We start from the raw sequence: 56,311 nt of genomic DNA, 5'->3' as shown, positions 1-56,311 counted from the left end.
TCCATCGGTCGTCAGCATCTTGCCGTCGCGCACACGCACCGTCGTCGCGGTCGTGGTCGGTCGCAGTCGATCGCCGGCCTTGAAATTGCCGTTCCGAATGATGGATTGCGTGAAGGCTTCATACTCCGCCGACATCTTCTGGCTGGTTCCCGTGTCAATCTTCGCGTACTCGGCCTCGTTCTGGTAGATCATCAGCAGATATTGCATCGCTTCACTCCTGTTGTTCGGCTGTGTCGCCGACATCCAGTCGAACGGGGCACGCAGCAAACGACATCTTCAGGATAAATTATTTCGGGCGGATCGTACGTCGCGATATCGGCTTGACGAAACCGTCACAAATGCCCCATGCGTTGTCAGTCAGTCGGCCGGACGGCCGCTCCGGCAGGCGCCGAAAGGCCGCCGGGGAGGAAAGTCCGGGCTCCCTTGACATACGGTGCCGGATAACGTCCGGCGGGGGCGACCCCAGGGAAAGTGCCACAGAGAACGAACCGCCCCGCTTCGCCTTCGGCTTCGCGGGGTAAGGGTGAAAAGGTGCGGTAAGAGCGCACCGCGGGTCCGGCAACGGAGCCGGCATGGCAAACCCCACCGGGAGCAAAACCGAATAGGGACGGCGTAGCGGGCTGTTCGCGCAAGCGATAACGCCGCGGGGCGATGTCAGGCCCGCCGTCCGGGTAGGTTGCTCGAGGCCATGTGCAAACATGGTCCCAGAGGAATGGCCGTCACGTATCGTTCGCGCAAGCGGACGGTGCCTTACAGAACCCGGCTTACAGGCCGGCTGATATCTTGCAACGAGGGGTTCGATGCTGACCGCATCGAACTCCTCACCATTTTCAGGAACGCCTCAACGTCGCCGCGCCTCAGGCCGCGCGCGTGTCCGCTTTTACCAGCACCGGCGCAAGCTCGTCCGCCTCACGCCGCTGCTTGCTCACTTCAAAACCGTGCATGCCGATCTGCCATTGCAGCCCGACGATGGCGCCCTTGGTCGGCTGCAGCAATGCGAGCGAGGCGAACAGCGTCACCGGCAACCACACCACGAGTTGCAGCCAGACCGCCGGCGCATACGCGGTCTCGACCGCGAGGATCGCGGGGACCACGAGATGGCCGACCACGACGATCACGAGATAGGCGGGAAAGTCATCGGCGCGCTGGTGGAACAGTTCTTCGCCGCAATGATCGCAGCTGTTTGCGACCTTCAGGAAACGGCCGAACAGATGTCCTTCGCCGCAGTTCGGGCACTTGCCGCGAAAGCCGCGCCACATCGCCTTCGCCAGAGAGACTGAATCGGCCGCCATGACCAAACCCTTCCTTTTCGACAATCCATACAATAATCTGTTGTATCCATACATTCAAAGAATATGGACCTAAATTGCATGGATTGGACCCCGACAATCTCGGAGCTGTCAGGGCCGCGCTACCAGCGCATCGTCGAGGCCATGGAGGCCGACATCGCCGCCGGCCGGCTGGTGCGCGGCCAGCAACTGCCGACGCAGCGCGCGCTGGCCAAGGCGCTCGACGTCGACCTCACCACGGTGACGCGCGCCTACACCGAGGCGCGGCGTCGCGGAATCATGGAGGCGCGGGTCGGACAGGGCTCGTTCGTGTCGGAGACCAGCGCGCGCCGCGCGGTCGACCTACCGCATCCCGTCGCGATCGATCTTTCGATGAACGTGCCGCCACATCCGCTGGAGGCGCAGCTCGACGAGCGCATCATCGCCGGGATGGAAGCGATCCGCGCGCATTCGGGCCTGACGGCGTATCTCAACTATCAGCCGCCTGGCGGCAGCGAGCATGAGCGCGAGGTCGCCGCGCGCTGGATGCGCGCACGGGTACCGCACGCGCGAGCCGACAGGCTGGTGATCTTTCCCGGCACACAGACGATCCTGTTCAACTTGCTCGCCCATCTGGCGCGGGCCGGCGACATCGTGCTGACGGAGGCGCTCACATTCCCAGGCGTCAAGGCCGCAGCAGCGCGGCTCGGCATCAAGCTCGTCGGCGTCGCCATGGATGATGGCGGCATCCTGCCCGATGCGCTGGCAAAGGCCTGCCGCACGCACAAGCCGAAGGCCGTCTATCTCATTCCGACGCTACACAATCCGACCACGGCGACGCTTGCCGCCGAGCGGCGCAGTGCGATCGCAAAGATCATCGGCGATACCGACACGATCCTGATCGAGGACGACGCCTACGGCCTGCTCGACCGCTCGGCATCGCCGATCGCCAATCTCATTCCCGAGCGGACCTATCTTGCGACCACGCTGTCAAAATGTATCTCGCCGGCGCTCCGCGTTGCCTACCTGGCGACGCCCGACAGCGAGGCGCAGCGGGAGATGCGGACATACTTGCAGGCGACCGTGCAGATGCCGGCGCCGCTTATGGTCGCGCTGGTGACGCATTGGATCGAAAGCGGCATTGCCGATCGTATCATCACCGCCATCCGCAGCGAGGCGGTCGGCCGTCAGCAGCTCGCGCAGCGCGCATTGAAGGGCTTTCAGTTCCTGGCCAAGCCCGCGGCGCATCATCTGTGGCTGCGGCTGCCTGAGGACCGGCCCGATGTGGCGGCGCATCTGTTGCGAAACGGACTTGCGGTCGTCGCCGGCGATGCCTTCACGGTCGACGGGACACCGCCGCACGCGGCGCGCGTCTCGCTGGGCGCGGCACGCAACAGGTCGGAATTGACCGAGGCGCTACGCATCCTGGTCGGCGCGCTGCAGAAGCCCGCCGACACCAGACAGATCGTCTAGATCATCGACGATGACGGCGATGGGTCGAGCGCACGACCGGCGCCCCAGGCGACGGATAGCCCTGCAAAGCATATGCATCGCTGGGCGTGCCGTGCTGGCCGAGAGCCGCACGCGCCGCAGGCGTGAGCTGGCCGCCATTCAGCACGTCGCGGTCGGGATGAGCTGCCTGATAGGCCGCAGGCTCGGAAAGCTGCGCCTGGGCCATTGTCGGCATCAGCGCCGCCGCCAACAGCGCGGCTGCAGCGGCGATCTTGGTGCGGGTCATGGTCATTCTCCATCGTCGCATTCGGGACCGACCGATCCGAGAGCAGGATGGCGGCGGGGCCCCCGGATGAAGTACGACCGTCATGTAGGCATGTCTTTCGCGAACGCCCGGCGCCGCAGATCACGCTTGCGTGCGGGGCGGATTGACTTGCACGGCAGCAAGCATGCTATGCGGGCGGCGGCGATCAACAGTTCGGGATCGCCCGGCGAAGGACAATCTGTTGGAAACGCTCACCTCCGCGCTGCTGCTGCTCGGCGCATTGGCCGGCGGCTTCGTCTCGGGCCTGGCCGGGTTCGGCACGGCGCTGATGGCGCTCGGTATCTGGCTCTACGTGCTGCCGCCCTCGCTCGCGGTACCCCTGGTGCTGATCTGCTCCGTAATCGCGCAGACCTCGACGCTGCCCTCGATGTGGAAGAGCTTCGACCTCTCGCTGGTCTGGCCGTTCCTGATCGGCGGTCTCATCGGCGTACCGCTCGGCACCATGCTGATCGCCTCGGCCGATCCAAAAGTGTTCAAGTTAAGCGTCGGCGTTTTAATTCTGATGTTCTCGAGCGCGCTCTATCTGAACAAGAGGCCGCTCGCGATCAAATTCGGCGGCCGCCTCGCCGACGGCGCGATCGGCTTTGCCGGCGGTATTCTTGGCGGCCTCGCCGGGTTGTCCGGGCCGCTGCCGATCCTGTGGGCCAACATCCGCGGCTGGAACAAGCACGAACGGCGCGGCATCTTCCAGCTCTTCAATTTCACGGTGCTCGCGACAGCACTGGTGCTGCAGACCGCATCGGGTCTCGTCGAGCTCAAAGTGGTCTGGCTTGCGCTGGTCGCGTTTCCGGGCACCTTGATCGGCGCCTGGGCCGGCGCGCGCGTCTATCACGCCCTCAATGACAAGCATTTCGGCGATGTCGTGCTCGGCCTGCTGTTCCTGTCGGGTCTGACCCTGGTCTGGAACAGTCTCGGCGCACTCTAATTCTGCGTCTTCCTGGCGAGCGCCATGCCGCCGGTGACACCGACGCCGAGGACGTAGATCCAGCCCGGCGTGAAGTCGAACAAATGCGTGTTGAGCAGCGAGGTCAGCATGTTCTGCACCACGACCAGCAGGCCGATCCAGGAGGCCAGCCCCGCGCCGCGAAACAGCGAGAGATGCGCAAACCAGAGCGCGTAGAGGATCAGGACACCGACGATTCCCCACTGCACGGCCACGCTGAGGGTCTGATTGTGCGGGTTGCTGACGATCTCACCACGCAGCGGATCGATCTTCGCATCGACAGCCACGCTTGCGAACAGGCCGCGGATCGACCCGGTGCCGTGACCGACCAGCGGTGCATCGGCGATGAAGCGAAGGGACTTCCGCCAATATTCCAGACGTGAACCCATGCCGCTGACCTGACTGTCCTGCACGCTCGTCTCATAGTCGGCCTGAAATTTCGCAACCGTCATGCGCAGATTCGGCGACACGCCAAAGAGCAGCACCGCCGACAGCGCCATCGCGCCGGCGGCAAGCAGCGCCGCACGCAGGCGCAGATACAGCAGCGCGAACAGCACCACCAGGATCGGCAGCGTCACCAGCGCCGTGCGCGAGACCACGACGAAGATCATGTTGGCGAGAAATCCGATCGCGAGCACCGCGAACAGCGCCGCGGTGGCGGCGCGGCGTTGTCGCAGCAGCGACACGACTGGATAGACCAGCGCAAGCACACAGAGCGCGAATTCCTGGCTCTGGTCGATATAGTTGCGCACCGCGATTCCGCTTTCGACCCTGAAAGGCCCACGCGACAGATAGAGCTTCAGCGAGAGTGCGGGGTCGAAGGCGACGGCGAAGGAATAGAGCATCAAGGCCGCGCAGGATGCCAGGAAGGCAGAGAACACCCAATGGCCGTAGGGCCAGCGCTCGAACTGGTAGATCAGGAGCGGAATGACTAGCAGCTTCGCCACCGGCCCGATCGCGTGGATTCGCTCCGGCCACGGCGCATCCGACCAGAGCGTGCCCACGGCGGCGAGCGCGACCAGCGCGATCGGCAGCAGGCAGATCGGGCGAAGCAGCGAACGCGGAAACGCGCGGAGATCGACGAACGCGAAGGCGATCAGCCAGGGTATGAGCGCGAAAATCAGCCCGGTCGTGGTCCACGGCAGCAGCAGCGCGATCAGCGCGACGAAGCGGGCCGGCGTGCGATAGCGCGCCGCCCAGATCGCGGCGAGCCATGACGCCGCCCGCGGCTCGTTCGTCGCTCCGGTCATTGGCCCTTCTGCAGCCCACCATCCCCACCGCCCGGCAAGTTAGCCGGAGCAGCCAGGATGGGACAAGCTGCCGTTACGCAGGCTCGCGCGCGAGAGGCGCAATGGGGCCGGCGCTCGCCTGCTCGGGGGCCTTCACCTCCCGTGCCGAAGTCAGACGCTTCCTGAACTCGCGGCGCAGCAACCACAGGCTCAAGCCCGCCTGCAACATTGTCGCCGCGACCGACAAATACCAGACATACTCCATGCGAAAGCCCGGCCGCGTCGAGAGCCAGATCGCCGGCAGCGAGTAGGTGAACACGCGCGTCGCCGAGCTCAAGAGCACCGGCCTGGTGTTGCCGAGGGCCTGGAACATGCTCGAGCAGGTGAAGATCAGCCCCTGCGCAACCATGTTGAGCGAGATGATCCGCAGGAACAGGTAGGCGATGTCCATGGTCTCGCGGTCGTTCGAGAATCCGGCGAGCAGCAGCTCCGGCTTCACTTGCGCAAGGATCATGAAGCCGGTCATCACGATCGTGACGATCAAGGCGGCCTTGACGAATGTTTCCCGCACGCGCGCAGCCTTGGCTGCGCCGACGTTCTGGCCGGCGATCGGCCCGGCCGCCAGCCCAACCGCAAGCGCCGGCATGTTGATCAGGCCGAGCACGCGCTGCCCGATGCCGAAGCCGGCCTGCGCCGCCGCGCCGAAATCGCGCAGCTCGTAATAGACCACCGCCATGAAGATGAACATCATCGCGAACTCGCCGCCGGCCGGCAGGCCGACATCGAGGATGCGCTTCAAATGGTAAGGCTGCGGGCGCCACTGCGCCGGATTGAAGGCGACATAGCGCTCGACCTTGCGGAAATACGCCAGTAGCACCAGCACGCCGATGGCGACCGCGATCGAGCTCGCCAACCCCGCACCGACGACCCCGAGCGCATGGCCGGTGCCCCAGCCCGTGATCAGGACCGGCGCCAGCGCGATATTGATGGCCACAGCAAATGCCTGCACCAGCATGGTGGGACGCACGATACCGGTCGCGCGCAGCGCAGCCCCCATGACTTGGGTGGCGAACTGCAGCGCGAGCGCCGGCATGAACCACAGCAGGTAAGTGGTCCCGGCCTTGATCGTGGCCTGGTCCGCTGCGATCGAACGCATGTAGGCGCGCGACAGCGCGGCACCTGCGAGCAGGGTCGACAGTCCGAACAGCACCGACAGCACGATCCCCTGGTTGAAGATCAGGTTCGCATCCGCCCGGTCCTTGCGTCCCACGGCATGCGCGATCAGTGCCCCCGCGCCGACGCCGAGCACCTGCATCAGCCCGTTGACGAGAAAGCCGGCATTGCCGGCCGCGGCGACGCCCGCCACGGCGGCATCGCCCAGGCCCGACACGAAGTACAGATCGACCAGTTGGCAGACCATGATCGAGATCATGCCGGCCATGATCGGAGGTGCCATGGCCAGGAGGTGCCTCACGATGGAGCCGTCCGTCAGGTCTTTCATCTCATTCCATCCTTGACGAATTCCTTGGCGGCGTGACAGCGGGACCTTCGCCCCGCTGCCGCCCCCTCACTCCGCCGCTGCGACGTGCCCGAGCTCCACCACCTGGCGCTCGAACAGGCCGCGATAGATCCCCCCCGGCTTTCCCGCGAGCACGGCGTGGGTGCCCTGCTCGACGATCTCGCCGCGGTCGAACACCAGGATGCGATCGAGGCTGCGCACCGTCGACAGCCGGTGCGCGATCACGATCGAGGTGCGGCCCTTCATCAGCCGCTCCATCGCCTCCTGGATCAGCGCCTCCGATTCCGAATCGAGGCTCGACGTCGCCTCGTCCAGGATCAGCACCGGCGCATCCGCCAGGAACGCGCGCGCCAGCGCCACGCGCTGCCGCTCACCGCCCGACAGCTTCACGCCGCGCTCGCCGACCAGCGTGCCGTAGCCCTTCGGCAGGCGCAGGATGAAGTCGTGCGCGTTCGCAAGCCGCGCCGCCTGCTCGATCGCCTCGAGGCTGGCCCCGGGCCGGCCATAGGCGATGTTCTCGGCGAGCGAGCGGTGAAACAGGATCGGGTCCTGCTGCACGATCGCGATCTGGCTGCGCAGCGATTGCTGTGTGGCCAATGCGATGTCCTGCCCGTCGATCAGCACGCGGCCGCCGGTGACGTCGTAGAGCCGCTGCACCAGCTTGACGAAGGTGGTCTTGCCGGAGCCGGAGCGTCCGACGAGGCCGACACGTTCACCGGCCCGGATCGTCACCGACAGCCCGTCATAGAGCGGCGCGCGATGGCCGCCATAGTGGAACGTCACGTCGTCGAACACGATCTCGCCGCCCTCGATTGCGATCGGCCGCGCACCGGTTGCATCGGCGATGCCGATGGGCTCGGCATGGATCGCCACCAGCTCATCCATGTCGTTGACCGAGCGCTGGAGGTTGTTGATATGCATGCCGACGTCACGCAAATAGGCGTGGATGATGTAGTAGCTCGTCAGCACATAGGTCACGTCGCCCGGCGAGGCATGTCCCGACATCCACAACAGCACCGCGCCGCCGATCACGGACGTGCGGAGGCAGAGCAGCAGCGACAGCTGCGCCATGGCCGTGTAATTGTAGCGCAGCCATGTCCGCCGCACCCGCACGCGCCATCGGTTGATGACGCGGCCGAGCCGCGTATCCTCGCGCGCTTCCGCGCCGAACGACTTCACCACCGCGTTGCACGTCAGGGCATCCGCAAGCGTGCCGCCGACCTTGGTGTCCCAGGCATTGGAGACTCGGGCGGCCGGCGCGATGTAGCGCGTCGAGAACACGACGGTGATGGTGACGTAGAAGAACGCGCCGACCGCGATCACCACGCCGAGCGAGGCCCAGTGCATCCCGATCAGGACCATCGAGCCGATCAACACCAGCAGCGAGGGCGCCAACGCCATCAGGATGGTGTCGTTGAGCAGGTCGAGCGCCCACATGCCGCGCGTGATCTTGCGCACGGTGGAGCCCGCGAAGGAGTTTGCGTGCCAGTCGGTGGAGAAGCGCTGCACGCGGATGAAGGCGTCCTGTGCGACGTCCGACATGGTTTTGAGCGTGAACGGCACGATCGCCTGCAGGCCGGCCAGCCGCAGCGCCACGGAGGCAGCGCCCAGCGCCACGATGGCGCCGAAGGCCACCAGGGCGGCATGCCGCGCATCCGGATCGGACGGGCCACGCGTCAGCGCATCAACCAGCCGGCCCGAGAAGACCGGCATGAACAGGTCGGCAATGGTCGCACCCAGCAGGCCGCCGGCCACGATGAGCCCCCGTCCCGGCTGCTTCAGCCAGTGCCGGAACACGAAGGGCAGCACCAGGCGGATCGCCGCGGGCTTTTTTGACAGAGCGGTCATGACATCATCCGGCCGCTTTTGGCGCGGGCCGGCTCCATCGATGGACGCAGGCCGGCCGCGAGGGCCGAGACGGCGTCACTTAAGGTTGGCTTTGACTTGGGAAAGAAAGCGATCGGGACGCTTGGTCGAAAACTTGGCCCAATCGAAACTGGCGGAGGAGGCCTCTAACAGGCCGCGTACATACCGAACCAGAACATCATCGAGCGCGGGCGTACGATCTGCGAAAGCGACGAAATCATGCAAATCTCTCCCCGGTTCGAATGAATGAGGTGCGCTTTATAGATGTGTCGTTCGCGACTTGCAACGGGGCTCGCGCGAGATCACGGATGAGTGTTGCAATTTGGTGCGCGCGGCCTTGGTGCGCTCCACAGCCGCCGCCCCACCCTCCGCCGTCATGCTCCGCGAAAGCGGGGCATCCAGTACGCCGCGGCGGATGTGGTGAGAGCGATTACACCAACGCCGACCTCTGGGATACTGGATCGTCCGGTCGAGGCCGGGCGATGACACCGCGTTTGTGATTGCCCGAATTGGGCAGCATCAATGCGCGTCGCCGCCGCCGGTCAGTGGGGCCGGCTTGCTCAGCAGCGTCACCAGCAGGGTGAGGCCGAGATAGAACAGCGTCAGCACGAAGAAGGCATCGCCGAAGCTCATCACCACGGCCTGGCGATGCACGAGCTGGGAGAGCTGCTTCATCGCCATCAGCGTGGAATCGCCGAGCCCCTGAAACTTCTGCATGAACATGGTCAGGGTTTCGGTCGCGGTCGCATTGCCCCAGGTCACGCGCTCCTGGAGGCGGGTGATGTGCAAATCGGTGCGGTCGTTGAGCACGGTGTTGATGACAGCGAGACCGACCGCGCCGCCGAGATTGCGCATCAGGTTGAACAGGCCCGAGGCGTTCTTCACCCTATCAGGCGCCAGCGTGCCGAGCGCGATGTTGTTGGTGGGCACCATCGCGAACATCATGCCGATGCCGCGCAGGATCTGCGGCACCAGCAGCTCGTAGAAATCGTAGTCGCGCGTGATCCACGTCATCTGGTAGGAGCCGATCGCGAACACGACGAGGCCGAAGGCGATCATGTAGCGCATGTCGAGCTTCACCATGAGCCGGCCGACCAGCGGCGCGACCAGGAACATGGTGATCCCTGAGACGAACATGGTCTCGCCGATCATCAGCGCGCTGTAGCCGCGCACTTCGGCGAGATAGCGCGGATAGATGTAGGTCAGGCCGTAGAGGCCGATGCCGATGCAGAACTGCAGGACGCAGCCGATCGCGAAATTCCGATTGGAGAAGGTGCGCAAATTGACGATCGGCTCGGCCGCCGTGAAGACGCGCCAGAAGAAGGCGATGGCCGAGATCGCGCAGATCCAGGCGCAGATCGCGACCGAGGTATCCTGCATCCATTCATATTGCGGCCCCTCCTCCAGCACATATTCCAGCGTGCCGAGGAAGCCGGCCATGAACAACAGACCCCACCAGTCGAAGCGGTCGAGCAGTTCGAAATGCGGCTCGTCGAAATCGACCAGCGCCAGCACGCCCAGGGTGATGCCGATGCCGGGCACGACGTTGATGAAGAACAGCCAGTTCCACGACATCAGGTCGGTGATGTAGCCGCCGACCGTCGGTCCGATGGTCGGGGCCAGCGTCGCGACGAGGCCAATGATGGGGCCGACGATGTGGAATTTGGAGCGTGGAAAAACGGTATAGGCCGAGGCGAACACCGTCGGGATCATGCCGGCGCCGAGGAAACCCTGCAGCGCGCGCCAGAGGATCATCTCCTCGATCGTGGTGGCAAACCCGCAGAGCAGGCTCGAGGCGGTGAAGCCGGCCGCCGAGATCGCGAACAACAGCCGCGTGCCGAAGGCGCGCGACAGGAATCCGGACAGCGGAATGGCGATGACCTCGGCGATCAGATAGGCGGTCTGGACCCAGGAGACCTCGCTGGAGCTCGCTGACAACCCGGCCTGGATTTCGCTGAGGGAGGCCGAGACGATCTGGATGTCCAGGATCGACATGAACATCCCGAACACCATGATGATGAACGCGAACAGCCGCTTCGGCGCGATGCGCTCCGAAGCGGGATCCGCCATCATGGCAGGTGAAGCGGTGGTGGCGTTGGCCATGGTCCGACCTCGCAGGCGCTGAGGCTGTGGCTACTGCGGGTGGATCGCGGTGGGATCGTCGAGGTCGACCTCGCTGTCGGCGTCGGCGGCGCCCTTGTTGGTGTCGACGGTCGCATAGACCGACATGCCGGCGCGGAGCAGGTTCTGCTTCGCTACCGACTTCGGCACGCGAATGCGGACCGGCACGCGCTGCACGATCTTGGTGAAATTGCCGGTGGCGTTGTCGGGCGGCAGCAGCGTGAACACCGAGCCCGCGCCCGCCGCGATGCTGTCGACGACACCGGAGAACTTGCGCATGCCGTAGGCATCGACCTTGATCGTCACCGGCTGGCCGGGACGGATACGCTTGAGCTGCGTTTCCTTGAAATTGGCGTCGATATAGACGGCGTCCAGCGGCACGATGTTGCCGAGGCGCTGGCCGACTGCGACGAAGTCGCCGGCGTTGACCAGGCGATTGGAAAACGTACCGTCGACCGGCGCGCGGACCGCGGTGAAGCTGAGATCGCGCTCGGCCTTGGCGAGCGTGGTCTTGAGCTCGGCGAGCTGGGCCTGCGCTTCGGCCTGCTGCGCCTTGGCGACGTCGACATTGCTGATTGCAACGTCGTAGGCGGCCTGCGCGGCCTTGACCGCGGCGGCGCCCTGGTCACGTCCGGCTTCCGAGCTCTCGAAGGTGGCGCGCGAGGCAAACCCCTTGTTGCTCAGGGCCTGCTGGCGCTCATAGTCGAGATCGGCGCGCTTGAGGCCGGCCTCGGCTGAGACGAGTTGCGCCTTGGCCTGCGCCACCTGGCTGTCGAGCGCGGCGACCTGGCGGCCGATGCGATCGATGGTGGCCTGCTGCGTCGCGATCCTGGTCGCGGCGGCATCGACCGCGATCTTGTAATCACCGTCATCGATGCGGAAGACAATGTCGCCCGCTTTCACGGTCGTGTTGTCGCCGGCAAGGATCGAGGCGATGTGACCGGAGACGCGCGCGCCCAGCATGGTGTTGTTGGCGCGGACATAGGCGTCATCGGTGGAGATGTAGAAGCGGCCGACCAGCGTGTAGTAGCCGGCATAGCTCGCGGCCGCGAGCGCCAGCACGAGGCCGACGCCCATCAGGACGAACTTGCGCTTGCCGGATTTGGGAGCGCCGGCGGCGGGTGCCTCCGTCGCTGGCGCGGCCGGCTTGTCGGTCACGGGCTTCTCCGGCGCCTCGGCGGTGCGGCGCTTGGCTTCCTCGGCCAATTGAGAGCGCAATTGCTCAGCAAGGGGTGCAGCGTTCTCGATCGCCGCATCACCGTCCGCGTGCTCCTCCACCGTTTCCTGGCGAAGGACGCGCGCAGCCTGGTCTCTCGATACGGCCATAAAGGCCTCCCCAAAAAAAGCGCGACAAAGGGACAGCCGGCATGCGGCCTGTTCCCTCTCGCCAATCCAAATACCATTGACCGAACGGTTCGGTCAATATACATAATAATCCCGGCCGGACCCTAATGACGAGAATCCTTTATTCGGGTTTCATGGCCGCAGACCCGACTCAAAAACCTTCCGAGACCCTGAACCAATGGTTGTAGCCGGCCGCGATCATCTGCACGTCATCCAGGAAGAGGACGGCTCCAAACGTCGCCAGATCCTGGACGGTGCCCGCAAAGTGTTCATGGATCTCGGCTTCGACGGCGCCAGCATGGGCGAGATCGCGCGCGCCGCGCAGGTCTCCAAGGGCACGCTCTACGTCTACTTCGCGGACAAAAGCGCGCTGTTCGAAGCCATCCTCGAGCAGGAGGCGCTCCAGTTCGGCCAAGTCGTGTTCAATTTCGATCCCGCGCGCGATGCCGAGACCACGCTGAAGGAGTTCGGCCGGGCCTACATCCACTTGCTCTGCCGGCCCGGCGGCGGATCGGCGATCCGCACCGTGATGGCGATCGCCGAGCGCATGCCCGATGTCGGCCGCCGCTATTATGCGCGAGTGCTGGACAAGACCATCAACCGCCTCTCCGATTATCTGAAGATCCATGTCGCCTCCGGCGATCTCAGAATCGACGATTGCGACCTCGCAGCGTCGCAGTTCATGGAGCTGTGCAAGGCCTCGCTGTTCCTGCCCTTCGTGTTCCAGGCCGCGCCCGCACCGTCGGAAGAGCGCATGACCGAGGTGGTCGACAGCGCGACGCGGATGTTCCTGGCCGCGTATAAGGCGAAGTAGCGGCGCGTTGCGCGGACCGGTCAGGCGACCCTATATTCACGGCCATGTCCCGTGATCTTCGCCCGCCCGTCGATATCCTCCATTACGAGATCGTCCAGGAACAGGCCTCGGCGCTTGGACGGATGGGCCGCACACTCGAACAGGCGCTAACGCGGTTGCGCGAGTTCGATGCCGCGCACCCGTCCTCGGAGGCGCCGGCCTCGCTGCAACCGGCCAGGCGCAAGCTGGTGGCGGAAGCCGGCCAGGCGCTCTGGATGTTCGTGGTGCAGCGTGAGGCATCCGGCTTGCGCGACAGCCGCCATATCATGCGCACCTACAACGTGCCGGGCGAGGTGCAGCTCTGCATGGGGCTGGTCCCCCCACCGGCGAAGCCGAAGTAGATCGTAGCCTCCGTGAGCGCAGCTACAAGAGCAACTGCTCCGTCTAATCGTCGGCGTAGTCGTCTTCCTCGCGCTTGTGCCCCGTGCTCTTGCGCACACCGAGCGAGCCGGTCACGGAAGGCTCGCGCGCATTCGCGTACGGCCTGCGCGACTGCGCACGCGAGGCGACCTCTTCACCGGAGACGGCGGCGGGCTGACAGATCAGGCGGCGGCTGGCGCGGCGCATCAGATCAACGTGGATGTGGTCGTAGTGATAGACGTTCGACCCCGGCGCGAGCACGGTGGTGAAATGCGCGCAAGCGCCCGACTGCACGTCGCGCAAAAAGCCCTGCTCCTCCGGCATGCCGCGCCAGCCATCCTTCACGGTGACGCGGCGGCCGTCGGCGAGCACGAAGGCGGAAATATCGAGCGCGTTGCCGAAAGCGTGTTCGGAGATGTGGGAATGCGGATTGCCGTTCATGCCGCGGCAGGAATAGGCGGAGATCTGCTTGATCTCGGCGATGCGGACGCCGAACCAGCGCATCGCCGAGGGCTGCACGGTGTCGGCGAGCCAGCGGTCGAGCTCGGACACGATCGGACAGGCGAGCGTCGCGGTCGGCTTGATCGCGACCGGACCGACGGCCGTGACGGGATTGCCCTGCGCCGGGCCAAGGCGCGGCGGCGGCTGCTGCGCAGGCGCCTGCGAGTAAGGTGCAGGCCGCGCCGGATAGCTCGGCGAGTTCATGTAGCGTGCCGCGCCTGCGGCATCGGTGCCATCGGGCGGCAGATCGATCTCGTCCTCCTGCGCGGCGACGCCGGGCGCGTTCAGCGACACCGGCCCGCTTGAGCTGCCATAGCCGGAGGGTTGGCGCACCGCGCTTTCGGGATAGTTCGATCGTTGCGGATAGGACGATGCCGGATAATTCTGGCTCTGCGGCGTAGTCGACCGCGGCTGCGTCACCGGCCAGCGCGGCTGGCCGCCGATGCTGCCCGGCGGGCGCAATTCCTCGTCGGCAAAGCCGTAACTGCTCGAGGCTTCGCCGATGGCGGCGACCTTGAGCGGAAACTCGGCGCCGCACATGCCGGGTCCGGAGATCGGGTCGATGCGGACGAGATCCGGCCCCTCTTTCACCGCGCCCGATTTCAGGCATGCGGCTTCGGCCTCGGCCCGCCACGGTTCGCGTTCGGCCTGGAAGAAGCCGCGTCCGCAACCCGCTAGCGAAACAAGGACGATGGAGCCGACGAGATACAAACGAACTCCGCGCGTCATGCACGCACGTTCGGTGAATTTACTTAAAGACTCTTCAACATGTTGATTTCAGGGTTCTTTAACCATACGGGCCCGCGCGGGCCCGGAGCCGGCTGAACTGAGCGACAGCAAGGCTGACTTTTTCGCGAGGAGACTTTCTGTTAACCATAATGCCAGCGCGCAAAGCGGCGCGCATGGAGGGAGCGACCTCATGACGTTCGCCGGGAGACTGAGCATAGTCACCGCGTACCTCGCCATGGCGTTCGTTGGCGCCATCGTGCTCGGCATGATCTAGCGGCTTCACTCACCACACCACGACCCCTCGCCCTTCCCTGGGGCTGCAATCGCATACGGCTTTTCGAGGCTTGAGCGCGCGCCTCGTTCTTCGAGACGACCGCTTCGCGGTCTCCTCAGGATGAGGCTCAGCAGCGTCACGCCTGTTAAAACACCGCCGCACACACCGCCCTCATCGTGAGGGCCCGCCATAGGCGGGCATCTCGAAGGATGGCCGCAGCCAACGCTCTATTAGGCGACGCCCTTCCAAAGAAGGGCTACGACCGCGAACTCCATTGCCGCGATGTCGTGATCATTTGCTCTCTCGGCGCCTCGATCCGCGTCCAGTCGTTGCCGGAGCACCAGAAATGGCCGAGCGCGCAGGCTTCGACGTGGAGCCGGCCGGAGTTCTTCAGCGTCATGGTCGCGTAATAGGTGTTGCCGCTGGAGCGGCTGTAGATGTTGCCGGTCCAGACGTCGTGCGACTTCGGCTTCATGTTGACGAGCACGCTCTCGCCGCGGCTCGACGCCTCCGTCAGCGCGTAACCGCACAGTGCGGGGCCACAGCGTTCGATGCGGACCGTGCCCTTGGCGCCGGGGCTCTCCCATTCGCCAAGCGGCATATAGGCCGGCTCGTCGTCGCTGCGCTGTGCGACCGTTGCGGTCTGCTTGATCTCGGGATTCGGGAAGGGCGGTGGCTCCATGCGCGGCGGCTCGAGCGCCGTGGGCCTCGGCGGATCCATTCGCGGCAGGTCGACCCGCGGCGGATTGAGGCTCGGCGCGACGAGTGTCGGCGTCTCGACCCTTGGCGGCGGGACAACGGGCTGCGACGTCGTCGCGGCGACAACAGGGCCGCTCGGCGCCGGTGGCGGCATGACAACGGTTGCTTGCTCCGGTCGCACCGGAGCTGCGGGATAGGCCGGCTGCAGCGGTGCGACCGCAGGCGACGCGGCTGATGTCGTGTCGACATCATGTGTCGGTCGAAGGCTGCGGCTGGACACCGAAACACAGGAAGCCGACCGGCAATTGCGCGGCGACTCGACATGGAACCGGTGACCGCCGATCGAGAAGGAATAGGAGCCGGCCACGGCCGCGGGCGTGATCGCCATCAGTGCGATCAAGGCGCCAAGCGAAGTCACAAGCCGTTTCATCCACACCTCCCTGAGCGTCGCCCGAGCTTACGCAGAGGCAGTGCGGCTGAATGTGCGCCGCCTCACCCAGACGGCGCGCCACCGTTGTGACCCCCATCACAGAACGCCCGACCAGGCCGGCGTAGGGTCGAACCACGCTTCATCCACCAGCGACTTCGGTCCATATCGGGACCACGCCATTTTCGGAGGTTGTCATGAACAAGCTCACCATCGCCGCCGCTGCGCTCTTCCTGGCGTCCACCGCCGCCGCCCATGCCGGCGGCAACACGATCTCGTTCCAGATCGAGGGCAAGCACATCCGCATCGAGACGCCGCGCAACTGCGCCTCGCTCAATTGCGTGACCATCGTGGCACCGGGCCTGTCGGACAAGCCGATCAAGCTGAACAACATCAACCTGAAGGGCCTGGGCGGCTCCAAGGACGATGACGACACCACGCCAAGCACGACGACTGCGCAGCCTGCGCCGGCTCCGGTGCAGCAGCAGCCGGTGCAGCAGGCGCCGGCGCAAGCGACCGCGCCGGCCGCGCCCGCGGTCACGGCTCCCGCCGCTCCGGCCGCGACGGTTGCCGCCGCACCGTCGGCCGGCTTTGACGCCAATACGCAGCCGGCGCCAGCCGCGGCTCCTGCTCCCGCACCCGCGCCGGTCGCAGTTGCTCCGGCGCCCGCTCCGGCCCCTGTGGCCGCGGCGCCCGTGGTGGTTGCCAACACGCCGATCGGAGTCTGGGCGACCGAAGAGAACAAGGGCAATGTCCGCGTCGAACAGTGCGGCACCAATCTCTGCGGCTATGCCGTGAAGACCAATGAGCGCATCCTGATCAACATGAAGCCAGAGGGCTCGAAGTGGAGCGGCCGCATCCACGATCCCGACTCCGGCCGCAATTACGACTCGACCATCGCGATGAAGGGCCCGAATGCGATGCGCGTGCAGGGCTGCGCCTTCGGCGGCATGTTCTGCGGCGGCCAGACCTGGAAGCGCGTGAGCTGACACCGCAGGTGTCATCCCGGGGCGATGCGAAGCATCGAACCCGGGATCTCGCACGGCGAGCTCGCACCACAACTTCGAGATTCCGGGTTCGCGACGTCGTCGCGCCCCGGAATGACGAGTAAGAAGGCGGCGCCACATCCCTCACCGAACGTGACGTCTGAACGTTCGCCCCTCCTCCTCGCGACACATGTTCATCCGCCATTCAGGTCTCCCCGGCTGATATCGGCCGATCTCGCCTCGCGTTCTCACCGGGACTTCCTCGTGACATCAATGCTGGCCTGGCGCCGCTTCGTGTTCGCGCTCGTGCTGCCGGCATTGCCGCTGGCAGGCGCGAGCGTTGCGATCGCATCCGATGCGATCGAAGTCGCGCAGGCCCAGCCACAAGCGCAGCCGGCGCCAGCGCCCTCCCCGACGCCATCGGCTTCACCGACACCGGCCGCGGACGCACAACCCGGCGCCGTCGAGCCGATCGGCAACGTCGCGACCGTCACGGGCATCGCGACCGTGATCCGCGACAAGAATTCCTATCCACTGCGCGTGCGCGACGACATCTATCTCAACGACGTCGTGCAGACCTCGTCGAACTCCACGGTCGGCATCACTTTCGACGACGCCACCACGTTCAATCTTTCAGCCAGCTCGAAGATCACCATCGACAATTACGTCTATGAGGACGGCGGCAAGCAGAACTCAGGGATATTCGACGTCGGAAAGGGCACAGTGGCCTTCGTTGCAGCTGCGGTGGCGAAGACCGGTAACATGAAGATCACGACGCCGACCGCGACGCTCGGCATCCGCGGCACCACCGGCGTCGTCGAGGTGCCTGAAGGCGCGGCAGCGAGCAGCGCGCGCAACGTCAACATCAAGCTCTATCCCGACGCCGACGGCCGCGTCGGCCACATCGACGTCGACGACCGCACCAGCGGCACGCGGCTCGGCGCGCTGACGCAAGGCGCGAGCGGCTTTGCGATCCGGCCCGGCGCGGCCACCGCCGGAATCATGCGCTTCGCCGCGGTGCCGATCACGATTCCCGCGCAGCAGATCGCGCGCGACCGCGGCTTCGTCGGCCAGGTGCATCTGGCGCAAACCACCGGCCGCCAGATCGTCACCGAGCAGCGTGACTTCCGCCGCGCCAATCCGACCGCGCTCAGCCGCATTCCGCGCCCGGCCCAGCCGCCGCAGCAACAACAATTGCGGCCGGCGACCACGCCTGGCCAACAGCTGCAGCGGCCGAACGGCCAGCCCGGCCAGAACAACCGTCCGGGTCAGCAGCAGCCGGGCACCCCGGGCCGGCAAGGCACCCAGCCACCGCAACGGCAAGGACAAGGCGGCGCGGTGGAGCCGGCTGGCCAGCGTGCGGGCCAGGGGCAACAGCCGCGAGGACAACTGCAACAAGGCCAGCCGCAGCACGGCGAGCGGCAAGGCGGCGGACGTCCAGGTGCACCGCGCGAAGGACAGGGCGCAAAGCCAAACGGCACGCCGCAAACACAGCCGCAGCGTGGTGGGCGAATTCAGCCCGGCGGAGTCATGCCGTCACAACCGGGCGGGACTCCTCCGCAGCCGCAACTGCCGCGCACCGGCATGCAGCCGGGCCAGCCGCCCACGGTTCAACAGCCGGGCATGCAGCGCCCCGGCGGCTTCCAGCAGCGCCTCCCTGCCGCGCAACGCCCCGCAGCGCCGCGCAGACCGGTGCCGAAGGAGAAGGAGCGGCGGTAAAGTTCGGCGTGCATGAGCGCGCTCGGTGCGCTCCCTCGCCCCGCGCTCTTGTCCGCCGTAGCCCGCCTTCGGGCGAAGGCGGATGCGGGGAGAGGGTTGGGATGGGGGGCTGCTTCCGCAGAAATAGTGGCAGTGAGGTTCGCGGAGAGTCCCCCTCACCCGGATTGCATCTGCGATGCAGTCCGACCTCTCCCCGCAAGCGGGGCGAGGTGAAGACAACTCACGCCTCGCCGCGCAGCCAGGCCTTCACCTTCTGCAGCAGACCATGCCGCAACTCGTCGATGGATGCGGCTTCGGCCGGCGTCAGCGTCTGCAGCGTTGCATCGATATCGTCGGCCGCGAGCGGCGGCGTCGGCTCGGGCGCGGGCGGCGACGCCAGCCCCGCTGCCGCAAGCGCGATCGGGCCGATCTGGGTCAGAAAGGCGCGCTCATATTCGCGCGACAGGCGCGCAAGCGCGTCGTCCAGCGGCAGCCAGTCGACCGCCTTGATGTCGTTCATCAGCTTGCGGACCGGACCGCCCTCAGCTTCCATGCGCCAGAAATGCACGACCTTGGAACGCCCGCCGGACTGATAGACGAGCGTGCCGAGGAATTCGTGGATGGCGACGGCGTGTCCGGTTTCCTCGAGCACCTCGCGGTGCGCCGCCTGTTTCGGCGTTTCGCCGTCGTCGAGCTTGCCCTTGGGCAGGACCCATTCGTTGCGCTTGCGCTGGCGCACGACCGCGATCAGCGGCACAGCTCCCCGCCGCAACACGATACCACCCGCCGCCATGACCGGCGCCCGCGCCATCACTCACATCCGTGTCGATCTATGCATCCCCGCAGGACGATATAGGCGGCGGACGCGGCGGATTGAAGGCTATCCTCTCCTCAACAGCGCTTGACCGGCGCGAATGCGCGTGCCCTCGGCGATGCCGTCGCAGAAGGTAAAATCGCCGGGCGCGAGGATGATGATGGTCGAGCCGTGCTCGAACCAGCCGAGCTCCTCGCCCTTGGCCACGTTGACGTCGCAGGGGAAATTGACCGGGCCGCGGGTTTGCGCGTTCAGCACCATGTCGAGGAAGTGCAGGCGGATGCTGGCGACCAGGATCGCGGCGACCGGCACCAGCGTCACGACCTCGCCGGTCGAAAGGTGCGTGCGGATCACCGCGCGCTCGTTCTTGCAGAAGAGACGCTCGACTCGCTTCAAGGCGATCGGGTTGACGTTCCAGACATCGCCATGGATCAGCGTGACCCGCTCGATATGCGCGTCATAGGGCGCGTGGAAGCGGTGATACATGCTCGAGGTCAGCCGCAGCGTGACGAAGGAGCCGTTGCGGTGCTGGTCGACCAGCGCGGAATCGCCCAGCAGGTCGAGCAGCGAATAGGGCGCGCCCTTGACCTGAAACAGCTCGGTGTCGGCGATCTTCCCGTGGGCACCGACGATGCCGTCCGACGGGCTGGCAACGACCGCCGGGTCCTGATCGAACGGTCGCAGGCCCGGCTTGAGCTCCCGGGTGAAGCAGTCGTGCAGACTCCTGAAATGGGTCTTGCGCGCCTCAGACAGATCGAGGTCGGAGAACAGCTTCCACAGCGCGATCGAGAAGTCCCGCACGAGCGGATTCTCGATCTTGGAGAACCAGCCCATGAAGCGAGTCAGGGCCGCGCGGGGGATGCGGTTGGTCAACAGGAAGTTGAGGTCTTCCTGCTGGGTGAAAGAGGCGATGAGGGCTTTGACTGTCATGAATCTGTCAGCTCACAGTATTAGCGCTTGTTGTCATGGAAACGACACTCCCGATTCTCTCGATGTCCGTGGCCGCCGCAGCGTCTGCTGCCGCCGTCTTCCCGAAGCTCAAGGCGCGGGTCGAATTGTCCCGCGCCAAGCACCGCTCGCTCGCAGGGCACTCCAAGATGTCGCGCCGGGTGGCGAAGCTGCTCCCGTTCTACGAGTTCGGGGAGGACAACTACTTCTCCTGCGACGGTGCGCCCGCGAACATCGCCGCGCAGCGCAAGGACGCCTTCTTCCGCCTCGCCAAACTCTACGCCGAGCGCTACCCCAAGGGACGCGCGATGACGAAGGAAGCGGCTGAAAAGATCTCCGACCTGCACTTCACCGAGACCTATCGCGTGCCATTCCAGTTCTCGCGCCTCGTCCGCGAGCATCTGGGCACCTCGACCTTCATGGAGTCTTCGCGCGGCGTCACCGTTACCGATGTCGACGGCAACACGTCCTACGACCTCACGGGATCTTACGGCGTCAACATCTTCGGCAACGACTGCTACAAGGAGTGCATCGACGGCGCCGAGAAGCGCGCACATGCGCTCGGTCCCGTGCTCGGCCCCTATCATCCCGTCATCCTCGAGAACGTGAGCCGGCTCTGCCAGATCTCGGGCCTCGACGAAGTCTCGTTCCACATGTCCGGCACCGAAGCCGTGATGCAGGCGGTACGGCTCGCGCGCTATCACACCAAGCGCACGCATCTGGTTCGTTTCGCCGGCGCCTATCACGGCTGGTGGGGCGACGTGCAGCCCGGCGTCGGCAACCCGATTCCCGCGCACGAGACCTACACCCTCGCCGAGATGTCCGATAAGACGCTGCACGTCCTGCGCACGCGCAAGGACATCGCGTGCGTGCTGGTCAATCCGCTGCAGGGCCTGCATCCGAACGCCAACGCGCCCGGCGATTCCTCGCTGGTGGATTCCTCTCGCGGCGGCAATTTCGATCGCGCGGCCTACACCGAATGGCTCACGAGGCTGCGTGAAGTCTGCACCGAGCGCGGCATCGTGCTGATCTTCGACGAGGTCTTCGTCGGCTTCCGCCTCGCCGCTGGCGGCGCCCAGGAATATTTCGGCGTGCGCGCCGACATGGTGACCTACGGCAAGAGCCTCGCCGGCGGCCTGCCGGTGGGCGTGGTCTGCGGCAAGCGCGAGCTGATGCGCCGCTTCCGCGACGACCGGCCCGCCGACATCTGCTTTGCCCGCGGCACCTTCAACTCGCACCCCTACGTCATGACGGCGATGGACGAGTTCCTGAGCCGCCTCGCCAGCCCGAACTTCCGCGCCATCTATGACGGGCTGGACGCTACCTGGAACGGCCGCGCCGAGAGGCTCAACCAGATGATGACCGACGCCAGCCTGCCGGTGCGGTTCGCCAACTTCTCGTCGATCTGGACGGTGAAATACACCACGCCGTCCCGCTACAACTGGATGCTGCAATACTACCTGCGCGCCGAAGGCCTGTCCTTGAGCTGGGTCGGCACCGGCCGGCTGATCTTCAGCCTGAACTACACCGACGCCGATTTCAGCGAGGTCGCCGAACGCTTCGTTCGTGCCGCCGGGAAGATGAAAGCCGACGGCTTCTGGTGGCACGACGGCGTGCTCACCAACAAGCAGATCAAGCGGCAGATTTTGAAAGAGATGCTGGCCAAGCGCTTCGGGCGCTGAGGCCGGCTCTCTCCACATAACGACTGTCATTCCGGGGCGATGCAAAGCATCGAACTCTGGTGCGCAATTGCGCACCTGAGAATCTCGAGATTCCGGGTCTGGTCCTTCGGACCATCCCGGAATGACGGCACTTGTGGCCGCGCTCGATCCCATTTGCCCGCACGCGGCGAGAGGCGAAGAAGAAGCCCCCAACACGTGGATGCCCGGGACAAGCCCGGGCATGACGCAACCGTTGGACATCGGAGTGTGTCGTATACGTAGCGCGCTCAGGCGTGCTGCTCTTCGAGCGCGGGCTCGCCGATGAGGCCCAGCGTGTGCTCGGGGTTGAGGTGCAGGCCAGGGTCCATCAGCTCGCCGCGCATCAGGGCGAGCGGAGCGCTGCGATAGAGCATCAGATCGTGGAAGGGATCGGTCAGGATCTTGGTCATCCAGACGAGGCCGGTTTCGACGTCGCGGATGAAGAACAGGTGCACGGTGCGGAACAGCAGACCGCCGCCGCCGACCACGAGCCAGATCTTGGCGACCTGCCGCATGAAGTCGGTCGCGGACGCCCAGGGCGTGAACAGGCCGAACAGCGTGGGATCGGCGAACAGAACCAGTGGCGAAGCCGCCCAGATCGCCATCAGCACCACCTTGCGCTGAAGATTGTAGCCGACCTTGATCTCTTCCTTGTGCTCGTGGGTGGCCTGGTTGATGTGGTCGTAGCCGTGCGGCTCGAAGAAAAAGTGACCGGCCTGGCGCGAGGTCATCGAGACCAGCCATCCGACCAGCGCGGAGATGACAGGGTCGATGAACAGCCAGACATAGGCGAAGAGAAAGCTCAGCGCGCTGACGAAGTGCAGGCTCTGGTTGATGCGGCTGTGGTGATAGTAGCGATGGTCGTCCCAGCGCTGGATCCGCAGCTGCTCGAGATAATTCTTGATCATGCTCTCCCCCAAAATGCTTTCGGGTACGGGATTACAGGGATTCGATGTAGGCCGTGTGACATCATCATTTTGTCATGTGACGATGTGCAGCGGCGCGATGACGCACGCGACGCTTGAGCTTCAGCTCACGCCGCTTTGGCCACGTCGACCTTGCGGAAGCGCACCAGCGAGAAATGGCCGAGCGGCGGAATCAGGCGGCGCTCGGCGAGCTCGATGCCGTGGGCGCCGGCCAGCCATTTGGCATAGCGCGACCAGGCGAATTCGGCGGTGCGGAAGCCGAGCGGACGCACCACCGGCTGCAGCTTCTGCTCGATGAAGCGGCGCATGCCGGCGTCGGCGCTGACGCGGGTGAGGATGATCAGCTCGCCGCCGGGGCGCAGCACGCGGGCGAATTCGTCGAGCGCCTTCTCCGGGTTCGGCACGGCAGTGACGACATATTGCGCCATCACGACGTCGAAGGAATTGTCGGGGAATTCGAGCTTCTCGGCGTCCATCACCGCGAGGCCCTCGACGTTCTTCAGCTTGCCCTCGGCGACGCGCTGGCGCGCCTTGTCGAGCATCGCTTCCGAGATATCGGTGCCGAAGATGCGCAGGTGCGGTGCATAGAGCGGCAGCGAGATGCCGGTGCCGACGCCGACCTCGAGCACGCGGCCGCCGATCTTGTTGGTGGCCGCGATCGCAGCCTGCCGGCCCTTGGCAAACACGCCGCCGAACACGAGATCGTAGACGGGCGCCCAGCGGTCATAGGCCTGCTCGACCGTGCCACGGGTGAGATCGAGCTGTTCGGTACCGTCAAGGTTCATGATCTTAGCCATCGATGAGGTTCTCGCTGTGGGTCAGACGTTTGGGATCAGCCGCGCACCGGCCGCCGCGCCATCCGAGGCGAGGCGCGCAAGGCGCGGCTGGGCTGAAGTGAGGTGAGATTGCCGACGAACTGGCGCGCGCTATTTTCCCAGGAGCGCTCCAGCGCGAAGTTGCGGCAAGTTTCGCGCGACATGGTGAGCGCTCGCAGGCACGCGGTACGCAAATCGTGGTCGATCGCACCGATCGGATGATCGGCGATGACGTCCTTGGGACCCGTCACCGGAAACGCCGCAACCGGCGTGCCGCAGGCCAGTGCCTCCAGCTGCACCACGCCAAACGTATCGGTCAGGCTCGGAAACACGAACACGTCGGCGGCGGCGAGATGCGCGGTGAGATCCGCGCCCTTCTTCTCGCCGAGGAACACCACGTCCGGATATTTTTTCTCGAGCGCCGCCTTCTGCGGGCCGTCACCGACGACGACCTTGGTGCCGGGCAGATCGAGCGAAAGAAACGCTTCGAGATTCTTCTCCACCGCGACCCGGCCCATGGTCATGAAGATCGGCCCCGGCAGATCGAGCCGTGCCGGATGATCGGGATGAAACAGCTCGGTGTTGACGCCGCGGGTCCAGAAGCCGAGCCGCTTGAAGCCGCGTTCGGAGAGCTCCTGCCGCAGCGAGGGCGTCGCCACCATCGTCATCGCGGCGGCATCATGGAAGTGGCGCAGCACGGCATAACCGACGGCGGCGGGGATGCCGGTCCTCACCGAAACGTATTCGGGAAAGCGCGTCGTGTAGGACGTGGTGAAGGCAAGCCGGTTGCGGCGGCAATAGGCTCGCGCGGCCCAGCCGATCGGACCTTCCGTCGCGATGTGGAGCGCGTCCGGCGAGGCCTTCTCGATCCGCCGCGCGATCTCCTTTCCGCTCGGCAGCGCGATGCGCAGGCCCGGATAGGTCGGCAGTGGCCAGGACGGAAAGCCGTCCGGCGTCAGGAAGTCGATCTCGACATCGAGGGCCTTGGCGGCATTCGCCAGTGAGGTCAGGGTGCGGACCACACCGTTAACCTGGGGATGCCAGGCGTCAGTCGCGATTAATACCCGCATGGGGAAATCCCGAGAGTTTGATGATTCTCGGTTTCCGACCATCAACGAAGGATATTTCAGGCGTGTGACGTCACAGAAGTGTCGGCCCACCGTTTTGTTCGTCAACGGGCGCCTGCGACCACGAAACCGTCATGAAACAATCCTTGCCGCCGTGAAACCGTTTTCGGTTTTCCGCGCAAATGTCCCGAAACGTTTTGCCGTTAGTGATCTTGCGCAACGGAGCACCGCAACGGTGCCGCGGTGGCCGAGACCACCGAGCAAACAGGGGCGATCACATGTTCAATCTGGATACGTTCAAGATTTTTTCGCGCGCCGTTGCTTTTGGCGCAGTCGCGGTCTCCGCAATCGCGTTCGCAGGTGCAGCCAAGGCCGCGCCGGTGCAGCCCTTCCCCTTCTTCCAGCCGCTGCCGCCGTTCGCCGCGCCGCAGCCGATCCAGCCCTATCAGCCCTACCAGGCGCCGACCTATCAGACCGAGCCGTCCGAGGATCAGGACGCCGTGGAGATGCCGGCGCGCTTCCGCCGCCAGACCGTCTCCTACGCCACGCGTGAGGCGCCGGGCACGATCATCATCGATACGCCCAACACCTATCTCTACTATGTGCTCGGCAACGGCCAGGCGCTGCGCTACGGCATCGGCGTCGGCCGCGACGGCTTCACCTGGTCGGGCACGCAGTCCGTCACCAGAAAGGCCGAGTGGCCGGCCTGGACTCCGCCCCCGGAAATGATCGCCCGCCAGCCCTATCTGCCGCGCCACATGGCCGGCGGCCCCGGCAACCCGCTTGGCGCCCGCGCCATGTATCTCGGCGGCACCATCTACCGCATCCACGGCACCAACGCCCCCGACACCATCGGCAAGCGCGTCTCCTCCGGCTGCATTCGCCTGACCAATGATGACGTTTCCGACCTCTATTCCCGCGTCAACGTCGGCACCAAGGTGATTGTGCTGCCGATGACGGAGCGCCGCGCGGAGCTCGGAACCGCGACGCGCTGAACCGACAGGACATTGTGACGCAAAACGGCCCCGGAACATCCCCGGGGCCGCTGTCGTTTGCCCTCGACATTCCGGCGCGCGCTTGCTGCGGCGCGAGCTCTGATAGAGGCGCAGATGCAATCACGCCTGCAGACGTCACGAAGTACATGGCTGCGCACGATCGCGGCCGCCGGAGCGGTGCCACTGCTTCTCTCGCCCCCCTCGCTCGGGCAGCAGCCTGCGGGCGACGAGGCAGCCCACCAAGCCTTCAGCAATTCCTGCCGCACCTGCCATTCCGTGAAGGAAGGCGACAACCGCCTCGGCCCCAACCTCAACAAGATTCTGGGACGCAAGGCCGGCGCGCTACCGGACTATAATTATTCCTCTGCGATGAAGGATGCCGGTTTCGCCTGGGACCAGGACAAGCTTGCGCGCTTCATGGTCAAGCCGGACGAGGTGGTGTCGGGCAACAAAATGCAGCCCTATGGCGGCATCTCGGCGGAGGAAGCGGCGAAGATCGTTGCTTATTTGCAGGCGGCGTCACAGTGACGCCAGGCGATGCAGCTTTCGTGTGGCAGCGGCGGTTGTCGCACATTCTTCGAGACGCCCTCCGGAGGCGGGCCCTCGGAATGAGGTCCGGAGCGCGCGGCTTCAAATCATTCCCAAGACATTGGCGAGTTGGATCAACGCCACTCTTCCCTTGCGCCAGTCAGCAGATGCCAGTTAGCCTCATCCTGAGGCGCGAGTGGCGCGATGCAAATGCATCGCGCCGGGAGCCTCGAAGGATGCACGGCCCGGATGCAGCAGCCGGGCCGTCGCCCTTCGATGGCCGCTGAAGAAGCGGCCACCCCAGGGTGACGGTGCAAGACTAGCGCCCGCGCGGCCGCCCACCCTTGGTTAACCCCGCACTAATCCGCCGCAGCGATCTGCAACCAACGGTTAAGCACGCCTCAACATCGGTGCCTTAGTCTCGCCCCACTCACTTTTCGCAAACGGCGAAGGCCCTATTCTGCCGGGCGAAGTGACATCAGGGGGTTCATCATGCGCATTGCGTTGCTGCTGACCGCAACCATTGTCGGCGCGCTCTTCGCCAATCCATCCCAAGCCGGATCGCTCGATACCGATGCAGCGCAGTCGCTGCCGCCGGGCTTCCAGAGCTATCGCGGCTACATGTTCGACCTGTCGGAGAACTCTGACCGGAAGGATGTCGACAAGCTCACCGACAATCTGAAGAGCCAGATCGACGCGGTCGAGGCGGCCGGCCTGTCGCCGCGCGTGCTGCGCTTCTTCCGCACCGTGCCGATCATCGCCAGCGAGCTCGCCTGCCTCGACGAAGGCGCCGCCACCGCCTGCTACGGTCGCGTCGCCCCCAACGTCGAACGCCGCGTGCCGCGGACGCTGACGGTCTGGGACCACGACAAGCAGCGCTGGACCAATCCGAACGCCGTCGACCTCGCGGTCGATTCGGGCCTCGGCGTGATCATGCTGCGGCCGGACATGATGCGCTACGAAAAGGAGGCCGTGCTGCTGCATGAGCTCCTGCACGCCTATCACGCGCGGCTGTTGCCGGACGGCTACGCCAACAAGGGCGTGATCGCCTACTTCGCCCTTGCCAAGTCCAAGGACTTGCTCCCCAAGGAATCCTATGCGTTGAAGAATCCCATGGAATTCTTTGCCGTGACCGCCAGCATCTTTCTGGCCGGAAAGAGCGAATTCCACGATCCGAAGTCGCGCGAGACGCTTAAGGAGAAGATGCCGGACTATTACAAATACCTGGTCGGCGTGTTCGGCTTCGACCCGGAGCCGGCGGCGGCAAACGGCCCGGTCGCCTCGCTGAAGTGAGGCGAACGTCGAGCTGCCTCAGCCAGATCAACCAAAGAGCCGCGCGAAATGCGCGGCTTTTTTGTTTTGCAGGCCGGAAGCTGCGGATGACGTCCAGGCGGGAATTGCCAAGGCGGGGCCCGATCTGCATAGTCCCGCCCGCATCGAGACCCATTTTTCGAAGAGGATAGAACAACATGGCGGACGCCGACCTGGATGTCGTGATCCGGCAGCTGGCCAGACAGCTGCATACGGGCCTGATGACCCGCGCCAAGGAGCGGCGGGATCGCTTCAACGGCCTGGCGGCCAAGGCCAAGGGCAAGGAGACCGGCGACCGCTTCAAGATGATGGCCAAGGCCACCATGGAGCAGGCCACTGCCGCCGCCAAGCGTCTGCAGATGTCCGCCGACAACGTCGCCGACAGCTACGCGCGGTCGATGCGGCTTGCCGCCAGCACCCCGATCGCCGTGAAGGTCGAGAAGCAGGCGAAGGAGAAGCCGGCAAAGAAGGCCGCGAAGGCAAAGAAGGCCAAAGCCAAGAAGGCGAAGTAGGCGGATGAGGAGTATCCCTCCGCACAATCAGCGCCGTAGGGCGGGCAAAGCGAAGCGTGCCCACGCGTCTGTTGCCGTATTGTAGAGATCGTGGGCACGGCGCAAGGGCGCCTTTGCCTACCCTACGATTCCAGGATTCGGTGGATAGAGCCCCTTCACTGCCTCGGCACTGACACCTGCGTCGGCTCGGCGCTGGCGAGTTCGGCGAGCCTGGCGCGCGCGGCTTCGCGCGTGCGACCGTCCTTGCCGGCCGGCAGCGCCAGCGCCGCCTCGAAATCGGCGCGCGCATCGTCGGCCTGGCCACGGGCGAGGAACGCCAGGCCACGGTCGAGGCGGGCCTGGGCGTCCGAGGGGTCGAGGCGAACCGCCGTGTTGTAGCTCAGAATCGCGCGGTCGAGATCGCCCGTGGCGGCGAGCGCGAGACCGCGCTGGTGATACGGCGCAGCGCGCTTGGGATCATGCGCGATCGCCTCGTCATAGTCGGCGATGGCGAGTTCAAGATCGCCGTTCTGACGGCGCGCGAGCGCGCGGTCGCGATAGAGCGAGGCGCGATTGGGATTGAGGTGAATGGCCTCGTCGAAATCGGCGACCGCCCGCCTGAAGTCACCATGGCGCAGCGCGATCCGTCCGCGCCCCTCATAGGCAAAGGCGATCAGCGAGCCGCGCAGCGGCGAGAAGCCGATCACGGCCGAGCAGATGTCGGGATCGTCCTCGTCGCCGCAATTGACGACCATGTGCGTGGACAGGCCGACGAGCACGCACAGGACGATCAGCAATGGTACGGCAGCTCTGGTCATCTTCGACGGTGGCCGGCAGCGAGCCGGTCACGCATCCCCTTTCGAAGGAAGTGTCTCGTCGGGGTCTTAACACCGGCTCCGACGATCCTGTGTGCGCCAGGTCACAAAGCCGACCGCAAATTGCCGCAGGTTCCATTTCAGCCCCAGGGACCACGCGAGGACGAGCGCCCCCATGGGCCGCGCGGCGGATAGTTCTCGTTGGCGCCAACCGACGGCGCCGGCCGCGTGCCGAGCTCGGCCGCGAGCTGCTGAAGCGCAGCAATGCGGTTCTGCGTCGAGGGATGGGTGGCGAACAGATTGTCCACGCCATGGCCCGACAGCGGATTGATGATGAACATGTGCGCGGTCGCGGGGTTTCGCTCGGCCTCATAGTTCGGCACCTGATGCGCGGCGCCCTCGATCTTCACCAGCGCGGAAGCCAGCCACATCGGCTGCCCCGCGATGCGCGCACCGAGATTGTCCGCGGCATATTCGCGGGTGCGGCTGATCGCCATCTGCACCAGCATGGCGCCGAGCGGGGCGAGGATCATCATCAGGATCGAGCCGACGATGCCGAGACCATTGTTGTTCTCGCGGTTGCCGCCGAAGAACATGCCGAACTGCGCCAGCATGGAGATCGCACCGGCGATGGTCGCAGTGATCGTCATCAGCAGCGTGTCGTGATTCTTGATATGGGCGAGCTCGTGCGCGATCACGCCGGCGAGCTCCTCGCGGCTGAGCTGGCCCATCAGGCCGGTGGTGACGGCGACGGCGGCGTTTTGCGGGTTGCGGCCAGTCGCGAACGCGTTGGGCTGCACCTCATCCATCAGGAACACGCGCGGCATCGGCAAGCCTGCCCGGCCCGCAAGTTCCGCGACCAGCCCGACCAGCTCCGGCGCGGTCGAACGATCGACCTCATGGGCGCCGTACATGCTGAGCACCATGCGGTCGGAGTTCCAGTAGGTGAAGAGATTCGTTGCCGCGGCAATGACAAGCGCGATCATGGCGCCGGAGGCACCGCCGATCAGATAGCCGACGCCCATGAACAGGGCGGTGAGGCCTGCGAGCAGCATTGCGGTACGAAAATAGTTCATGGCCGTCTCCCAAGGCGGCCGCGGGCGAACCTCTGGCCGGCACCCCGGAGGTATGAATGCTGCCTGCTACCGCAAGGTTCGTGCGTCGCCCGGCCGCACATTCCATCGTGGCGTCAGCCTTTCCCGCGCCGCTAAAGCTTGAGCGGGATTTGCGCAAAAACACCCGCAGACGTTTAGCAACCTGGAAAGCGCAATCGCGGCTTAATTCGTGGTAACCGGGCACGCCGCGCGGCCGCGGCGCATTGACCGGTTCCGTTGGCACCCCGTCAGCAAGGTGACCGTCATGATGGACCGCTCGAGCGCCGCCTCCGTCGATCCCGCATCTGCTCCCTCCCCTCACGACGCCAAGATTGACGCCAAGATCGACACGAGGACTGACGCGAAGGGATTGCAGGAGGCGCTGTACGAGCAGATGTTCGCCAATGACGAGCCCGGCCCCGCACCCGATGCGAAGACAGAGCCGGAATCGCAGCGGCGCTGGCCACATCTGAGGCGCGGCGCGAAGATCGCGATCGGACTTGCCCTCATCGCCATTTTCGGCTGGCTGCCGCTGCGCGCGGTCTGGGAGTATTCAAGCGTCGAGGCCGTGTTGAATTCCCGCCTCGTCACCCTGCGCACACCCATCGGCGGCCGGGTGGCAGCCGCGCAGCGCTTGACCGATCAGGCCAGGCTCGACGCCGGGACCGTGGTCCTGCGCGTGGTCAACCCGCGCGGCGATCGCACCCGGCTCGACGATCTCCGGCGGCAGAAATCGCGCCTGGAGAACGAGCGGCCGAGCCTTGCCGCCAAGCTTGCCTCGGCCCAGGCCGCGCAAAAGGACCTGGCGCGGCAGGCGACGCAATTCCGCGACGGACGCGTGCTCCAGCTCGAGGCCCGGATCGCCGAGATCCAGACCTCGATCGAGGCCGCGGCAGCGCGGCGGGAGGAAGCCAGTGCCGCGGTCGACCGCGCATCCTCGCTGGCGAAATCCGGCAACGTCTCGACCGTCGAGCTGGCACGGCTGACGCGCGAGCTTTCCGTGTCGCAGCAGACCGAGCTCGGTGCGCGCAAGCGGCTGGACGCGGCCAAGGTAGAGCTTACCGCGGCACGGAACGGCTCCTTCCTCGGCGACAGCTACAACGACCGGCCGAGCTCGGTGCAACGCGAGGAAGAGATGCGCCAGCGTGCCGGCGACCTCGACGCCGACCTCGCACGCACAGACACCGAGATCGCCTGGCTCGCCAGCGAGATCATCACCGAAGAGATTCGCTTCGCCGATCTGTCCGAAGCCAACATCACGACACCCGTCACAGGGCGCGTCTGGGAGATGATGACCTCGCCGGGCGAGGACGTGCAAGCCGGCCAACCGCTGCTCAAGGTGCTCGATTGCAGCGGCGCCGTCATCACCGCGAACGTCACCGAGAGCGTCTACAACCGTTTGCAGCTCGGCGACCACGCGACCTTCGAGCCGAACGACGGCGGCGCAGCGATTTCCGGCACCGTGGTCAACCTGACCGGCGCCGCCGGCGCGCCCGCCAATCTCGCCATCAATCCCGACGCGCTGAGCAAGGAGCCCTATCGCGTGACCGTTGCGCTCGGTGATGGCGCTGCCCACGCCTGCACGGTGGGACGCACCGGCCGCGTGGTGTTTGCAAGGCAAGAGACCGCGCCATGACGACGGCGCTGACGCCCGGCCTGATTGCGCTCGGCGCCTTCATGGCGATCGTGCCGCTGCTCAGGCGCGACAGCACGATGGCACGCTCGTTCCTGGCTATCGTGTCAGTCGTTTTCCTGCTCCGCTATCTCCATTGGCGAGTCACAGCGACTCTCCCGCCGCCGCATCTGACCGCGGATGCCGTGATCGGCTATCCCTTCATGCTGCTGGAAGCGGCCTCGCTCGTCGCGGTCACGTTGTCTCTGCTGTTCCTGAGCCGAACAATCGATCGTTCCAGGTCAGCCAGGATCGATAGCCGCGCCTTCGATCCCGGCGCGCCGCTGATCGACGTCTTCATCTGCACCTACAACGAGGAACGATCGATCCTCGAGCGCACGATCATCGGCGCGACCGGCATGACGTACGGCAACTACCGCGTCTGGGTGCTCGACGACGGCCGACGGCCCTGGCTGCGGCGACTCGCGGGTGAACTCGGCTGCCATTATCTCACGCGGCCCGACAACCATCACGCCAAGGCCGGCAATATCAATCATGCGCTCCGACATGTCGGTGCGATGCCGAAGCCGCCGCAATTCGTGGCCATCCTCGATGCTGACTTCGTGCCGCGGCCCGACTTCCTGGCGCGGACCATCTCGCTCATGGACGATGCTTCGGTCGGGGTGGTGCAGACGCCGCAGCACTTCATCAATCCCGACCCGATCCAGAGCAACCTTGCTGCAACCGACGTTTGGCCAGACGAGCAACGCTTCTTCTTCGACATCCTGCTGCCGGCGAAGGACGCCTGGGGCGTCGCATTCTGCTGCGGCACCTCATCGCTCATTCACTACGACGGACTGATGCTGATCGGTGGGTTTCCGACCGATTCCGTCACGGAAGACTATCTCGTCACCCTTCGCCTGAAGGAGCAAGGCCTCAACACGATCTATCTCAACGAGCGGCTGACGATCGGGCTCGCGCCGGAAGGGTTGAAGGAATACATCACCCAGCGCGCCCGCTGGTGCCTAGGCTTGATGCAAATCGTGCGCGGCCGCAGCGGACCGCTGTCGAGGGAGTCGAAGCTCTCCTTCATCGACCGGCTCTCGCTGGTCGATGCTTTCATGAGCTGGTCCGCGGTCTACACGTCGAAGGTCGCGGGCCTCGTGGTGCCCTGGCTGTTCCTGCTATTCGGCATCAAGGCGGTCCGGGCCGACCTGAGCGAGCTGCTCCGGTTCTTTCTGCCGTTCTATGTCTGGCACAGCCTCAGCATGGCCTGGCTGTCGCACGGCCGGTCGCTGGCCATGATGACTGATGTCTCGCAACTCATCGCCGCGCCCGCAGTGCTGAAGGCGGTGGCAACCGGTCTGCTGAAGCCGAAAGGACACAAGTTCAAGGTCACGGCGAAAGGCGGGGACCGGGACAGGAGATTTGTCGAATGGCCGCTGCTGCGGCTCTATGGCACCGCGCTTCTCGTCACGCTCGCGGCCATCGCTTATGCCTTCATCCTGCACCTGCGCGGCGAGAACATCGCCTACGGCGGGCTGGCTCTGACCTGGAGCCTCTACAACGCATTCATCCTCACCGTGGTTTGCTTCGTCTGCATCGAGCAGCCGCGCAAGCGCAAGGCGGAGCGCTTTGATCGCAATGAGACGGTGCTGCTGCGCCAGCACGGCAAGTCGCATCTCGCGCGGCTCGCCGACATCTCGATCACCGGCGCCCGCCTGATCGATCCCGATCCGCCGCACCCCGGCAGCGCGATCGAATGCCGGATTTATGGCCGCCCGATCGCCGCGGTCGTGGTGCGGCGGACCGCGGATGGATTCGCGGTGCGTTTCGAGGAAGGCATGGATACACGCGTGCATGCGATCAGGGCGTTCTATGCCGGCGAGTATGTTCGCGCCTATCAGGGCGTCAGGGCGCTCCCGGTCGGGAAAGCGCTGCTGATGCGGCTGTTCGGCTAGGCCGGCATCCACGCGCATTCCATATGCTGGCATGGCACGGAAAGGATGGCCTGGGGCCATCACTTCACCTAAACTTCGGGCGAATCCACGCCTGCCCCTTCCCCACCGGAACCCCTATGGTCCAGACCCGATTTCTGATCGCGGCCGTCGCGCTCCTCGCATGCTCCGCCACCGCCTCCGCCCAGTTCGCGCCGCCGCCCGCCAAACCCGTGGCGCCCAGGACCACCGCAGCCTCGCCGCGTGCGGCGTGCCATAACGGTGCGAGCTTCGATCGCTTCCTCGCCGACGTGAAGCAACAGGCTGTGGCCGCCGGCGTATCGCAGCGGACGATCGCGGAGGCTTCGCCCTACCTCGTCTACGACCAGGGCATCGTCAACCGCGACCGCGGTCAGCGCGTGTTCGGCCAGCTCTTCACCGAATTCGCCGGTCGCATGGCGGCGCCCTATCGCATGCAGAACGGGCAACAGCACATCAAGCAATACGCTGCCGCATTCGCGCGTGCGGAAAAGGAATATGGCGTGCCGCCGGCGGTGATCGCCGCGTTCTGGGGGCTGGAGAGTGACTTCGGCGCCAACATGGGAAATCTGCCGACGCTGAAATCGCTGGTGTCGCTCGCCTATGACTGCCGGCGCTCGGAGATGTTCGTGGGCGAGACCATCGCCGCGCTGAAAATCATCGACCGCGGCGATCTGCATCCCGACGAGATGATCGGCTCCTGGGCCGGCGAGCTCGGCCAGACCCAGTTCCTGCCCGTGCATTACGTCAACTACGCTGTCGACTATGACGGCGACGGACGGCGCGATCTGTTGCGGTCGCCAGCCGACGTGATCGGCTCGACCGCGAACTACATTGCCAACGGCCTGAAGTGGCGGCGCGGCGAGCCGTGGCTCGAGGAGATCAAGGTGCCGCAGAACCTGCCGTGGGAGCAGACCGACCTCACGGTGCGAGAGCCGCGCTCGAAATGGGCGCAGCTTGGCGTCACCTATCCCGACGGCCGGCCGCTGCCGAATGACAATCTCGCGGCCTCCGTGCTGCTGCCGATGGGACGCAATGGTCCGGCCTTCATGGCGTACCCGAATTTCGCGGCTTACACCGAGTGGAATAACTCGCTGATCTATTCGACCACCGCAGGCTATCTCGCCTCGCGCATTGCAGGTGCCGCGCCGATGCGCAAGCCGACGGCGCCGGTGGCGCAGCTGCCGTTCAACGAGCTCAAGGAATTGCAGCAACTGCTGGTGCGTGCCGGCTTCAATGTCGGCAAGGTCGACGGCGTGCTGGGCCAGCAGAGCCGCGCGGCCGTCAAGGCGATGCAGATCAAGCACGGTCTCCCGGCCGATTCGTGGCCAACGGCTGAGCTGCTGGCGCGCATGCGCGGCGCCACGGCGCAGGCGCAGCCGGCGGGGATGGTGAGGTAGAATTTTCGCACTGCACAAGCGGCTCCCCGCGATTGTATTTTTCCGTGAGCCTCCCATGTGAGTAGCTCAGGTTTTCTCCTGAGATTTCCCATTCACAAGCGAGCATCACATGTCCCTCTACGACGCGGCCGTCCCCGCCTATTTGCAAATGCTGAACAGCCTCACCGGCCTGCTCACCAAAGCCGAGGCGCATTGCGCGGCCAGGAAGATCGACCCCAGTGTCCTGCTCGGCTCGCGCCTCTTCCCGGACATGCTGCCGCTGTCGAAGCAGGTCCAGCTCGTCAGCGATTTCGCCGCCAAGGGCTGCGCCCGGCTGACCCATAGCGAGGTGCCCTCGACGCCGGACACCGAGACCAGCTTTACGGAATTGAAGCAGCGGCTGGCCAAGACCATCGACTATGTGAAGTCGTTCAAGCCCGAGCAGTTCGAAGGTGCCGAGACCAAAGACGTCACCTTCCCCGCCGGCCCCGACAAATCCATCACCATGAAGGGCCAGCAATTCCTGAGCGCGTTCTCGCTGCCGAACTTCTATTTCCACGCCGCGACCGCCCACGGCATTTTGCGCCACAACGGCGTCGAGATCGGCAAGCGGGATTTTATGGGCGCGAACTGATTTGCGAAATTGCACGGCCGTGGCGGTCGTAATCCACTGTCACGGCCAAGATCGCACATGAATTATGCTACGCGGGCCCCGTCGCGTAGCTCGCCTGCACTTTCCGTATGGCTCATCTCTTGCGCTTGATGTCGCGATGCACAAGTGTTCCTGACCTTTCACCGTCTGGAACATCCCCCATGAGCCGTTCGACCAAATTGTTTGAGACCTACAAGCTCGGCCCGATCACGCTGGCCAACCGTCTCGTCATGGCGCCGCTGACGCGCAACCGCGCGGTGCCCGGCACTTTCGTGCCCGGTGTACTCGCCGCCGACTATTACGGCCAGCGCGCCTCGGCCGGCCTCCTGATCACCGAAGCAAGCCAGGTCTCGCAGCAGGGTCAAGGCTACCAGGACACCCCCGGCATCTATTCCAAGGACCAGGTGGCCGGCTGGCGCAAGGTCACCGACAAGGTCCATGAGCGCGGCGGCAAGATCTTCGTCCAGCTCTGGCATGTCGGCCGCATCTCGCATGTCGATCTGCAGGCGGGTGGCGCAGCCCCCGTGGCACCGAGCGCGATCCGCGCCAAGGGCAAGACCTTCGTGAACGGCGGCTTCGCCGACGTCTCCGAGCCGCGCGCGCTCGAGCTCTCCGAAATCCCCGGCATCATCGACGATTTCAAGCGCGCCACGAAGAACGCGCTGGAGGCCGACTTCGACGGCGTCGAGATTCACGGCGCCAACGGCTATTTGCTTGAGCAGTTCGCCAAGGACGGCGCCAACAAGCGCGCCGACGCCTATGGTGGCTCGATCGAGAACCGCGCGCGGCTTATGCTGGAAGTGTCCAAGGCCGTGGTGGCCGAGGCCGGCGCCGACCGTACCGGCATCCGCATCTCGCCGGTGACGCCGGCCAACGATATCTCGGATTCCAACCCACAAGCCCTGTACGACCATATCGTCGACGGCCTCAGCGGGCTGAAGCTGGTCTATCTCCATGTCGTCGAGGGCGCCACTGGCGGCCCGCGCGACATCGCGCCGTTCGACTATGCATCCTTGCGCAAGCGCTTTGCCGGCGCCTACGTCGCCAATAACGGCTACGATTTCGATCTCGCCAATAAGGTGCTGGACACCAATGCGGCCGACCTCATCGCCTTCGGCAAGCCGTTCATCTCCAACCCCGACCTCGTCGAGCGGCTGAAGCAGGGCGCGGCGCTGAACGACTGGGACAAGACCACGTTCTACGGCGGCAGCGCGAAGGGTTACACGGATTACCCGACGCTGGCGGCCGAGCCGGCGGAGTGAGGCTCCGACGCTAAACGAGCATTTGACATAAAATCCTCCTTAGGTTGTAATGCGAATTTACAACCTTTTGGGGGAAGTCATGGCTGAGCCAGAAACATTCGAAAAGGTTTGGGACCTTTATATTCCACCGATCAAGGCACGCGTTTCAAGTCGAGCGACGGAAATCGCAAAAGTTCATGAACGGAACGAGATTGACGCTCAAGACGCATTCGACGCTCTCCGAGAATATATCCCCGGGACACCCGTCCCTCCCGCGACACCCGCGCCGCGGGAGGGGTGGTTTAATCGAACATTCGTGGGCTTCACCGCAGTCGTTGCTCTTATGACACTCGCATTTGGAATTCTGGGTGCCATTGGACTCGCTACGGGCGGCAATGCCGAAAAGGCAACTGCCGGGTTCTTGGAAATAGCAAAGATATTTGCAGGCGCTGTTATCGGCGGTGCCGTTGGGGCTACTACAGCGCGGAAATAGCGGATGCAAATAGCGCCCGACAACAATGATGAAAAAAGGCCGGGATCGCTCCCGGCCTTTCGATCTTGATGGATGGCCGGGTCAATTTCGCGAAGACGCGCTTCGCACTCTTGCCCGGCCATGACGTCTCACGACGTTACTTCGCTTCCGCGCGCTTGGGCGGGGTTGCAGGCCACGACTTGATCAGGGTGTCGTAGTCGACGGTCTCGCCCTTCGGCTTCTCGTTGGCGAGCTTGCGCTGCGGAGCAATGGTGCCGTCCTTCTGGGCCTTGGCGAACCAGTATTCGGCCGTCTCCTTCTTGTGCAGCTTGGGACCGCAGGCGCCCTGGACGCCGGACTTCTCCAGGCGCTCCATGACGGAGTCCTGAGCGGCGGCCAGCGCGTCCATCGCCTGCTGCGGGGTCTTCGCACCGGACGACGCATCGCCGATGTTCTGCCACCACAGCTGCGCGAGCTTCGGATAGTCGGGCACGTTGTTGCCGGTCGGGGTCCACTGCACGCGCGCGGGCGAGCGGTAGAACTCGATCAAGCCGCCGAGCTTCGGCGCACGCTCGGTGAACGACTTGTCCCAGATGTCGGATTCACGGATGAAGGTGAGACCGACATGGCTCTTCTTCAAGCTTACCGACTTGGAGATGATGAACTGGAGATAGAGCCAGGCCGCCTTGCGGCGATCCGCCGGGGTCGACTTCAGCAGCGTCACGGAGCCGGCGTCCTGGTAGCCGAGCTTCATGCCTTCCTTCCAGTACGAACCGTGCGGCGAGGGAGCCATACGCCATTTCGGCGTACCGTCCGCGTTCATCACGGCGATGCCCGGCTTCACCATGTCGGCGGTGAAAGCGGTGTACCAGAACATCTGCTGGGCGATGTTACCCTGCGCGGGCACCGGGCCTGCTTCGGAGAACGTCATGCCCTGCGCCTGCGGCGGCGCGTACTTCTTCAGCCACTCGAGATACTTGGTGATCGAGTAGACCGCGGCCGGACCGTTGGTGTCGCCACCACGTTCCACCGAGGAGCCGACCGGACGGCAGCCTTCCATGCGGATGCCCCACTCGTCGACCGGCAGGCCGTTCGGAATGCCCTTGTCACCGTTGCCGGCCATCGACAGCCAGGCGTCGGTGAAACGCCATCCGAGCGAGGGGTCTTTCTTGCCATAGTCCATATGGCCGTAGACCTTGACGCCGTTGATCTCCTTGATGTCGTTGGTGAAGAACTCGGCGATGTCCTCATAGGCGGACCAATTCACGGGCACGCCGAGCTCGTAGCCATACTTGGCCTTGAACTTGGCCTTGTAGTCGGCGTTGGTGAACCAGTCGTAGCGGAACCAATAGAGGTTGGCGAACTGCTGGTCGGGCAGCTGATAGAGCTTGCCGTCCGGCCCCGTGGTGAACGACTTGCCGATGAAGTCGTTGACGTCGAGCATGGGATCGGTGACGTCCTTGCCCTCGCCGGTCATGTAGTCCGACAGCACGACGGTCTGGCCGTAGCGGAAATGCGTGCCGATCAGGTCGGAATCGTTGATCCAGCCGTCATAGACGTTCTTGCCGGACTGCATCTGGGTCTGCAGCTTCTCGACGACGTCACCTTCCTGGATGAGGTCGTGCTTGAGCTTGATGCCGGTGAGCTCGGAGAACGCCTTGGCCAGCGTCTGCGACTCATATTCGTGAGTCGTGATGGTCTCGGAGACGACGTTGATCTCCATGCCCTTGAAGGGCTCGGCCGCCTTGGCGAACCACTCCAGCTCCTTCTTCTGGTCTTCCTTCGACAGCGTCGAGGGCGTGAATTCCGCGATCCACTTCTGGATCACGGCGTCGTCGGCGGCGCGGACCGGCGCCGAGACGGCGAACGACACCGCAATGATGGCGGCGGCGCTGGACATGGTCAGAAAGCTATTCTTGGTCAATGGGCCTTTCCTTCTCCTAAACTGTCGCATGTTGTTCCTCCGTTGCAGCGACAAACTTTTATACAGACCCGGATTGCCCCCGGATCTGGCCGTCTCTTCGCGAGCTTCAGACCGTGCGAAAAATGAGCACGGCCGTGACCAGCGAAATTCCACTTGCGAGCCACAGGCGCGAGATTTCAACGCCTTCCTCGCCGATCGGCAGCGTTGCGATCGCATCGGTGCCGAAGAAGCCGATCCAGAGAAGGTGGATGACCGCCGCCGAGATCAGCGAAATGAACAGGCGGTCGCCGCGCGTGGTCGGAATTCGGAGCACACCGACGCGCTCGGCTTCGGGATAGACCGCCGCAAGCCACGTCATCACGGCGAGCGTGCAGGCCAGCGCGGCGAAGAAGATCGCCGTCGGCAGCGTCCAGGCCATCCATGCGATCGATTCCATTGATGCCTCCTTAGACGCGACCGAGCGCAAAACCGCTCGCGATGTAATTGCGGACGAACCAGATCACGAGCGCGCCGGGGATGATGGTGAGCACGCCGGCCGCTGCCAAGAGGCCCCAGTCCATGCCCGATGCCGATACCGTGCGCGTCATGATCGCCGCGATCGGCTTGGCCGACACCGAGGTCAGCGTGCGCGCAAGCAAAAGCTCGACCCAGGAGAACATGAAGCAGAAGAAGGCGGCGACGCCGATGCCGCTCGCGATCAACGGCACCAGGATCTTGATGAAGAAGCGCGGGAAGGAATAGCCGTCGAGGAAGGCAGTCTCATCGATCTCGCGCGGCACGCCGGAGACGAAGCCTTCGAGGATCCACACCGCCAGCGGCACGTTGAAGATGCAGTGCGCGAGCGCAACGGCCCAGGGCGTATCGAACAGGCCGATCGCCGAATAGAGATTGAAGAACGGCAGCGCGTAGACCGCGGCCGGCGCCATGCGGTTCGACAAGAGCCAGAAGAACAGGTGCTTGTCGCCGAGGAAGCGGTAGCGCGAGAAGGCGTAGGCCGCAGGCAAGGCCACCGAGATCGAGATGATGGTGTTGAGAACGACATATTCCAGCGAGTTGATGTAGCCGGAATACCAGCTCTCGTCGGTGAAGATGCGCTTGTAGTGCTGCAGCGTCGGCGTGTGCGGCCACAGCGTCATTGTCGAGACGATCTCGCTGTTGGTCTTGAAGCTCATGTTGACGAGCCAGTAGATCGGCAGCAGCAGGAAGATCAGGAACAGCCCCATGATGAGGCGGCGGCCGGGAATCGAATGCATCAGGCCACTCCTTCCTTTGGCTTGAGCGCGGGCACGGGCTTGAGCGCGGCCGCAGGCTTCGGCTCCGCCGCCGGCTCGCTTTCGGCCTGAACCTTCCGCTCGGCGCCGGCATTGGTCATGACGGTGTAAAAGATCCAGCAGACGATCAGGATGATCAGATTGTAGACCAGCGACAGCGCCGCGGCCTTGCCGAGGTCGAACTGGCCGAGCGCGATCTTGACGAGCTCGATCGACACGAAGGTCGTGGAGTTGCCGGGCCCGCCGCCGGTGACGACGAACGGCTCGGTGTAGATCATGAAGCTGTCCATGAAGCGGAGCAGCACGGCGATCAGCAAGACGCGGTTCATCTTCGGCAGCTGGATCGCCTTGAACACGGCCCAGCGCGAGGCACCGTCGATCTGGGCGGCCTGGTAATAGGCTTCGGGAATCGATTTCAGGCCGGCATAGCAGAGCAGCGCGACGAGGCTGGTCCAGTGCCAGACGTCCATCACGATGACGGTGACCCAGGCGTCGATGTCGTTGGAGACGTAATTGTAGTCGATGCCCGCGGCGTTGAGGACATAGCCGAGCAGCCCGATGTCCGGACGTCCGAAGATCTGCCAGATCGTGCCAACCACGTTCCACGGAATCAGCAGCGGCAGCGCGAGAATCACGAGGCAGGCCGCCACGGTCCAGCCCTCGCGCGGCATCGACAACGCGACGACGATGCCGAGCGGCACCTCGATCGCGAGGATCACCAGCGAGAAGAACAGGTTGCGGCCGAGGGACGCGAGGAAGCGGCCGCCGAGATCGGTGGAGGGATCGAGCAATTCCTTGAACCAGCCGACGCCGTTCCAGAAGAACTGGTTGTTGCCGAAGGTGTCCTGCATCGAATAGTTCACCACCGTCATCAGCGGCAGCACCGCCGAGAAGGCGACGACCAGGAACACCGGCAGCACCAGGAACCAGGCTTTTTGGTTGACGGTCTTGTCCATCAGGCGGCTCCCTCCACCAGAAGGCTGTCGGCATAGACGTGGACGTGGGACGGATCGAATTTCAGTCCGGCCATGCCATCCGAGCTGGTGAATCCCGCGGGCGCGCGCGCCGCGAGCTTTGCATCACCGAAGCGGGCGCGCGCAAAACGAATGCGGCCGAGATCGTCGAGGCGCTCGATCTTCGCGGTGAGCAGGCCGGGCGCAGGCGCCACGACCTCCACGAATTCTGGACGGACGCCGATCTCGATCTTCGCGCCGACAGGCAGATTGTCGTAAGCACGGTTCAGCGCGATGACGTGACCGCCAATGCGCGCCTCGCGCCCCCTCACCTCGGCCGGCAGGATGTTCATGCCGGGCGAGCCGATGAAATAGCCGACGAAGGTATGCGCCGGCTTGTCGAACAGCTCGGCAGGCGTACCGCTCTGCACCACGCGGCCGTCATGCATGACGACGACGGTGTCGGCGAAGGTCAGCGCCTCGGTCTGGTCGTGGGTGACGTAGATCATCGTGAGGTCGAGCTCGCGATGCAGCGCCTTCAGCTTGGAGCGGAGCTGCCATTTCAGCTCAGGATCGATCACCGTCAGCGGTTCGTCGAACAGCACGGCGGCGACGTCGGAACGGACGAGACCGCGGCCGAGCGAGATCTTCTGCTTGGCATCGGCCGTGAGCCGCGTCGCCTTGCGGTTCAGATAGGGTTCGAGGTCGAGCAGGCGTCCAATCTCGGCGACGCGCTTGTCGATCTCGGCCTTCGGCACGCCGCGGTTCTTCAGCGGAAACGCCAAATTCTGTCCGACCGTCATGGTGTCGTAGATCACCGGAAACTGGAACACCTGCGCGATATTGCGCTTCTGGGTTGACAGAGGTGTGATGTCCTTGCCGTCGAACAGGATTTGCCCCCGCGACGGCGTGATGATGCCGGAGATGACGTTGAGCAGCGTGGTCTTGCCGCAGCCGGACGGGCCGAGCAGCGCATAGGCGCCGCCCTGCCGCCAGGTCATGGTCACCGGCTTCAGCGCAAAGCTGTCCTGCGGCGCATCATTGCCGCCGTAGGAATGGGCGAGATCGACGAGGTCAATGCGGGCCATGGCGCATCCCCTCCTACGATCCAGGTGCTGCGACCAGCCGGTCAGCAGCGTCGAACACGAAGACATCATTCGGATCGAGCACGGCGTCGAGCGTCTGGCCGGGCTCGAATTCGTGCACGCCGTGCAGCACCGCCACCCAGTTCGATCCTTCGCGGGTCAGATGCACGAAACTCTCCGAACCGGTGATCTCGGTCACCGTGACAGTGGCATGGAAGGCATGGCGATCAGCCTCGCCATTGGCGAGCGCGAGCTGATGCGCGCGAAAACCGACGCGATAGGCGCCGTCGGCCAGCGACGAATAGAGCCCTGAGGCCGGCGAGGCGGTGCCGCCGGCATAAGCGACCTGCCCGTTCTTCTTCTCGATACCGACGAGATTGAGCGGCGGATCGGAAAACACCTGGGCGACGCGCAGCGTCTGCGGCCGGCGGTAGACATTGGCGGTCTCGCCGATCTGGAGCGCCTGGCCTTCCCACATGCATACCGTGTTGCCGCCGAGCAGCAACGCCTCGGTCGGCTCGGTGGTGGCATAGACGAAGATCGCGCCCGAGGCCTCGAAGATGCGCGGCAGCTCGGCGCGCAGCTCCTCGCGCAGCTTGTAGTCGAGATTGGCGAGCGGCTCATCGAGCAGCACGAGATCGGCACCCTTGACCAGCGCGCGCGCGATCGCGGTGCGCTGCTGCTGGCCGCCGGAGAGCTGGAGCGGCGTGCGCTTCAGAAACGGCTCGAGCCGGAGCAGCTTTGCGGCTTCCGCCACCCGCGTCTCGATCTCGTCGCGCGGCTTGCCCTGCACGCGCAAGGGGGAGGCGATGTTCTCGTAGACCGTCAGCGAGGGGTAGTTGATGAACTGCTGGTAGACCATCGCAACCGAACGCTGGCGCACGTCGGCGCCGGTAACGTCCTTGCCGTTGACCAGCACCTTGCCCGAGGTCGGCTTGTCGAGGCCGGCGAGCAGCCGCATGATCGAGGTCTTGCCCGACAGCGTCGGCCCGAGCAGCACGTTCAACGTGCCGCTCTCGAGCGTTAGCGAGACGTCGCGGATATGCTGGACCCCCTCGACGGTTCGGGTCACGTGATCGAGCGTCACGGTCATGAGCGTCCTCCCGCTTCCAGCAGAGGACTTTGCGGCACGGCGTGGGTCCTGATCCAGTCGTCAAGCGCAGCAATCTCATCGGCAGATAGTCGCAGGCCGAGCTTGGAACGGCGCCAGACGACGTCCTCGGCGGTCACGGCCCATTCGTTGGCCATGAGGTAGCGAACCTCGCGTTCGGTCAGCGTCGCGCCAAAGGCCTGGCCGAGATCGGCCGATGATTTGGCGTCACCGAGCAGCTTGATGGCCTTGGTGCCATAGGCGCGCGCGAGCCGCCTGGCGTGCTCGTGGCTGAGGAAGGGATAACCGCGCTGCAGCTCGGCGATCAGGCCGTCGATATCGGAGACATTCATGTCGCCGCCGGGCAGCGGCCATTTGCCGGTCCAGCCCTCCCGCGCTTTTGCGCTGCGAAGATAGGGCGCGAGCCGCTCCAGCGCTTCCTCGGCGAGGCGGCGATAGGTGGTGATCTTGCCGCCATAGATCGACAGCAACGGCACGCCGCCGGGCGTGTCGAGCTCGAACACGTAGTCGCGCGTCGCGGCCTTGGCTTCGCTGGCCCCGTCGTCATAGAGCGGCCGCACGCCGGAATAGGTCCAGACCACGTCGTCGGGGGTCACGGGCTTCGCCAGATATTCGCTCGCCGCGGTGCAGAGATACTGGATCTCCTCCGCCGTCGCCTTCACCTTGGCGGGATCGCCGTCATAATCGCGATCCGTGGTGCCGATCAGCGTGAAATCGTCCTGGTACGGGATCACGAAGATGATGCGGCCGTCGGCATTCTGGAACATGTAGGCGCGGTCGTGGTCGTAGAGTTTCCTGACCACGATGTGCGAGCCCTGCACCAGGCGCACCTTGGCTTTCGCGTTGACGCCGGCGCCGCGGCCGAGCACGTCCTCGACCCAGGGGCCGCCGGCGTTGACCAGAGCCTTTGCCTGGACCTGCGAGCGCTCACCGGTCAGCGTGTTGACCATGCTCACGGTCCAGAGGCCGTCGGACTGCTTGATATCCGTTGCGCGGGTGCGGGTGCGGATCTCGGCGCCCTTGTCGGCGGCATCGCGTGCATTGAGCACGACGAGGCGGGCGTCATCGACGAAACAGTCGGAATATTCAAAGGCGCGAGAGTAGCGATTCGGGATCAGCGGCTTGCCGACCTCGTCACGCCGCAGATCGACCGAGCGGGTCGCCGGCAACAGATGGCGGCCGCCGATGTGATCATAAAGGAAGAGGCCGAGTCGCAGCAGCCAGGCAGGGCGCAGGCCGGCGTGATGCGGCAATACGAAACGCAAGGGGCGGATGATGTGGGGCCCGATGCCCCAGAGGATCTCGCGCTCGATCAGCGCCTCGCGAACGAGGCGAAACTCGTAATATTCGAGATAGCGTAGGCCGCCATGCACCAGCTTGGTCGACCAGGACGATGTCCCGCTCGCCAAATCGTTCATTTCGCACAGGAAAACCGTGTTGCCGCGGCCCACCGCGTCGCGCGCGATGCCGCAGCCATTAACACCGCCTCCAATGATGGCGAGGTCGAAAATACGCTCCAACAGACGCATCCCCCGGCGACTCGCTCGTTCTGTCGAGCGGCTACTTTCGTTTTTGATTAGATCACACCGAAAAACGAAAGCAAGACGAAAGAGAGGAGGAAAGGAAATGAAAGTGAAACTTTTTCAGCGTCAATACGGCGGAGAAATCAGCAGGAGAACGGACAAGTTTTGAGGCAGCCGGCTCGACCGATCGGCCCGGGGGGCGCGTTGCACCGCTTCAGCTGATCGAGAACTTGAATGTAGCAACATGCCTACATATAATTTGCCCTACCGCAGGCGAGGAGGCGCGAACCGATGGTCACCACCCTGACCAGCCGAGAGTTCAATCAGGATACGAGCGGTGCCAAGAAAGCAGCATCAAAGGGGCCCGTCTTCATCACCGACCGCGGCCGTCCAGCCCATGTCCTGCTGAGCATCGAAGATTATCTGCGCCTGAGCGGTGGGCACATGAGTCTTGCCGAAGCTCTGGCACAGGCGAACGCGGACTTCGATTTCGATCCGCCTCGCATCGCCGGCGGAATCGTCAGGCCCGCCGATCTCGACTGATGTTTCTGCTGGACACCAACGTCATTTCCGAACTGAGGCGGCCGGACAAGGCTGATCGCAACGTGCTTGCTTGGGCCAATACAGCGCCCGCGGCGAATTTCTTCATGTCCGCCATCTCGATTCTCGAAATTGAACTTGGCGCGCGCCTGATCGAGCGCAAAGACGCGGTGCAAGGTGCCGTCCTGCGCGCCTGGATCGACGATCACATTCTGGCCCGCTTCGAAGGACGGATCCTGGCTATCGATACGGCCGTGGCGCAGCGTTGTGCCCAACTTCACGTTCCCAATCCGCGGGCCGAACGCGACGCCCTTATTGCAGCCACCGCGCTTGTCCACGGCCTGACCGTCGTTACGCGCAATGTGGAGGATCTTGAACCTACGGGCGTGCCACTGCTCAATCCGTGGAGCAGTACATAAGCCTCTATCTCAGCCGCACCACCGGCGCGGCTTCTGGTGCCGCATCCTGGGCATCGGCCGGCACATCGTCGATGTCCGCCCCCTTCGGCATCGCCGCCATCACCTCGATGCCCTTGCTATGGCAGATGGTGGCGAGGCGCTCGGGAAGCTCCTGGTCGGTGACGAAGGTCTGGATCTGGGTCATGTGGGCGATGCGCACCGGCGCGCTGCGGCGGAGCTTTGTGGAATCGGCAACCAGCATCACGCTGCGGGCATTGGCGATGATGGCCTGCGCCACCTGCACCTCGCGATAGTCGAAGTCGAGCAGCGCCCCCTCCTCGTCGATCGCGGACGCGCCGATGATGGCGTAGTCGACCTTGAACTGGCCGATGAGCTGCGTCGCGGTGGAGCCGACCACGGCGCCGTCGGCACGCCGGACCGTGCCGCCGGCGACCACCACCTCGATGCGGGGATGGCGGTAGAGCAGCATCGCGACGTTGAGATTGTTGGTGATGACGAGGAGATCCTCGTGCGAGGTCAGCGCGCTCGCGACCTCCTCCGTCGTGGTGCCGATGTTGATGAAGAGCGAGCATCCGTTCGGGATCAGCGAGGCGGCCGCGGCTCCGATCGCCTTCTTTTCGTCGGCAGCGACGAAGCGCCTTGCCTCATAAGCGAGGTTTTCGACGCCAGAGGCGATGATGGCGCCGCCATGGATGCGGGTCAGCGATCTCCGCTCGCAGAGGTCGTTGAGATCCTTGCGGATGGTCTGCGCCGAGACTTCGAAGCGGCGCGCGAGCTCCTCGACCATGACGCGGCCCGAGGCCCGCGCGATGTTGAGGATTTCGGCTTGGCGATGGGTCAATCCGGTCACGGCAAAGGCCTCAAATCAGGAGAATGCATGGTGCGGCGGTTCGCGCCTTCGGTCAATGCGCGCGCCGATCACGGTTAACTTATGCGGCCCGTCACCACGCCATGGTGCTCGCGAGACGCGCGAGCAGCTGCGGATCGTCGAAGCCGCTGGCGGACGCGACTGCGCCGGCTGCAACCAGGTCAGCATGGCTGAGGCTGGTCCGGACGCCGATGGTCGGAATGCCGGCCGCCGTGGCCGATTGCACGCCGGTACGGGAGTCCTCGAATGCGATCGAGGCCTCTGCGCTCGCGCCGACGAAACGCAGCCCTTCCTGATAGGGCAGCGGATGCGGCTTGCCGTGCGGCAGCTCGGCGCCGATCACGAGCGCCTTGAAACGATGCGATATGCCAAGGCCGGAGAGCAGCAGCTCGGCATTGAGACGCGGCGCGTTGGTCACGGCCACCATGGGAATGCCGGCAGCGTCAGCCCGGTCGAGCAGCGCCATCAGGCCCGGCAACGGCTCGATCTGCCCGGCCACCAGCGTACGGAAGACTTCCTCCTTCTCATCGAGGATCGAGGCGCGCCGTTCCGGCGCCTCGTCAGGCAGGAATCGCTCGCCGATCGCGACATTGGCGAAACCCTGCAGCTCTCTGGAGAACCGCGCGTGATCGAAGACGTGGCCGCGAGGGCCGAGCACCTGGTTGAACGCCTTCAAGTGCAGCGGGTCGGTGTCGGCCAGCGTGCCGTCGATGTCGAACAGCAAAGCCCTGCCCATTGCTTCCGTTTTGGCTTCGATCATTTCCGTACTTTCCCAAATCCACGGCGCATTGATGCGCGAGACGTATCAATATGGCTTCGACCGCGCAATGACGCATGCTGATGACGACGACGTGACACTCGACAAAGCCGCGCGCGGCTGCAACACTCGCCGCAAGATCAAAAAGGAGGAAACGATGACGATCAACCGACGCGATCTGGCTCTCTCGACTCTGGCCGTCTCCGCGCTTGCGCTCACGACATCGGCGCTCGCCGCTTCGGCGGACGAGGACGCCGTGGCGAAGAAGGTCGAGGCCTTCCGCCTCGCCCAGATCGCGGCCGATCCGAAGGCGCTCGGCGCACTGTGCTGGGACGACCTCAGCTACAGCCATTCCAGCGGCAAGGTCGAGGACAAGGCGACCTTCATCGCCAACGCCACTGACGGCAAGTCGAAATTCCTGTCGATCGACTACAAGGACCCCACCATCAAGGTCGTCGGTCCTGCAGCGATCGTGCGCTTCCACTGGCTGGGCGAACAGGAGATGGCAGCCGACGGGAAGAAAGTGTCGACCAACCTTCACATCCTGATGAACTGGCAGAAGCAGGGCGACGAGTGGAAGCTCCTGTCGCGGGCAGCAACGAAGTTGTGACGACTCTTACCCTCTCCCCCTGTGGGAGAGGGTGGCTCGTCGCGTAGCGGCGAGACGGGTGAGGGGTTGCCTCAGCGAGCCCCTTTCTCTGAATCTCGAGAACGCCGAAATACCCCTCATCCGGCGCTTCGCGCCACCTTCTCCCACAAGGGGAGAAGGAAGGAGCAGCGGTGTGCTCGGCAAAAAATTCCGACCTCGCTCCGCGAGCCCGGAATAAGCAGCAAGCGCTTTACGCCGCCTCCTTCACGTCACCGTTCACCAGCTTGCTCGCGGCCCGTTCGGCTTCGCGGGCGTTACGGAAGAGCTGGCCTTCGAGACGGTTGAATCGGTGGGACGAGGCAAAGAAGCAATAGCCTCCCGAAGAACGAACGACGATACCTGCGGTCTGCGAATTGACTTCGATGATGTAGCTGTCCGGCATGGTCCGTGGATTCCTCAGTGCGGGCAAATAACGGCACTCATGCCCAAAGGTTCCCAGGCATTTTGAGACCGTTTCCACCCCGAATCGACACGCAATTGAGTACGCCGAGACCTCATCCGTTTTATGACTGGTTCTTGGCGAAGCGGCGACGAACATGACTCACTGGTGCCGCGTTTGACGCGCTTGCCACGCATTTGTGAGATGAGGCAGAGCGTCGCGCGCGATTACGTCGCGATGACAGTGTCGGTCGAGCGAACGGCCTGCGGGCGGCCGTGCTCGTCAATCGAGACGTAGGTGAAATTGCCGTCGGTGACGAGGAAGGGATGCTCCTCCCCGCGGCGCAGCGCCCACGCTTCCAGATGCACGGTGAGCGAGGTGCGGCCCACGCGTACGAGATTGGCGTAGACTGACACGAGATCGCCGACGTAGACCGCCTTGCGAAAATTCATTGCCTCGATCGCAACCGTCACGGTGCGCGACTTCGCGGCCTTTGACGCAAACACGCCGCCGCCGACGTCCATCTGGCTCAGCAGCCAGCCGCCGAAGATGTCGCCGTTTGCATTGGTGTCGGCGGGCATCGCCAGCGTGCGGATGCAGAGATCGCCGCTCGGCCCGGTGTCGGAGCTGATAGGGGCGTGGACGTGCGTGTCGGTCATTTGGTTGGTCTCCCGCGGCTCTCGGCTCTGGATACAAAGCCGCGGCGCCTTACGCAACATCGACGCGAGACAAGCTTGCGCTATCCAATCGGCCGCGGCGACCCGACGAGGATTCCGGTATCGTTCAGTTTGCGTTGCCACTCATCATCGTCGGCCCGCGGTGCGCGTCCGGTCGTTGCCGTTATCAACCGTTCCAGCCTGCTCCATAGCCGGAGACGGTCGCACGGATAATTGGCCCATCCATTGATGACACAATAGCGGATGGTGTGGTCACGGTGATGACACCCATGATGCTCGGGTGAGCAGACCAGATGCAGCCGTTGCGCCATGCGCAGGAGCCGCGGGCGGACAGGCCGGTGCGCGAGATTGTGAAAGCTCATGCCAAACAGCATGCAGGTCGCGATCACGAACCAGACGATCATCAGCGCATAGGTGAGCGCCGAAACCGGAAACAACGCCGTGACGGTGGCCGCGACTCCGACCACCACCGCGCTCGGCGCCGCACCGAGGGACGCCTGGTCGAGGAAGCCGTAGAGCAAAACGTGGCCGGGATGGGTGTGATGCTCCCGCGTGATCGCGATGCCGCGGCCGAGCATCCGCTCGTCGAGCCAGGTGTCGACCACCCAATGCACAAGCCCTGAAAACAGGTCAGCGAGGAAATATCCGGCCAGGAGCGCCACGATCAACCACGGCCAGCGCAATCCCACCGCGGGATAACGCCCGACGAGATAGCCTACGCAACAAAGGATCACGACGACATCGGCCCCGCAGCATAGCCGCGTGATGATGATCTCGCGCAAGGTCGCGTGCTTGAAGAACGGGATCGTCGGCATCGGCGATACTCCCCACGGGCTCCACCACCCATGATAGCATCTTTTGACCGACGGCCCCCTATTGCAAACGGTCCCAGCCCGGATCCGGCGCGAAACGTCCGCCGAATCGCTCGGCGAGCCCGCGCAAGGTGGACACGACATTCTCCACGCCGCGCGTGCGCGCATAGTTCAGCGGGCCGCCGCGGAACGGCGCATAACCCGTGCCGAAGATCATGGCGCCGTCGACCGCATCAGGATCGTCGACGATGCCTTCACGCAGCGCCGCAACGCAGACATTGGACATCGGCAGCACCAGGCGGTCGATCATCTGATCAGTGACGCGCGGACCGGTCTCGGGGAGCGGTGCCTTCTCGGCCTTGCCGTCCTTCCAGGTGTAGAAGCCCTTGCCGGTCTTGCGGCCGAGCTCGCCCTTGGCGACCTTGTCGCGCAGCCACGCCGGCGTCGGCGGCAGGAGATCGCCGAACTTGGTGCGCAGCATGTCACCGACGTCGAGGCAGATGTCGAGCCCGACCTGATCGGCCAGCTCGATCGGCCCCATCGGCATGCCGAACTGCTCGGCCGCGGCATCGATCAGACGCTGATCGAATTTCTCGTCCAGCATCACCATGGCTTCGAGCATGTAGGGCGTCAGCGCGCGGTTGACGAGGAAGCCCGGCGAGCTCTTCACGGGCAGCGGCAGGCGATCGATGGCGCCGACGAACGCGAGCGCGTCTTTCAGCACCTGCGGGTCGCTGCCGTCATGGCTGACGACTTCGACCAATTGCAGCCGCGACACCGGATTGAAGAAATGCAGGCCGACCAACCGCTCTGGCCGCGCCAAATTCGTGCGCAGATCCTGAAGCGGAATGCTCGACGTATTGGTCGCGAGGATCGCGCCGGGCTTCATCCGCGGCTCGAGGCCGGCATAGACCTTCTGCTTCAGCTCCAGCTTTTCGGGCACCGCCTCGATGATGAGATCGGCGTTACGAACGCCCTCCCCGTCCATGTCAGGGATAAGACGATCGAGCGCGTCGCGCACCTCGGTCTGCTTGCGGATGATCTTGCCGTAGAGCTCGGCGGCGCGCTTGACCGCGCCGGCGATCGGTTCGGCTTTCATGTCGGCGAGCGAGACGCGCAGCCCCTGCCCGGCTACCCAAGCCGCGATATCGCCGCCCATGGCGCCGGCGCCGATGACGTGGACATGCTTTACTGTGTTGCCGGAGCCCGCCGCCTTCTTCATCTGCTCGCGCAGGAAGAAGACGCGGATCAGATTCTGTGCAGTCGGCGTCACCATCAGCTTGGCGAATGACGCCTGCTCCGCCTTCAGCATCGCGGCCTTGCTGCCGCCATGAGTCTCCCAGAGGTCGATCAGCGCGTAAGTCGCCGGATAATGCTCGCGGGACGCGGCCTTCGCCGCCTCCGCGCGCATGCGCCTGGCCAGGAGCCCGCGCACGAAGCCAAAATTGGCTGCACGCGCGAGCAGGCCGGGCTTGGCCCGCTTCAGCCGGCCGAACAGTGCGTCCTTCACCGCGCCACGGACATGGCGCTCCTGCGTCACGGTGTCGACGAGGCCGAGCGATCTGGCGCGGCGCGCGTCGATGGTGCGGCCGGTCAGCATCAGCGTCATCGACTGGGCGGGATTGACCAGCGCAGTGAAACGCGCGGTGCCGCCGAGGCCGGGATGCAGGCCGAGCATCACCTCCGGAAAGCCGAAGCGCGCACCGTCGATCGCGATGCGCGACTGGCAGGCCAGCGCAACCTCGAGCCCGCCGCCGAGGCAGAAGCCGTGGATGACCGCGACCGTTGGTAGCTTCAAGGCTTCCAGATGATCGACCACCGCGTGCGCGGCGCGGATGCGCGTCTCCACCATCTCGGGATCATCAGCGCCGCGGAATTCGTTGACGTCGGCACCGGCGATGAAGCCGGACGGTTTTGCGGAGCGGATCACAAGGCCGGCCGGGCGTTCGGTCTCGATCGCCGCGAGCACGGCGTCGAACTCCTCCATCACATCCGAGGACAGCGTGTTGGCGCTGGCATCAGTGCGGTCGAACAGCAGCCAGGCGACGCCGTCTTCATCGCGCGTCAGCTTGAAGTGCCTGTACGGCTTGTCCGTCGCGGGCCTGGGCCCGAGTTCGAGCACGCGGTCACCGAGCACGGTCATGATCCTGGAATCCATGGTCACACCGCCTCGATCAGCATGGCGCCGCCGAGCCCGCCGCCGATGCATTCGGTGGCAATTCCGCGCCGCGTGCCGAGCCGCTTCATCGCGTTGACGAGATGCAGCACGATCCTGTTGCCGGAGGTGCCGACGGGATGGCCGAGCGAAATCGCGCCGCCATCGACGTTGAGCTTATCACGATCGATCTCGCCAGCAGCGCCGTCGAGACCGAGAATCTCACGGCAGAACTTGTCGTCATTCCAGGCAGCTAAGCAGCCGAGCACCTGCGTCGCAAAAGCCTCGTTCAGCTCCCAGGTCTCGACGTCCTGAACCGTGAGGCCGTTGCGCTGAAGCAGCGGTGTTGCCGACATCACCGGACCGAGGCCCATGATGCTGGGATCGAGCGCCGCCCAATTGCTGTCGACGATAACAGCCTTCGGCGTCAACCTGTGCTTTGCGACCGCCGCGTCGGAGGCGAGGATCACCCAGGACGCGCCATCGGTGATCTGCGAGGAATTGCCGGCGGTGACCTGGCCCCACGGGCGCTCGAACACCGGCTTCAGCTTTGCCAGCGTCTCCGCCGTCGAGTCCGGCCGCACGCCGTCATCATGGTCGAAGAATTTACCGTTGCGGGAGAACGCGGCTTCGACCTCGCCCTTCAGATAGCCAGCGCCTTGCGCATGCGCGAGCCGGCGATGGCTCTCGGCAGCATAGGCATCCGACTGTGCGCGCGTAATGCCGAAGAGATGGCCGACGACTTCGGCGGTCTGGCCCATGTTCAGATCGGTGACGGGATCGGTCAGCCCGCGCTCGAGGCCAATGATCGGCTTCAGGTCGCGCGGACGCAGCTTGAACGCTGCGGCGAGCTTGGCGGCTACCCCTTTGGCGGTAGCAAGGCCGGCGAACCAGCGCACGCCGGAATTCGGCCAGACCAGCGGCGCATGGCTCAGGGCTTCGGTGCCGCCCGCCAAGATCATGTCCGCGTGACCTTCGCGGATATACCGGTAGGCGGTGTCGATCGACTGCATGCCGGAGCCGCAATTGATCTGCACGGTGAAGGCGACCATGTCCTCGCCCATGCCGAGCCGCAGCGCGGCAACGCGGGCCGGGTTCATCTCGTCGGCGATCACGTTGACGCAGCCGAGGATGACCTGGTCGAAGCTATCAGCCGCAAACGGCTGGCGCGCCAAGAGCGGCCGTCCGCATTGCACGGCGAGATCGACCGGCGTGAACGGCCCCGGCCCCGAGCGCGCCTTCAGGAACGGCGTCCGGCTGCCGTCAACGATGAATACCGGTCGTGCCATCAGCTCGCCGCCCTCTGTTCGCCGAGTTCCTGAAAGAATTGATGCACATTGACGGTTTTCTTGTAAATCGGCGACAGTGCCTCCGGCGCAAAATCGTCGACCTCGATCACTTTTGTGACGGCTTCATGAGCTGCGGCCAGTTGCTCGCCCTCGGCCTGCGTGATCACGCCCTTGGCGACGGCATCCTTCCAGTCGCTTAGGCGCCCGGCGCGCATGCGCTTGGCGATCGCATCGGTGCTTGCGACCAGCAGGAACGCGCGCTCCAGCCGGGCAAAGCCGCCGTCGTCATCGACATGGGCGAGATCCCGCGTGAGGCGCTCGCGCGCCGCCGAGGGCTCCAGCACGATGGCAGCGCATTGATGCACGACGCGGTCGGAGGGGCCGAGCACGCGGGCGCCGAACGGCTGGACCACGAGCTTGAGGAAGCCGGCAACAAAGCGGTTGGGCAGATTGGCGAGAATTTCGGCCAGCCGGTTCTCGATCGTCTTGAAGCCGGTCGCCATGCACCATTCGAGCGCGGCGAAGTCCTCCTTCTGCCGGCCCTCGTCCTGCCACCGCTTCAGCGCCGCCGAGAGCAGGTACAGCTCGGAGAGAATGTCGCCGAAACGGGCCGACAGCATCTCCTTGCGCTTGAGCGCGCCGCCGAGCGTCAGCAGCGCCATGTCGGCACAGAGTGCAAACGCAGCGGAGTAGCGCGAGAGCTGGCGATAGAATGGCGTGGCGTCGCCCGCATCGGGCGCCATCGCAAAGACGCCAAAGGTCCAGCTCTGGCCGAAGGCACGGAACAGGGTCCGGATGCTATGGCCGACATGTTTCCAGAACGCCTTGTCGAACGCGGTCAGCCCGCGCTCACGGTCGGTATCGGCCAGCGCGTTCATCTCGTCGAGCAGGTAGGGATGCGCGCGGATGGCGCCCTGCCCGAACACGATGAGATTGCGGGTCAGGATGTTGGCACCCTCGACCGTGATTCCGACCGGCACGGCGCGGTGCAGATTGCCGAGATAGTTTTGCGGACCGTCGATGACGGCCTTGCCGCCATGGATGTCCATGGCGTCGTCGATCGCGGTGCGCATCCGCTCGGTGGCATGCAGCTTCATGATGCCGGAGATGACGGCAGGATGGACGCCGGCATTCAGTGCCGCGCAGGTCAGCCGCCGCGCCGCATCCAGCTGATAGGCGGTCGCGACGATGCGCGCGAGCGGCTGCTCGACACCTTCGAATTTCGAGATGGAGATGCCGAACTGCTCGCGGATCCGGGCATAGGCACCGGTGGTGCGCGCGGCGTAGGCGGCACCCGCAGCAGAGAGCGATGGCAGCGAGATGCCGCGGCCGGCGGCGAGCGCGGTCATCAGCATCTTCCAGCCTTGCCCCAGCCGCTCCTTACCGCCGATGACGTAGTCGAGCGGGATGAAGACGTCGCGGCCCCGGTTCGGGCCGTTCTGAAACACCTGCATCGACGGCAGATGGCGATGGCCGATCTCGACGCCGGGCAGATGGGTCGGGATCAGTGCCACGGTGATGCCGAGCTCCTCCTGGTCGCCCACGAGGTGGTCGGGATCATAGGCCTTGAAGGCGAGGCCCAGCAGCGTCGCGACAGGGCCGAGCGTGATGTAGCGCTTGTGCCAATTGAGCCTCAGGCCAACGACCTCGCGGTCCTCGAAGGTGCCCTTGCAGATGATGCCGGTGTCGACCATCGAAGCCGCGTCGGAACCGGCTTCCGGGCTGGTGAGGCCGAAGCAGGGAATGTCGCGGCCGTCGGCGAGGCGCGGCAGCCAGCGCGCCTGCTGCTCCTTCGTGCCAAACCGCATCAGGAGCTCGCCCGGCCCGAGCGAGTTCGGCACCATGACTGTGACGGCAGCGGCGATCGAGCGGGTCGAGATCTTACGCACCACTTCCGAATGGGCATAAGGCGAGAAGCCGAGGCCGCCGAACTCCTTCGGAATGATCATGCCGAAGAATTTCTCGTGCTTGACGAAGTGCCAGACATCCGGCGGCAGGTCGCGCCATTCCCAGAAGATCTTCCATTCGTCGAGCATGGCGCAGAGCTCGTCGACGGGTCCGTCGAGGAAGGCCCGCTCCTCGTCGGTCAATTTGGCCTGCGGGACTTTCAGCAGCTTCGACCAATCCGGGTTGCCGGTGAACAGATCGGCATCCCACCAGACGTCGCCCGCCTCCAGCGCCTCGCGTTCGGTGTCGGACATCGCCGGCAGCACGCCGCGGGCCCAGGAGAAGATCGGTTTTGTGATTTTGTCGCGGCGGAAGCTCATGGCGGACCTCATGCATCGGCGCGGTTGTCGGGCATTTTAGCGGAAAGCGGCCGGCGGCGGTGAAGACTTCGCCTGCGACATTGACGCGGCCAAGCGCCCCCGGACCATAACGGCCAGGGTGCGGCGGCAGTTCCGGGAGGGGAAAATGGCGATGGATCGTAGCCCGGATGGAGCGAAGCGCAATCCGGGTAGGCCTATCCGC

General features: G+C 64.8%; 52 protein-coding genes and 1 other RNA gene (1 of these 53 cut by a window edge). 21 read left to right on the top strand and 32 right to left on the bottom strand.

What is annotated here, in order from left to right:
* Positions 1 to 207: the 5' portion of a YciI family protein gene (locus RAD04_RS11930; RefSeq protein ID WP_026202052.1), read on the bottom strand. The gene continues 147 nt to the left of window position 1, outside the view; only the first 207 of its 354 coding nucleotides appear in the window; its start codon is at positions 205 to 207; its stop codon lies off the left edge, out of view.
* 150 nt (positions 208 to 357) lie between these two features.
* Here RAD04_RS11930 and rnpB point away from each other — a divergent pair.
* Positions 358 to 783, top strand: an RNA gene (gene rnpB, locus RAD04_RS11925) — RNase P RNA component class A.
* A 74-nt stretch (positions 784 to 857) separates the two neighbouring features.
* Here the strand turns inward: rnpB and RAD04_RS11920 are convergent.
* Positions 858 to 1,292: a DUF983 domain-containing protein gene (locus RAD04_RS11920; protein WP_461623947.1), complete on the bottom strand. Its 435-nt coding sequence runs from the start codon at positions 1,290 to 1,292 to the stop codon at positions 858 to 860.
* A gap of 78 nt (positions 1,293 to 1,370) precedes the next feature.
* Here RAD04_RS11920 and RAD04_RS11915 point away from each other — a divergent pair, with 78 nt between their 5' ends.
* Positions 1,371 to 2,741, top strand: coding sequence for an aminotransferase-like domain-containing protein (locus RAD04_RS11915; protein ID WP_461623946.1), 1,371 nt, complete (start codon positions 1,371 to 1,373; stop codon positions 2,739 to 2,741).
* A gap of 1 nt (position 2,742) precedes the next feature.
* On the opposite strand, the gene RAD04_RS11910 is transcribed toward RAD04_RS11915, so the two are convergent.
* A complete protein-coding gene (locus RAD04_RS11910) occupies positions 2,743 to 3,006 on the bottom strand; it encodes a hypothetical protein (RefSeq protein WP_461623945.1) in 264 nt (87 codons plus the stop codon).
* A gap of 220 nt (positions 3,007 to 3,226) precedes the next feature.
* Here RAD04_RS11910 and RAD04_RS11905 point away from each other — a divergent pair, with 220 nt between their 5' ends.
* On the top strand, positions 3,227 to 3,970 hold the full coding sequence (locus RAD04_RS11905) for a sulfite exporter TauE/SafE family protein (protein WP_461623944.1): 744 nt from the start codon (positions 3,227 to 3,229) through the stop codon (positions 3,968 to 3,970).
* On the opposite strand, the gene RAD04_RS11900 is transcribed toward RAD04_RS11905, so the two are convergent.
* The 5 genes from RAD04_RS11900 to RAD04_RS11880 form a co-directional block, all read right to left on the bottom strand.
* Positions 3,967 to 5,238 (bottom strand): O-antigen ligase family protein, encoded by a 1,272-nt coding sequence (locus RAD04_RS11900; protein WP_461623943.1) that lies wholly within the window; start codon positions 5,236 to 5,238, stop codon positions 3,967 to 3,969. The genes RAD04_RS11905 and RAD04_RS11900 overlap by 4 nt on opposite strands.
* A 73-nt stretch (positions 5,239 to 5,311) precedes the next feature.
* On the bottom strand, positions 5,312 to 6,718 hold the full coding sequence (locus RAD04_RS11895; protein WP_461623942.1) for an MATE family efflux transporter: 1,407 nt from the start codon (positions 6,716 to 6,718) through the stop codon (positions 5,312 to 5,314).
* A gap of 66 nt (positions 6,719 to 6,784) precedes the next feature.
* Entirely contained in the window at positions 6,785 to 8,584 is a 1,800-nt protein-coding gene (locus tag RAD04_RS11890; protein WP_461623941.1) for an ABC transporter ATP-binding protein, read from the bottom strand.
* A 537-nt stretch (positions 8,585 to 9,121) separates the two neighbouring features.
* On the bottom strand, positions 9,122 to 10,705 hold the full coding sequence (locus RAD04_RS11885) for a DHA2 family efflux MFS transporter permease subunit (protein ID WP_461623940.1): 1,584 nt from the start codon (positions 10,703 to 10,705) through the stop codon (positions 9,122 to 9,124).
* 30 nt (positions 10,706 to 10,735) lie between these two features.
* A complete protein-coding gene (locus RAD04_RS11880) occupies positions 10,736 to 12,049 on the bottom strand; it encodes an HlyD family efflux transporter periplasmic adaptor subunit (RefSeq protein WP_461623939.1) in 1,314 nt (437 codons plus the stop codon).
* A 196-nt stretch (positions 12,050 to 12,245) separates the two neighbouring features.
* Between RAD04_RS11880 and RAD04_RS11875 the strand changes: the two genes are divergently transcribed.
* Both RAD04_RS11875 and RAD04_RS11870 read left to right on the top strand, forming a co-directional pair.
* Positions 12,246 to 12,881 (top strand): TetR/AcrR family transcriptional regulator, encoded by a 636-nt coding sequence (locus RAD04_RS11875; protein ID WP_183257579.1) that lies wholly within the window; start codon positions 12,246 to 12,248, stop codon positions 12,879 to 12,881.
* 44 nt (positions 12,882 to 12,925) lie between these two features.
* Positions 12,926 to 13,261: a DUF6665 family protein gene (locus tag RAD04_RS11870; protein ID WP_461623938.1), complete on the top strand. Its 336-nt coding sequence runs from the start codon at positions 12,926 to 12,928 to the stop codon at positions 13,259 to 13,261.
* A 43-nt stretch (positions 13,262 to 13,304) separates the two neighbouring features.
* Here RAD04_RS11870 and RAD04_RS11865 read toward each other — a convergent pair whose 3' ends face one another.
* Complete coding sequence (locus RAD04_RS11865) at positions 13,305 to 14,510, bottom strand: extensin-like domain-containing protein (protein ID WP_461623937.1); 1,206 nt, start codon at positions 14,508 to 14,510, stop codon at positions 13,305 to 13,307.
* A 530-nt stretch (positions 14,511 to 15,040) separates the two neighbouring features.
* Positions 15,041 to 15,913 (bottom strand): DUF2147 domain-containing protein, encoded by an 873-nt coding sequence (locus tag RAD04_RS11860; RefSeq protein ID WP_461623936.1) that lies wholly within the window; start codon positions 15,911 to 15,913, stop codon positions 15,041 to 15,043.
* Positions 15,914 to 16,107: 194 nt separating this feature from the next.
* On the opposite strand from RAD04_RS11860, the gene RAD04_RS11855 reads away from it, so the two are divergent.
* Together RAD04_RS11855 and RAD04_RS11850 are read left to right on the top strand one after the other, a co-directional pair.
* Positions 16,108 to 16,899 carry a DUF2147 domain-containing protein gene (locus RAD04_RS11855; protein ID WP_461623935.1) on the top strand — a complete coding sequence of 264 codons (792 nt, stop codon included), beginning with the start codon at positions 16,108 to 16,110 and terminating at the stop codon, positions 16,897 to 16,899.
* A gap of 270 nt (positions 16,900 to 17,169) precedes the next feature.
* A complete protein-coding gene (locus RAD04_RS11850) occupies positions 17,170 to 18,615 on the top strand; it encodes a FecR family protein (RefSeq protein ID WP_461624079.1) in 1,446 nt (481 codons plus the stop codon).
* A gap of 220 nt (positions 18,616 to 18,835) precedes the next feature.
* Here RAD04_RS11850 and RAD04_RS11845 read toward each other — a convergent pair whose 3' ends face one another.
* Positions 18,836 to 19,405, bottom strand: coding sequence for an NUDIX hydrolase (locus RAD04_RS11845; RefSeq protein ID WP_461623934.1), 570 nt, complete (start codon positions 19,403 to 19,405; stop codon positions 18,836 to 18,838).
* Positions 19,406 to 19,474: 69 nt separating this feature from the next.
* Positions 19,475 to 20,338 carry an archaetidylserine decarboxylase gene (gene asd, locus RAD04_RS11840; protein WP_461623933.1) on the bottom strand — a complete coding sequence of 288 codons (864 nt, stop codon included), beginning with the start codon at positions 20,336 to 20,338 and terminating at the stop codon, positions 19,475 to 19,477.
* 35 nt (positions 20,339 to 20,373) lie between these two features.
* Here asd and RAD04_RS11835 point away from each other — a divergent pair, with 35 nt between their 5' ends.
* Complete coding sequence (locus RAD04_RS11835) at positions 20,374 to 22,038, top strand: aminotransferase class III-fold pyridoxal phosphate-dependent enzyme (RefSeq protein ID WP_461623932.1); 1,665 nt, start codon at positions 20,374 to 20,376, stop codon at positions 22,036 to 22,038.
* A 266-nt stretch (positions 22,039 to 22,304) separates the two neighbouring features.
* Here the strand turns inward: RAD04_RS11835 and RAD04_RS11830 are convergent, their stop codons facing one another.
* The 3 genes from RAD04_RS11830 to RAD04_RS11820 form a co-directional block, all read right to left on the bottom strand.
* A complete protein-coding gene (locus tag RAD04_RS11830; RefSeq protein WP_461623931.1) occupies positions 22,305 to 22,964 on the bottom strand; it encodes a hypothetical protein in 660 nt (219 codons plus the stop codon).
* Between the two features lie 125 nt (positions 22,965 to 23,089).
* A complete protein-coding gene (locus RAD04_RS11825; RefSeq protein WP_461623930.1) occupies positions 23,090 to 23,779 on the bottom strand; it encodes a class I SAM-dependent methyltransferase in 690 nt (229 codons plus the stop codon).
* A gap of 35 nt (positions 23,780 to 23,814) precedes the next feature.
* Positions 23,815 to 24,867 (bottom strand): glycosyltransferase family 4 protein, encoded by a 1,053-nt coding sequence (locus RAD04_RS11820; RefSeq protein ID WP_461623929.1) that lies wholly within the window; start codon positions 24,865 to 24,867, stop codon positions 23,815 to 23,817.
* Positions 24,868 to 25,142: 275 nt separating this feature from the next.
* On the opposite strand from RAD04_RS11820, the gene RAD04_RS11815 reads away from it, so the two are divergent.
* From RAD04_RS11815 to RAD04_RS11800, 4 genes are all read left to right on the top strand, one after another.
* Positions 25,143 to 25,859, top strand: a complete 717-nt coding sequence (locus RAD04_RS11815) for a L,D-transpeptidase (RefSeq protein WP_461623928.1) — start codon at positions 25,143 to 25,145, stop codon at positions 25,857 to 25,859.
* A 114-nt stretch (positions 25,860 to 25,973) separates the two neighbouring features.
* Positions 25,974 to 26,387: a c-type cytochrome gene (locus RAD04_RS11810; RefSeq protein ID WP_461623927.1), complete on the top strand. Its 414-nt coding sequence runs from the start codon at positions 25,974 to 25,976 to the stop codon at positions 26,385 to 26,387.
* Between the two features lie 492 nt (positions 26,388 to 26,879).
* Entirely contained in the window at positions 26,880 to 27,680 is an 801-nt protein-coding gene (locus tag RAD04_RS11805) for a hypothetical protein (protein ID WP_461623926.1), read from the top strand.
* A gap of 176 nt (positions 27,681 to 27,856) precedes the next feature.
* On the top strand, positions 27,857 to 28,210 hold the full coding sequence (locus RAD04_RS11800; protein WP_461623925.1) for a hypothetical protein: 354 nt from the start codon (positions 27,857 to 27,859) through the stop codon (positions 28,208 to 28,210).
* Positions 28,211 to 28,365: 155 nt separating this feature from the next.
* On the opposite strand, the gene RAD04_RS11795 is transcribed toward RAD04_RS11800, so the two are convergent.
* Positions 28,366 to 29,007 (bottom strand): tetratricopeptide repeat protein, encoded by a 642-nt coding sequence (locus RAD04_RS11795; protein WP_018323277.1) that lies wholly within the window; start codon positions 29,005 to 29,007, stop codon positions 28,366 to 28,368.
* Between the two features lie 137 nt (positions 29,008 to 29,144).
* Positions 29,145 to 30,080 (bottom strand): zinc metalloprotease HtpX, encoded by a 936-nt coding sequence (gene htpX, locus RAD04_RS11790; RefSeq protein ID WP_461623924.1) that lies wholly within the window; start codon positions 30,078 to 30,080, stop codon positions 29,145 to 29,147.
* Positions 30,081 to 30,363: 283 nt separating this feature from the next.
* Between htpX and RAD04_RS11785 the strand changes: the two genes are divergently transcribed.
* The 6 genes from RAD04_RS11785 to RAD04_RS11760 all read left to right on the top strand — a co-directional run bounded on the left by RAD04_RS11785 (position 30,364) and on the right by RAD04_RS11760 (position 37,451).
* Entirely contained in the window at positions 30,364 to 31,734 is a 1,371-nt protein-coding gene (locus RAD04_RS11785; RefSeq protein WP_461623923.1) for an HlyD family secretion protein, read from the top strand.
* Entirely contained in the window at positions 31,731 to 33,671 is a 1,941-nt protein-coding gene (locus tag RAD04_RS11780; protein WP_461623922.1) for a glycosyltransferase, read from the top strand. Before RAD04_RS11785 ends, RAD04_RS11780 begins: the two co-directional genes overlap by 4 nt.
* A 116-nt stretch (positions 33,672 to 33,787) precedes the next feature.
* Positions 33,788 to 35,086 (top strand): lytic murein transglycosylase, encoded by a 1,299-nt coding sequence (locus RAD04_RS11775; protein WP_461623921.1) that lies wholly within the window; start codon positions 33,788 to 33,790, stop codon positions 35,084 to 35,086.
* A 109-nt stretch (positions 35,087 to 35,195) separates the two neighbouring features.
* Complete coding sequence (locus RAD04_RS11770; RefSeq protein WP_461623920.1) at positions 35,196 to 35,699, top strand: DUF1993 domain-containing protein; 504 nt, start codon at positions 35,196 to 35,198, stop codon at positions 35,697 to 35,699.
* A gap of 179 nt (positions 35,700 to 35,878) precedes the next feature.
* Entirely contained in the window at positions 35,879 to 36,979 is a 1,101-nt protein-coding gene (locus tag RAD04_RS11765; RefSeq protein WP_461623919.1) for an alkene reductase, read from the top strand.
* Positions 36,980 to 37,058: 79 nt separating this feature from the next.
* Positions 37,059 to 37,451, top strand: a complete 393-nt coding sequence (locus RAD04_RS11760; RefSeq protein WP_461623918.1) for a hypothetical protein — start codon at positions 37,059 to 37,061, stop codon at positions 37,449 to 37,451.
* A gap of 136 nt (positions 37,452 to 37,587) precedes the next feature.
* Here the strand turns inward: RAD04_RS11760 and RAD04_RS11755 are convergent, their stop codons facing one another.
* The 7 genes from RAD04_RS11755 to glpD all read right to left on the bottom strand — a co-directional run bounded on the left by RAD04_RS11755 (position 37,588) and on the right by glpD (position 45,303).
* Positions 37,588 to 39,330 carry an ABC transporter substrate-binding protein gene (locus RAD04_RS11755; RefSeq protein WP_026202903.1) on the bottom strand — a complete coding sequence of 581 codons (1,743 nt, stop codon included), beginning with the start codon at positions 39,328 to 39,330 and terminating at the stop codon, positions 37,588 to 37,590.
* Between the two features lie 130 nt (positions 39,331 to 39,460).
* Entirely contained in the window at positions 39,461 to 39,790 is a 330-nt protein-coding gene (locus RAD04_RS11750; protein WP_018323269.1) for a DUF2160 domain-containing protein, read from the bottom strand.
* Positions 39,791 to 39,800: 10 nt separating this feature from the next.
* On the bottom strand, positions 39,801 to 40,607 hold the full coding sequence (locus RAD04_RS11745) for a carbohydrate ABC transporter permease (protein WP_018323268.1): 807 nt from the start codon (positions 40,605 to 40,607) through the stop codon (positions 39,801 to 39,803).
* The gene (locus tag RAD04_RS11740) at positions 40,607 to 41,581 is read right to left on the bottom strand and encodes a carbohydrate ABC transporter permease (RefSeq protein WP_091956114.1); all 975 of its coding nucleotides are present in this window, start codon (positions 41,579 to 41,581) and stop codon (positions 40,607 to 40,609) included. Before RAD04_RS11740 ends, RAD04_RS11745 begins: the two co-directional genes overlap by 1 nt.
* Positions 41,581 to 42,666, bottom strand: a complete 1,086-nt coding sequence (locus RAD04_RS11735; protein WP_038948336.1) for an ABC transporter ATP-binding protein — start codon at positions 42,664 to 42,666, stop codon at positions 41,581 to 41,583. Before RAD04_RS11735 ends, RAD04_RS11740 begins: the two co-directional genes overlap by 1 nt.
* 13 nt (positions 42,667 to 42,679) lie before the next feature.
* Positions 42,680 to 43,756, bottom strand: a complete 1,077-nt coding sequence (locus RAD04_RS11730; protein WP_183259755.1) for an ABC transporter ATP-binding protein — start codon at positions 43,754 to 43,756, stop codon at positions 42,680 to 42,682.
* Positions 43,753 to 45,303 (bottom strand): glycerol-3-phosphate dehydrogenase, encoded by a 1,551-nt coding sequence (gene glpD / locus RAD04_RS11725; protein WP_179737145.1) that lies wholly within the window; start codon positions 45,301 to 45,303, stop codon positions 43,753 to 43,755. Before glpD ends, RAD04_RS11730 begins: the two co-directional genes overlap by 4 nt.
* A gap of 285 nt (positions 45,304 to 45,588) precedes the next feature.
* Between glpD and RAD04_RS11720 the strand changes: the two genes are divergently transcribed.
* On the top strand, positions 45,589 to 45,840 hold the full coding sequence (locus RAD04_RS11720) for a type II toxin-antitoxin system Phd/YefM family antitoxin (RefSeq protein WP_461623917.1): 252 nt from the start codon (positions 45,589 to 45,591) through the stop codon (positions 45,838 to 45,840).
* Entirely contained in the window at positions 45,840 to 46,256 is a 417-nt protein-coding gene (locus RAD04_RS11715; protein ID WP_461623916.1) for a PIN domain-containing protein, read from the top strand. The genes RAD04_RS11720 and RAD04_RS11715 overlap by 1 nt, the downstream gene beginning before the upstream one ends.
* A 4-nt stretch (positions 46,257 to 46,260) precedes the next feature.
* Here RAD04_RS11715 and RAD04_RS11710 read toward each other — a convergent pair whose 3' ends face one another.
* Both RAD04_RS11710 and RAD04_RS11705 read right to left on the bottom strand, forming a co-directional pair.
* Positions 46,261 to 47,106: a DeoR/GlpR family DNA-binding transcription regulator gene (locus RAD04_RS11710; protein ID WP_461619659.1), complete on the bottom strand. Its 846-nt coding sequence runs from the start codon at positions 47,104 to 47,106 to the stop codon at positions 46,261 to 46,263.
* Between the two features lie 91 nt (positions 47,107 to 47,197).
* A complete protein-coding gene (locus RAD04_RS11705; RefSeq protein ID WP_461623915.1) occupies positions 47,198 to 47,884 on the bottom strand; it encodes an HAD family hydrolase in 687 nt (228 codons plus the stop codon).
* A gap of 154 nt (positions 47,885 to 48,038) precedes the next feature.
* On the opposite strand from RAD04_RS11705, the gene RAD04_RS11700 reads away from it, so the two are divergent.
* The gene (locus RAD04_RS11700) at positions 48,039 to 48,491 is read left to right on the top strand and encodes a nuclear transport factor 2 family protein (RefSeq protein ID WP_091956352.1); all 453 of its coding nucleotides are present in this window, start codon (positions 48,039 to 48,041) and stop codon (positions 48,489 to 48,491) included.
* Between the two features lie 229 nt (positions 48,492 to 48,720).
* Here RAD04_RS11700 and RAD04_RS11695 read toward each other — a convergent pair whose 3' ends face one another.
* From RAD04_RS11695 to RAD04_RS11670, 6 genes are all read right to left on the bottom strand, one after another.
* The gene (locus RAD04_RS11695; protein WP_461623914.1) at positions 48,721 to 48,912 is read right to left on the bottom strand and encodes a hypothetical protein; all 192 of its coding nucleotides are present in this window, start codon (positions 48,910 to 48,912) and stop codon (positions 48,721 to 48,723) included.
* Between the two features lie 224 nt (positions 48,913 to 49,136).
* Complete coding sequence (locus tag RAD04_RS11690; protein WP_461623913.1) at positions 49,137 to 49,568, bottom strand: acyl-CoA thioesterase; 432 nt, start codon at positions 49,566 to 49,568, stop codon at positions 49,137 to 49,139.
* Positions 49,569 to 49,648: 80 nt separating this feature from the next.
* The gene (locus RAD04_RS11685) at positions 49,649 to 50,401 is read right to left on the bottom strand and encodes a fatty acid desaturase CarF family protein (RefSeq protein WP_461623912.1); all 753 of its coding nucleotides are present in this window, start codon (positions 50,399 to 50,401) and stop codon (positions 49,649 to 49,651) included.
* A gap of 58 nt (positions 50,402 to 50,459) precedes the next feature.
* Positions 50,460 to 52,556, bottom strand: a complete 2,097-nt coding sequence (locus RAD04_RS11680) for a 3-hydroxyacyl-CoA dehydrogenase NAD-binding domain-containing protein (RefSeq protein WP_461623911.1) — start codon at positions 52,554 to 52,556, stop codon at positions 50,460 to 50,462.
* A 2-nt stretch (positions 52,557 to 52,558) separates the two neighbouring features.
* On the bottom strand, positions 52,559 to 53,842 hold the full coding sequence (locus tag RAD04_RS11675; protein WP_461623910.1) for an acetyl-CoA C-acetyltransferase: 1,284 nt from the start codon (positions 53,840 to 53,842) through the stop codon (positions 52,559 to 52,561).
* Positions 53,842 to 56,109, bottom strand: a complete 2,268-nt coding sequence (locus tag RAD04_RS11670) for an acyl-CoA dehydrogenase (protein ID WP_461623909.1) — start codon at positions 56,107 to 56,109, stop codon at positions 53,842 to 53,844. The genes RAD04_RS11675 and RAD04_RS11670 overlap by 1 nt, the downstream gene beginning before the upstream one ends.
* Between the last annotated feature and the right edge of the window lie 202 nt (positions 56,110 to 56,311).

The sequence above is a fragment of the Bradyrhizobium sp. 25ACV genome, assembly GCF_054863005.1.
The sequence above is the reverse complement of the archived record's forward strand: the minus strand, read 5'-3'. Positions and strand labels throughout refer to the sequence as shown.

Bases quoted from the DNA above. Each gene is read 5' to 3' on its own strand.
- RAD04_RS11715 (WP_461623916.1), top strand. From the start codon at position 45,840: ATGTTTCTGCTGGACACCAACGTCATTTCCGAACTGAGGCGGCCGGAC.
- RAD04_RS11785 (WP_461623923.1), top strand. From the start codon at position 30,364: ATGATGGACCGCTCGAGCGCCGCCTCCGTCGATCCCGCATCTGCTCCC.
- RAD04_RS11745 (WP_018323268.1), bottom strand. From the start codon at position 40,607: ATGCATTCGATTCCCGGCCGCCGCCTCATCATGGGGCTGTTCCTGATC.
- RAD04_RS11685 (WP_461623912.1), bottom strand. From the start codon at position 50,401: ATGCCGACGATCCCGTTCTTCAAGCACGCGACCTTGCGCGAGATCATC.
- RAD04_RS11795 (WP_018323277.1), bottom strand. From the start codon at position 29,007: ATGACCAGAGCTGCCGTACCATTGCTGATCGTCCTGTGCGTGCTCGTC.
- RAD04_RS11810 (WP_461623927.1), top strand. From the start codon at position 25,974: ATGCAATCACGCCTGCAGACGTCACGAAGTACATGGCTGCGCACGATC.
- RAD04_RS11875 (WP_183257579.1), top strand. From the start codon at position 12,246: ATGGTTGTAGCCGGCCGCGATCATCTGCACGTCATCCAGGAAGAGGAC.
- RAD04_RS11870 (WP_461623938.1), top strand. From the start codon at position 12,926: ATGTCCCGTGATCTTCGCCCGCCCGTCGATATCCTCCATTACGAGATC.
- RAD04_RS11855 (WP_461623935.1), top strand. From the start codon at position 16,108: ATGAACAAGCTCACCATCGCCGCCGCTGCGCTCTTCCTGGCGTCCACC.
- RAD04_RS11850 (WP_461624079.1), top strand. From the start codon at position 17,170: ATGCTGGCCTGGCGCCGCTTCGTGTTCGCGCTCGTGCTGCCGGCATTG.
- RAD04_RS11820 (WP_461623929.1), bottom strand. From the start codon at position 24,867: ATGCGGGTATTAATCGCGACTGACGCCTGGCATCCCCAGGTTAACGGT.
- RAD04_RS11825 (WP_461623930.1), bottom strand. From the start codon at position 23,779: ATGGCTAAGATCATGAACCTTGACGGTACCGAACAGCTCGATCTCACC.
- RAD04_RS11805 (WP_461623926.1), top strand. From the start codon at position 26,880: ATGCGCATTGCGTTGCTGCTGACCGCAACCATTGTCGGCGCGCTCTTC.
- RAD04_RS11695 (WP_461623914.1), bottom strand. From the start codon at position 48,912: ATGCCGGACAGCTACATCATCGAAGTCAATTCGCAGACCGCAGGTATC.
- RAD04_RS11860 (WP_461623936.1), bottom strand. From the start codon at position 15,913: ATGAAACGGCTTGTGACTTCGCTTGGCGCCTTGATCGCACTGATGGCG.
- RAD04_RS11885 (WP_461623940.1), bottom strand. From the start codon at position 10,705: ATGGCCAACGCCACCACCGCTTCACCTGCCATGATGGCGGATCCCGCT.
- RAD04_RS11690 (WP_461623913.1), bottom strand. From the start codon at position 49,568: ATGACCGACACGCACGTCCACGCCCCTATCAGCTCCGACACCGGGCCG.
- RAD04_RS11765 (WP_461623919.1), top strand. From the start codon at position 35,879: ATGAGCCGTTCGACCAAATTGTTTGAGACCTACAAGCTCGGCCCGATC.
- htpX (WP_461623924.1), bottom strand. From the start codon at position 30,080: ATGAACTATTTTCGTACCGCAATGCTGCTCGCAGGCCTCACCGCCCTG.
- RAD04_RS11880 (WP_461623939.1), bottom strand. From the start codon at position 12,049: ATGGCCGTATCGAGAGACCAGGCTGCGCGCGTCCTTCGCCAGGAAACG.
- RAD04_RS11755 (WP_026202903.1), bottom strand. From the start codon at position 39,330: ATGTCCAGCGCCGCCGCCATCATTGCGGTGTCGTTCGCCGTCTCGGCG.
- RAD04_RS11800 (WP_461623925.1), top strand. From the start codon at position 27,857: ATGGCGGACGCCGACCTGGATGTCGTGATCCGGCAGCTGGCCAGACAG.
- RAD04_RS11865 (WP_461623937.1), bottom strand. From the start codon at position 14,510: ATGACGCGCGGAGTTCGTTTGTATCTCGTCGGCTCCATCGTCCTTGTT.
- RAD04_RS11770 (WP_461623920.1), top strand. From the start codon at position 35,196: ATGTCCCTCTACGACGCGGCCGTCCCCGCCTATTTGCAAATGCTGAAC.
- RAD04_RS11910 (WP_461623945.1), bottom strand. From the start codon at position 3,006: ATGACCCGCACCAAGATCGCCGCTGCAGCCGCGCTGTTGGCGGCGGCG.
- RAD04_RS11900 (WP_461623943.1), bottom strand. From the start codon at position 5,238: ATGACCGGAGCGACGAACGAGCCGCGGGCGGCGTCATGGCTCGCCGCG.
- RAD04_RS11920 (WP_461623947.1), bottom strand. From the start codon at position 1,292: ATGGCGGCCGATTCAGTCTCTCTGGCGAAGGCGATGTGGCGCGGCTTT.
- RAD04_RS11890 (WP_461623941.1), bottom strand. From the start codon at position 8,584: ATGACCGCTCTGTCAAAAAAGCCCGCGGCGATCCGCCTGGTGCTGCCC.
- RAD04_RS11815 (WP_461623928.1), top strand. From the start codon at position 25,143: ATGTTCAATCTGGATACGTTCAAGATTTTTTCGCGCGCCGTTGCTTTT.
- RAD04_RS11705 (WP_461623915.1), bottom strand. From the start codon at position 47,884: ATGATCGAAGCCAAAACGGAAGCAATGGGCAGGGCTTTGCTGTTCGAC.
- RAD04_RS11675 (WP_461623910.1), bottom strand. From the start codon at position 53,842: ATGGCACGACCGGTATTCATCGTTGACGGCAGCCGGACGCCGTTCCTG.
- RAD04_RS11915 (WP_461623946.1), top strand. From the start codon at position 1,371: ATGGATTGGACCCCGACAATCTCGGAGCTGTCAGGGCCGCGCTACCAG.
- RAD04_RS11830 (WP_461623931.1), bottom strand. From the start codon at position 22,964: ATGATCAAGAATTATCTCGAGCAGCTGCGGATCCAGCGCTGGGACGAC.
- RAD04_RS11895 (WP_461623942.1), bottom strand. From the start codon at position 6,718: ATGAAAGACCTGACGGACGGCTCCATCGTGAGGCACCTCCTGGCCATG.
- RAD04_RS11750 (WP_018323269.1), bottom strand. From the start codon at position 39,790: ATGGAATCGATCGCATGGATGGCCTGGACGCTGCCGACGGCGATCTTC.
- RAD04_RS11720 (WP_461623917.1), top strand. From the start codon at position 45,589: ATGGTCACCACCCTGACCAGCCGAGAGTTCAATCAGGATACGAGCGGT.
- RAD04_RS11780 (WP_461623922.1), top strand. From the start codon at position 31,731: ATGACGACGGCGCTGACGCCCGGCCTGATTGCGCTCGGCGCCTTCATG.
- asd (WP_461623933.1), bottom strand. From the start codon at position 20,338: ATGACAGTCAAAGCCCTCATCGCCTCTTTCACCCAGCAGGAAGACCTC.
- RAD04_RS11670 (WP_461623909.1), bottom strand. From the start codon at position 56,109: ATGAGCTTCCGCCGCGACAAAATCACAAAACCGATCTTCTCCTGGGCC.
- RAD04_RS11735 (WP_038948336.1), bottom strand. From the start codon at position 42,666: ATGGCCCGCATTGACCTCGTCGATCTCGCCCATTCCTACGGCGGCAAT.
- RAD04_RS11775 (WP_461623921.1), top strand. From the start codon at position 33,788: ATGGTCCAGACCCGATTTCTGATCGCGGCCGTCGCGCTCCTCGCATGC.
- RAD04_RS11835 (WP_461623932.1), top strand. From the start codon at position 20,374: ATGGAAACGACACTCCCGATTCTCTCGATGTCCGTGGCCGCCGCAGCG.
- RAD04_RS11845 (WP_461623934.1), bottom strand. From the start codon at position 19,405: ATGGCGCGGGCGCCGGTCATGGCGGCGGGTGGTATCGTGTTGCGGCGG.
- RAD04_RS11730 (WP_183259755.1), bottom strand. From the start codon at position 43,756: ATGACCGTGACGCTCGATCACGTGACCCGAACCGTCGAGGGGGTCCAG.
- RAD04_RS11760 (WP_461623918.1), top strand. From the start codon at position 37,059: ATGGCTGAGCCAGAAACATTCGAAAAGGTTTGGGACCTTTATATTCCA.
- glpD (WP_179737145.1), bottom strand. From the start codon at position 45,303: ATGCGTCTGTTGGAGCGTATTTTCGACCTCGCCATCATTGGAGGCGGT.
- RAD04_RS11680 (WP_461623911.1), bottom strand. From the start codon at position 52,556: ATGGATTCCAGGATCATGACCGTGCTCGGTGACCGCGTGCTCGAACTC.
- RAD04_RS11700 (WP_091956352.1), top strand. From the start codon at position 48,039: ATGACGATCAACCGACGCGATCTGGCTCTCTCGACTCTGGCCGTCTCC.
- RAD04_RS11740 (WP_091956114.1), bottom strand. From the start codon at position 41,581: ATGGACAAGACCGTCAACCAAAAAGCCTGGTTCCTGGTGCTGCCGGTG.